Annotated in this window: 50 protein-coding genes, 4 tRNA genes and 1 other RNA gene (2 of these 55 only partly in view); 36 read left to right on the top strand and 19 right to left on the bottom strand. The window is 69.6% G+C overall.

The features are described 5' to 3' along the window. The 3 genes from feoB to ACSEEN_RS08540 all read right to left on the bottom strand — a co-directional run. Positions 1-1954: the 5' portion of a ferrous iron transporter B gene (gene feoB, locus ACSEEN_RS08550; RefSeq protein ID WP_440712929.1), read on the bottom strand. It extends 176 nt beyond the left edge of the window; only the first 1954 of its 2130 coding nucleotides appear in the window; it begins with the start codon at positions 1952-1954; the stop codon falls past the left edge of the window. Next, on the bottom strand, positions 1951-2190 hold the full coding sequence (locus tag ACSEEN_RS08545) for a FeoA family protein (protein ID WP_247865822.1): 240 nt from the start codon (positions 2188-2190) through the stop codon (positions 1951-1953). The genes feoB and ACSEEN_RS08545 overlap by 4 nt, the downstream gene beginning before the upstream one ends. Before the next feature lie 100 nt (positions 2191-2290). Then, a complete protein-coding gene (locus tag ACSEEN_RS08540; protein ID WP_247865824.1) occupies positions 2291-2731 on the bottom strand; it encodes an acyl-CoA thioesterase in 441 nt (146 codons plus the stop codon). 95 nt (positions 2732-2826) lie between these two features. On the opposite strand from ACSEEN_RS08540, the gene ACSEEN_RS08535 reads away from it, so the two are divergent. Further along, a complete protein-coding gene (locus ACSEEN_RS08535; protein WP_247865826.1) occupies positions 2827-3813 on the top strand; it encodes an alpha/beta hydrolase in 987 nt (328 codons plus the stop codon). 221 nt (positions 3814-4034) lie between these two features. On the opposite strand, the gene ACSEEN_RS08530 is transcribed toward ACSEEN_RS08535, so the two are convergent. Beyond that, positions 4035-4685: a TetR/AcrR family transcriptional regulator gene (locus ACSEEN_RS08530; protein WP_440712928.1), complete on the bottom strand. Its 651-nt coding sequence runs from the start codon at positions 4683-4685 to the stop codon at positions 4035-4037. Next, positions 4682-5740, bottom strand: a complete 1059-nt coding sequence (hisC, locus tag ACSEEN_RS08525; RefSeq protein ID WP_440712927.1) for a histidinol-phosphate transaminase — start codon at positions 5738-5740, stop codon at positions 4682-4684. Before hisC ends, ACSEEN_RS08530 begins: the two co-directional genes overlap by 4 nt. Before the next feature lie 117 nt (positions 5741-5857). Between hisC and ACSEEN_RS08520 the strand changes: the two genes are divergently transcribed. From ACSEEN_RS08520 to ACSEEN_RS08510, 3 genes are all read left to right on the top strand, one after another. Beyond that, a tRNA-Ser gene (locus ACSEEN_RS08520) sits at positions 5858-5946 on the top strand. Positions 5947-6017: 71 nt separating this feature from the next. Continuing rightward, positions 6018-6093 (top strand) — tRNA-Arg (locus tag ACSEEN_RS08515). A gap of 294 nt (positions 6094-6387) precedes the next feature. Further along, the gene (locus tag ACSEEN_RS08510) at positions 6388-11322 is read left to right on the top strand and encodes a DEAD/DEAH box helicase (protein ID WP_440712926.1); all 4935 of its coding nucleotides are present in this window, start codon (positions 6388-6390) and stop codon (positions 11320-11322) included. 66 nt (positions 11323-11388) lie between these two features. Here ACSEEN_RS08510 and ACSEEN_RS08505 read toward each other — a convergent pair whose 3' ends face one another. The 4 genes from ACSEEN_RS08505 to ACSEEN_RS08490 form a co-directional block, all read right to left on the bottom strand. Next, complete coding sequence (locus ACSEEN_RS08505) at positions 11389-12048, bottom strand: phosphoribosyltransferase (RefSeq protein ID WP_440712925.1); 660 nt, start codon at positions 12046-12048, stop codon at positions 11389-11391. A 148-nt stretch (positions 12049-12196) separates the two neighbouring features. Then, positions 12197-13105 (bottom strand): DNA-processing protein DprA, encoded by a 909-nt coding sequence (locus ACSEEN_RS08500; protein WP_440712924.1) that lies wholly within the window; start codon positions 13103-13105, stop codon positions 12197-12199. A gap of 79 nt (positions 13106-13184) precedes the next feature. Continuing rightward, entirely contained in the window at positions 13185-16223 is a 3039-nt protein-coding gene (locus ACSEEN_RS08495; protein ID WP_440712923.1) for an MMPL family transporter, read from the bottom strand. Positions 16224-16362: 139 nt separating this feature from the next. Next, on the bottom strand, positions 16363-16962 hold the full coding sequence (locus ACSEEN_RS08490; protein ID WP_247865836.1) for a TetR/AcrR family transcriptional regulator: 600 nt from the start codon (positions 16960-16962) through the stop codon (positions 16363-16365). A gap of 92 nt (positions 16963-17054) precedes the next feature. Here ACSEEN_RS08490 and ACSEEN_RS08485 point away from each other — a divergent pair, with 92 nt between their 5' ends. Further along, positions 17055-17759, top strand: a complete 705-nt coding sequence (locus ACSEEN_RS08485; protein WP_440712922.1) for an MmpS family transport accessory protein — start codon at positions 17055-17057, stop codon at positions 17757-17759. A gap of 19 nt (positions 17760-17778) precedes the next feature. Beyond that, positions 17779-18378, top strand: coding sequence for a putative glycolipid-binding domain-containing protein (locus ACSEEN_RS08480; protein WP_247865839.1), 600 nt, complete (start codon positions 17779-17781; stop codon positions 18376-18378). A gap of 17 nt (positions 18379-18395) precedes the next feature. On the opposite strand, the gene ACSEEN_RS08475 is transcribed toward ACSEEN_RS08480, so the two are convergent. Continuing rightward, positions 18396-19349, bottom strand: coding sequence for a prephenate dehydrogenase (locus ACSEEN_RS08475; RefSeq protein WP_247865840.1), 954 nt, complete (start codon positions 19347-19349; stop codon positions 18396-18398). Positions 19350-19372: 23 nt separating this feature from the next. Here ACSEEN_RS08475 and ACSEEN_RS08470 point away from each other — a divergent pair, with 23 nt between their 5' ends. The 4 genes from ACSEEN_RS08470 to ACSEEN_RS08455 all read left to right on the top strand — a co-directional run bounded on the left by ACSEEN_RS08470 (position 19373) and on the right by ACSEEN_RS08455 (position 20916). Further along, positions 19373-19888 carry a tRNA adenosine deaminase-associated protein gene (locus ACSEEN_RS08470; protein ID WP_247865841.1) on the top strand — a complete coding sequence of 172 codons (516 nt, stop codon included), beginning with the start codon at positions 19373-19375 and terminating at the stop codon, positions 19886-19888. A gap of 13 nt (positions 19889-19901) precedes the next feature. Continuing rightward, complete coding sequence (locus ACSEEN_RS08465; RefSeq protein WP_298440748.1) at positions 19902-20384, top strand: nucleoside deaminase; 483 nt, start codon at positions 19902-19904, stop codon at positions 20382-20384. Between the two features lie 52 nt (positions 20385-20436). Next, positions 20437-20706 carry a hypothetical protein gene (locus ACSEEN_RS08460; protein WP_247865843.1) on the top strand — a complete coding sequence of 90 codons (270 nt, stop codon included), beginning with the start codon at positions 20437-20439 and terminating at the stop codon, positions 20704-20706. A gap of 122 nt (positions 20707-20828) precedes the next feature. Next, positions 20829-20916, top strand: a tRNA-Ser gene (locus tag ACSEEN_RS08455). Between the two features lie 407 nt (positions 20917-21323). On the opposite strand, the gene ACSEEN_RS08450 is transcribed toward ACSEEN_RS08455, so the two are convergent. Continuing rightward, complete coding sequence (locus tag ACSEEN_RS08450; protein WP_440712921.1) at positions 21324-22400, bottom strand: D-alanine--D-alanine ligase family protein; 1077 nt, start codon at positions 22398-22400, stop codon at positions 21324-21326. A gap of 38 nt (positions 22401-22438) precedes the next feature. Between ACSEEN_RS08450 and ACSEEN_RS08445 the strand changes: the two genes are divergently transcribed. Together ACSEEN_RS08445 and ACSEEN_RS08440 are read left to right on the top strand one after the other, a co-directional pair. Further along, positions 22439-23755 (top strand): UDP-N-acetylmuramoyl-tripeptide--D-alanyl-D-alanine ligase, encoded by a 1317-nt coding sequence (locus tag ACSEEN_RS08445; RefSeq protein ID WP_440712920.1) that lies wholly within the window; start codon positions 22439-22441, stop codon positions 23753-23755. A 287-nt stretch (positions 23756-24042) separates the two neighbouring features. Further along, a complete protein-coding gene (locus ACSEEN_RS08440; protein ID WP_440712919.1) occupies positions 24043-24552 on the top strand; it encodes a hypothetical protein in 510 nt (169 codons plus the stop codon). Between the two features lie 44 nt (positions 24553-24596). Here ACSEEN_RS08440 and ACSEEN_RS08435 read toward each other — a convergent pair whose 3' ends face one another. Beyond that, positions 24597-25022, bottom strand: a complete 426-nt coding sequence (locus ACSEEN_RS08435; RefSeq protein ID WP_247865851.1) for a hypothetical protein — start codon at positions 25020-25022, stop codon at positions 24597-24599. Between the two features lie 50 nt (positions 25023-25072). Between ACSEEN_RS08435 and tgt the strand changes: the two genes are divergently transcribed. Further along, positions 25073-26320 (top strand): tRNA guanosine(34) transglycosylase Tgt, encoded by a 1248-nt coding sequence (gene tgt / locus ACSEEN_RS08430; RefSeq protein ID WP_440712918.1) that lies wholly within the window; start codon positions 25073-25075, stop codon positions 26318-26320. 195 nt (positions 26321-26515) lie between these two features. Continuing rightward, on the top strand, positions 26516-28303 hold the full coding sequence (locus tag ACSEEN_RS08425; RefSeq protein ID WP_440712917.1) for a protein kinase family protein: 1788 nt from the start codon (positions 26516-26518) through the stop codon (positions 28301-28303). A gap of 117 nt (positions 28304-28420) precedes the next feature. Here ACSEEN_RS08425 and gluQRS read toward each other — a convergent pair whose 3' ends face one another. After that, positions 28421-29332: a tRNA glutamyl-Q(34) synthetase GluQRS gene (gluQRS, locus tag ACSEEN_RS08420; RefSeq protein WP_440712916.1), complete on the bottom strand. Its 912-nt coding sequence runs from the start codon at positions 29330-29332 to the stop codon at positions 28421-28423. Between the two features lie 44 nt (positions 29333-29376). On the opposite strand from gluQRS, the gene ACSEEN_RS08415 reads away from it, so the two are divergent. From ACSEEN_RS08415 to ACSEEN_RS08400, 4 genes are all read left to right on the top strand, one after another. Further along, on the top strand, positions 29377-31158 hold the full coding sequence (locus ACSEEN_RS08415; RefSeq protein ID WP_440712915.1) for an ATP-binding cassette domain-containing protein: 1782 nt from the start codon (positions 29377-29379) through the stop codon (positions 31156-31158). A 123-nt stretch (positions 31159-31281) separates the two neighbouring features. Then, a complete protein-coding gene (locus ACSEEN_RS08410) occupies positions 31282-33186 on the top strand; it encodes a hypothetical protein (protein WP_440712914.1) in 1905 nt (634 codons plus the stop codon). Positions 33187-33307: 121 nt separating this feature from the next. Next, complete coding sequence (locus tag ACSEEN_RS08405) at positions 33308-34423, top strand: ATP-dependent DNA ligase (RefSeq protein WP_440712913.1); 1116 nt, start codon at positions 33308-33310, stop codon at positions 34421-34423. Further along, positions 34423-35556: a DNA polymerase domain-containing protein gene (locus tag ACSEEN_RS08400; protein ID WP_440712912.1), complete on the top strand. Its 1134-nt coding sequence runs from the start codon at positions 34423-34425 to the stop codon at positions 35554-35556. Before ACSEEN_RS08405 ends, ACSEEN_RS08400 begins: the two co-directional genes overlap by 1 nt. A 108-nt stretch (positions 35557-35664) precedes the next feature. Here ACSEEN_RS08400 and ACSEEN_RS08395 read toward each other — a convergent pair whose 3' ends face one another. Both ACSEEN_RS08395 and ACSEEN_RS08390 read right to left on the bottom strand, forming a co-directional pair. Continuing rightward, positions 35665-36423: a helix-turn-helix domain-containing protein gene (locus tag ACSEEN_RS08395; protein ID WP_440712911.1), complete on the bottom strand. Its 759-nt coding sequence runs from the start codon at positions 36421-36423 to the stop codon at positions 35665-35667. Beyond that, entirely contained in the window at positions 36420-36803 is a 384-nt protein-coding gene (locus ACSEEN_RS08390) for a VOC family protein (protein WP_440712910.1), read from the bottom strand. Before ACSEEN_RS08390 ends, ACSEEN_RS08395 begins: the two co-directional genes overlap by 4 nt. Positions 36804-36911: 108 nt before the next feature. On the opposite strand from ACSEEN_RS08390, the gene ACSEEN_RS08385 reads away from it, so the two are divergent. From ACSEEN_RS08385 to ACSEEN_RS08340, 10 genes are all read left to right on the top strand, one after another. Then, positions 36912-37997: an HtaA domain-containing protein gene (locus ACSEEN_RS08385; protein ID WP_440712909.1), complete on the top strand. Its 1086-nt coding sequence runs from the start codon at positions 36912-36914 to the stop codon at positions 37995-37997. Positions 37998-38083: 86 nt separating this feature from the next. After that, on the top strand, positions 38084-39271 hold the full coding sequence (locus ACSEEN_RS08380; protein WP_440712908.1) for an AI-2E family transporter: 1188 nt from the start codon (positions 38084-38086) through the stop codon (positions 39269-39271). A 160-nt stretch (positions 39272-39431) separates the two neighbouring features. Continuing rightward, a tRNA-Ser gene (locus tag ACSEEN_RS08375) sits at positions 39432-39520 on the top strand. 177 nt (positions 39521-39697) lie between these two features. After that, the gene (locus ACSEEN_RS08370; RefSeq protein ID WP_440712968.1) at positions 39698-40084 is read left to right on the top strand and encodes a DUF1304 domain-containing protein; all 387 of its coding nucleotides are present in this window, start codon (positions 39698-39700) and stop codon (positions 40082-40084) included. A 37-nt stretch (positions 40085-40121) separates the two neighbouring features. After that, positions 40122-40817 (top strand): M24 family metallopeptidase, encoded by a 696-nt coding sequence (locus ACSEEN_RS08365; RefSeq protein WP_440712907.1) that lies wholly within the window; start codon positions 40122-40124, stop codon positions 40815-40817. A 114-nt stretch (positions 40818-40931) separates the two neighbouring features. Beyond that, complete coding sequence (locus ACSEEN_RS08360; RefSeq protein ID WP_440712906.1) at positions 40932-42377, top strand: catalase; 1446 nt, start codon at positions 40932-40934, stop codon at positions 42375-42377. A gap of 102 nt (positions 42378-42479) precedes the next feature. Beyond that, positions 42480-42574, top strand: an RNA gene (ffs, locus tag ACSEEN_RS08355) — signal recognition particle sRNA small type. Positions 42575-42611: 37 nt separating this feature from the next. Next, complete coding sequence (locus tag ACSEEN_RS08350; RefSeq protein ID WP_440712905.1) at positions 42612-43895, top strand: aspartate aminotransferase type Ic; 1284 nt, start codon at positions 42612-42614, stop codon at positions 43893-43895. 62 nt (positions 43896-43957) lie between these two features. Then, positions 43958-45259 carry a glycosyltransferase 87 family protein gene (locus ACSEEN_RS08345; RefSeq protein ID WP_440712904.1) on the top strand — a complete coding sequence of 434 codons (1302 nt, stop codon included), beginning with the start codon at positions 43958-43960 and terminating at the stop codon, positions 45257-45259. 10 nt (positions 45260-45269) lie between these two features. Then, entirely contained in the window at positions 45270-48002 is a 2733-nt protein-coding gene (locus ACSEEN_RS08340) for a DNA polymerase III subunit gamma and tau (protein WP_440712903.1), read from the top strand. A 34-nt stretch (positions 48003-48036) separates the two neighbouring features. On the opposite strand, the gene ACSEEN_RS08335 is transcribed toward ACSEEN_RS08340, so the two are convergent. Beyond that, on the bottom strand, positions 48037-49305 hold the full coding sequence (locus ACSEEN_RS08335; protein WP_440712902.1) for a class I SAM-dependent methyltransferase: 1269 nt from the start codon (positions 49303-49305) through the stop codon (positions 48037-48039). Continuing rightward, positions 49302-50777, bottom strand: a complete 1476-nt coding sequence (locus tag ACSEEN_RS08330; protein WP_440712901.1) for an FAD-binding oxidoreductase — start codon at positions 50775-50777, stop codon at positions 49302-49304. Before ACSEEN_RS08330 ends, ACSEEN_RS08335 begins: the two co-directional genes overlap by 4 nt. A gap of 87 nt (positions 50778-50864) precedes the next feature. Here ACSEEN_RS08330 and ACSEEN_RS08325 point away from each other — a divergent pair, with 87 nt between their 5' ends. The 6 genes from ACSEEN_RS08325 (at position 50865) to ACSEEN_RS08300 (ending at position 54287) form a co-directional block, all read left to right on the top strand. Next, positions 50865-51302 (top strand): SRPBCC family protein, encoded by a 438-nt coding sequence (locus ACSEEN_RS08325; protein ID WP_247865890.1) that lies wholly within the window; start codon positions 50865-50867, stop codon positions 51300-51302. A 62-nt stretch (positions 51303-51364) separates the two neighbouring features. Continuing rightward, positions 51365-52270, top strand: coding sequence for a pseudouridine synthase (locus ACSEEN_RS08320; RefSeq protein WP_440712900.1), 906 nt, complete (start codon positions 51365-51367; stop codon positions 52268-52270). A gap of 91 nt (positions 52271-52361) precedes the next feature. Beyond that, complete coding sequence (locus tag ACSEEN_RS08315; RefSeq protein ID WP_247865892.1) at positions 52362-52691, top strand: hypothetical protein; 330 nt, start codon at positions 52362-52364, stop codon at positions 52689-52691. A 23-nt stretch (positions 52692-52714) separates the two neighbouring features. Further along, on the top strand, positions 52715-53062 hold the full coding sequence (locus ACSEEN_RS08310) for a YbaB/EbfC family nucleoid-associated protein (protein WP_247865893.1): 348 nt from the start codon (positions 52715-52717) through the stop codon (positions 53060-53062). Positions 53063-53083: 21 nt separating this feature from the next. Then, entirely contained in the window at positions 53084-53695 is a 612-nt protein-coding gene (recR, locus tag ACSEEN_RS08305; RefSeq protein WP_247865895.1) for a recombination mediator RecR, read from the top strand. A gap of 28 nt (positions 53696-53723) precedes the next feature. Then, positions 53724-54287, top strand: coding sequence for a uridine kinase family protein (locus tag ACSEEN_RS08300; RefSeq protein ID WP_371308252.1), 564 nt, complete (start codon positions 53724-53726; stop codon positions 54285-54287). A gap of 50 nt (positions 54288-54337) precedes the next feature. Here ACSEEN_RS08300 and ACSEEN_RS08295 read toward each other — a convergent pair whose 3' ends face one another. Beyond that, on the bottom strand, positions 54338-55078 hold the full coding sequence (locus ACSEEN_RS08295) for a type 1 glutamine amidotransferase (RefSeq protein ID WP_371308251.1): 741 nt from the start codon (positions 55076-55078) through the stop codon (positions 54338-54340). Then, positions 55075-56343, bottom strand: a complete 1269-nt coding sequence (locus ACSEEN_RS08290) for a Mur ligase family protein (RefSeq protein ID WP_298446093.1) — start codon at positions 56341-56343, stop codon at positions 55075-55077. The genes ACSEEN_RS08295 and ACSEEN_RS08290 overlap by 4 nt, the downstream gene beginning before the upstream one ends. Positions 56344-56407: 64 nt before the next feature. On the opposite strand from ACSEEN_RS08290, the gene ACSEEN_RS08285 reads away from it, so the two are divergent. Next, on the top strand, positions 56408-57469 hold the full coding sequence (locus ACSEEN_RS08285; RefSeq protein ID WP_440712899.1) for an alpha/beta hydrolase: 1062 nt from the start codon (positions 56408-56410) through the stop codon (positions 57467-57469). 150 nt (positions 57470-57619) lie between these two features. Beyond that, positions 57620-57671 carry the 5' end (the start) of a hypothetical protein gene (locus ACSEEN_RS08280; protein ID WP_440712898.1) on the top strand. It continues 995 nt past the right edge of the window, so only the first 52 of its 1047 coding nucleotides appear in the window; it begins with the start codon at positions 57620-57622; the stop codon falls past the right edge of the window.

The following is a 57671-nucleotide window of genomic DNA, read 5'->3' as shown; positions in this document are numbered from 1 at the left end:
CGGTCGGCGGGGAGAAGACGATCTCGCCCTTGTTCGGGCCGTGCGTGTACCGCATCGATTTGAGCGCGTCCGCCGGATTCTCCGGGTCCTCCGCGGCGGCGATCTGCCCGAGGGTGGAGACCACCACCTCGCGCGCGGCGAACGATCCCAGGATGCCGATGTCGATGCGCCAGTCGAAGCCCAGCGGACGGAAGACCGGTTCCACCGCCTTGCCGATCGACGCGGCGATGCTGTGGTCGAGGACGAACGAGCGGGCCGCCGCCTCGCCTTGCGCGGCCGCGGCGTCCGGGGTGGCGCCGTGCGCCAGCGCCGCGGCCGTCGCGGTGTCGCGGGCGGCATCGGCCTGCTCGGTGTGGGCGGGCAGCGACATCAGTATCCACAGCACGATCGACGTGGCCAGGATGATCTTGCCGACCTTCTGCAGGAACTGCTTGGACGAGTCCCACATGGTCAACAGCACGGTGCGGATGCCGGGCAGACGGTAGGGCGGCATCTCCATGTAGAAGGGCATCAGGTCGCTGCGCAGCGACTTGGTCCGCTTGAAGATCGCGGCCGCGATCATCGCCGAGAGTCCACCGAGCAGATACAGCCCGAACATCGCGGTGCCCTGGGCGTTGAACGGCCCGAACCGCGCGTCCTTGGAGATCACCATGCCGATCAGCAGGACGAACACCGGGATGCGCGCCGAGCAGGTCATCAGCGGGGCGGTGATGGTCGTCGCGATCCGGTCGCGCGACGAGGGAATGGTCCGGGTGGCCATGATGCCGGGCACCGCGCAGGCGAACGAACTCAGCATCGCCACGAAGGCGCGGCCCTCCAGCCCGGCGCGGCTCATCACGCGGTCGGTGAGGAACGCCGCCCGCGACATGTAGCCGACGTTCTCCAGCAGTGAGATCAGCAGGAACATCAGCATGATCTGCGGCACGAAGACCAGGACACCGCCGACACCGCCGATCAGCGCGGTGCCCAGGAAGTCGGCGAGCAACGGCTGGGAGACATGGTCGGTCACCAGGGTGCCGAGCCAGCCGAAGAACGTCTCGATGTAGTCCTGCAGCGGGGCGGCGAGGGTGAAGATCACCTGGAAGAAGGCGAACATCACGGCGAGGAACACCAGGGTGCCCCACGCCGGGTGCAGCAGCAGGCGGTCGACGGCGGTGGTGATCGAGTGCTCGCGCGGGGTCCGGTACCCGGATTCGGCGAGCGCCGAAGCGATCCAGTCGGCGCGTTCACGTCCGGGTTCGGCGGGCGGTGGCACCACCGGCCGCGGCCAGGCGGCGGGGTCGGCGAGCAGCCGGCGCACCGGCTCGAGCGTCGACGGCTTCGTCCCGATGACGGCGCGGACCGGGACACCGAGCGCCTCTTCCAGCGCGGCCGGGTCGACGTGCCCGTTGCGCCGCTCCATCTCGTCGCACATGGACAGCGCCACGGCCACCGGAATGCCCAGGTTGAGTGTCTCCGCGACGAGTGCGAGCGAACGCTCCAGGACGGTGGCGTCGACCACGACCAGCGCCGCGTCGGGCCGTCGTACGCCCTTCAGCCCGTCGGTCAGCAGATCCGCGACCACCTGCTCGTCGGGCGAGATCGGGGTGAGGCTGTAGGTGCCGGGCAGGTCTTCGAGGTAGGCGTGCTGGTGCTTCTTCTTGACCGGCGCGGCGGCTGGTCCGGCGGTGACGAGGGCGGAGGCCGGCTCGGCGGCGCGAATCCGGACCCGGCCGACCGAGCGGGTGACGGTGACGCCCGGGTAGTTGCCGGTCTTGAGGCGCAGGCCGGTGAGCGCGTTGAAGATCGAGGTCTTGCCGGCGTTGGGACTGCCGATCAGCGCTATCCGGGCACGGGTGTCGTCCGCGCCGGGTTCGGGGATACCGGTGCCGTGATGGGCGCACGACGGGTCGTGCACGTGTCCGGGGTCGGCGTCTCCGGACAGGCCGCCGCCCGGGCTGCAGCAGTCGCTCATTCGCCGGCCACCTCGCACTGGATGTACCGGGCTTCGCGATCGCGCAGGCAGACCTGGTACCCCATCACCCGGTAGATGCTCGGATCGCCGAGCGGTGCGCGGCGCACCTTGGCGATCGGCGTCTCACCCGCGAAGCCGAGACTGGCCAGCCGCCGGCGCACGGGTTCGGGGCAGTCGTCGCTGAAATCACGGACTGTGGCGGTCGCCCCGACGGCGACATCGGACAGGGGAGTCATACCCCCAGGTTAACCAAGCCTGCCCTGACTGTCACAGGGAACAAGGTCCCTGACCTGCTGAAATACCCGATCCGTCTCAACGTTCCTTAAGCTTCGCGGGTCAGCTCCCGTTGCGCCCCCAGGCGGCGAGGTAGCCCTTCTCGGTGTCGGTCAGCCGGCGCAGAGTGTGGGCCTCGATGTCGACGACGGCCATCTGGGTGCTGGCGACGCAGGCCGGCTTCTCGTCGAACGCGGCGGTCGCGCCACGGATCTCGTAGCCGATGGTGAAGTCGACGCTGCGGTGACCCTTGATCCACATGGCGATCGACAGCGGCGAGTCGTCGTGCCGCAGCTGCGCCCGGTAGCGGATCTCGACGTGCACGATCATCGCGCTCTTGATCAGCGGCGCGTACTCCTCGCCCGCGGACAGGAGCCACTGGATGCGCGCCTCCTCCATGAGGGTGACCATCCGGGCGTGGTTGATGTGGCCGAAGGCATCCATGTCCGACCAGCGCACCGGGATGTGCGCGACGAACGCGTAGGAGTTTTGCGCATCGGGCATGGCCGAAGTGTAACCCCAGGTCTTCACTGTTTCCTCAGTGGTCTCACAGGCGGAAGTTACCGAACCGCAACTTTTGGTCGGTACCGTTTGCAACCATGACCTCGCGCCGATTCGTCTCGACCCTGGCCGCCCTCAGTCTCCTGATCGTGTCCGCGTCCGCGTTGGTCGAAGCACCGGCAGGTGCGGCGCCCGGTGCCACCGTCGTCAAGAAGGTTCAGCGCAGCATTCATCGGACCGACCTGAACATCAAGAGCAAGGCGATGGGCACCAGCGTGCCGGTCACCGTCCTGTCGCCCGGTGGCTCCGCGCCGCGCGGCACCCTCTACATGCTCGACGGCGCCGACGCCGGCACCAAGGTCAGCGACTGGATCACCAAGGGCGGCGCGGCGCAGTTCTTCGCCGGCCGGAACGTCAACGTGGTGCTGCCTGCCGGTGGCGGCGGGTCGTTCTACACCAACTGGATCCGCAAGGACAGCAAGCTCGGCAAGCCGCAGTGGGAGACCTTTCTGACCGAGGAACTGCCGCCGGTGATCGCCGCGCAGTTCGGGTCCAACGGCCGCAACGCCGTCATGGGTCTGTCGATGGGCGGCCAGTCGGCGTTCGCGCTCGCCGCCCGCCACCCCGAGCTGTACAACGGCGCCGCCTCGCTCAGCGGCTGCCCGCCGGTGTCCGGCCCGGCCAACGAGGCCTACGTCCGCACGACCGTCGCCAAGTCCGGCGGTGACGCCTCCAACATGTGGGGCGCCCCCGGCTCCCCGCGGTGGCGTGCGCACGACCCGTCGCTGCACCTGGATGCGTTGCGCGGCAAGGCCATCTACCTCAGCGCCGGCTCGGGAGCCATCGGCCCGGCCGACCTCACCCAGAAGCGCGATCCCAAGGACGGCCCGGAGGACGCGCAGATCGCCGCCGGTTCGGCGCTGGAGGCCGCGGCCTACCGCTGCTCGCTGGAGTTCGCCGCGCAGCTGAGTTCGGCGGGGATTCAGTTCACCCCGGGCTTCCGGCTGATCGGCACCCACAACTGGGTGTACTGGAAGCAGGACCTGCCGAACGCCTGGGCCGTGCTGGCCCCGTCGATCGCCTGACCGCCGCTCGTCGACGCGATCTCTCCTCTTCGACGCGATCTCTCCCTGGGCCGGTCGATCCCTGAGCCGGTCGACCGCTGAGCCGGTCGACGTCTGAACGGGTCGCTCGCGGTGCTGGTCGACTTCCGATCGGGCCGGTTCCGCCCCCGATCGGTCCCTGAGTCGCGGGCGACGAAGGAGCCCTCGAGCCGAAGGTGGCCGTCGGCCCCTGCCTCCGCGAACTACTCGCCGCGGGCCGCTTCGTCGTCCGGCACCGTGTAGGCCCGCACGACCTGCTCGAAGAGCAACTGCCGTCGGGCGAGCGCGACCGGATTCTCGGGCTCGATCAGCACCTGGATCGCGGTGCCGTCGTACACCGCGATCAGCGCCTGGATGAAGGCCGGCGCGTCCGGGATGGTCCGGCCGATGCTGGCGAGCAGATCGACGGCGATCGGGAGCAGCATGTCGCCGATCGCGGCTTCGCGCAGTGCGATGGTCTGCCGCAGTTCCGGGGTGCGCAGGGCGTGCGCGTTGACCTCGGCGGTGATGCCCCACCAGCGCGCGTCGAGGGGCAGGGCGTCGATGATCCCGTGCACGATCGCGCTGAGGTCCACCACGCCGTCGTTCTGCAACCGGTCGAGGGCGGCCCGGATGTCGGCGATCATCGCCGTCGAACGCTCCGACCACATCGCCAGGAACAGTTCTTCCAGCGAGTCGAAGTTGGAGTAGAAGGCGCCGCGGGTGAACCCGGCGCGTTCGACGACCTTCTCGACCGTCGTATGGCCGAAGCCGATCTCGGCGTACACCTCGTAGGCGGCGTCGAGCAGGCGCCGGCGGGTGTTGCCGCGGCGGCGCTTGTTCGTGGCGTCGGGGACCTCCAGGCCGGGGTTCATGCGCGGTACCCGCGTGCGAAGTCGAGGAAGACGTCGTTCTCGGCCGGGACGGTGACGGTGACGCGGACGCCCTCGCCGGCGAACGGCCGCACGATCACGCCGGCCCGGGTCGCTGCCTCCGCGAACGGCGCCGCCTCGTCGCCGAGGTCGAGCCAGACGAAATTGGTCTGCGAGTCGGGCACCCGGTAGCCGGCGTCGCGCAGGGCCGCGGTGACGCGGGTGCGTTCGGCGGCCACCTGGTCGGTGCGGGCCAGCAGCTGATCCTGTGCGCGCAGGGCCGCCCGCGCGGCGGCCTGGGCGATGCTGTTCACCGAGAACGGCAGATGCACCTTGCCGAGCGCGGTGATCACCTCCGGCGCGGCGACGGCGTAGCCGACCCGCAGCCCGGCCAGCCCGTAGGCCTTGGAGAAGGTGCGCAGCACCACCAGATTGGGGAACTCCCTGCGCAGTTCGAGGGCGTCGACGGCGTGCGCGTCGTCGTTCCGGGTGTATTCGATGTAGGCCTCGTCGAGGGCGACGATGAGGTCGGCGGGCACCGCTTCTAGGAAGGTGCGCAGGTCGTCGGCGCGCACGACGGTCCCGGTCGGGTTGTTCGGGTTGCAGACGAAGATCAGCCGGGTGCGCTCGGTGATCGCCGCGGCCATCGCCGCCAGGTCGTAGACGGCGTCGCCGGTCAGCGGCGCCTGGACGGGCGTGGCGCCCGCGACGCGCGTGGCCAGCGGGTACGTCTCGAAGCTGCGCCAGCCGAACAGCACCTCGTCGCCCGGCCCGCTGGTGATGGTGATCAGGTTCTGGCACAGCGTGACCGAGCCGCAGCCGGTGATGACCTCGGCCGGCGTCACCCCGAGCGTCTTCGCCAGGTCGTCGGTGAGGGCCACCGCGCCGTTGTCCGGATAGCGGTTGACGCCCGCCGCCGCCTCGGCGATCGCGGCCGCCACCGCGGGGAGCGGCGGCTCGGTCACTTCGTTGCTCGCGAGCTTCAGCGCGCCCGGGAAAGTCTTGCCCGGCACGTAGGCGGGCAGGGAGTCGAGATCGGGGCGGATACGGAGTGTCACGACATTCCAATGTAGGCGCTTCGCCCGTGCCGATCACGGCGGGCCGTCGTGATTTGCCTCCGCGCGCGGGCCCTGTGTAGTCTCTGTTTCCGGCGAGTTCGCAAGGACTTGAGACCGGGAGACGTGCCAGAGCGGCCGAATGGGACTCACTGCTAATGAGTTGTCTCTTGAAAAAGGGACCGGAGGTTCAAATCCTCTCGTCTCCGCTGACCGGGCCCGCCCGGACAACCGAATAGCGTCGGAACATGTACTTCCTGTACAGTCGTTCTGCGTACCAGCGCCCGTAGCTCAACGGATAGAGCATCTGACTACGGATCAGAAGGTTTGGGGTTCGAATCCCTACGGGCGCACCAAGTGAGGCGAGAGGCCCTTTCCGGGATACCGGGAAGGGCCTCTCGCGTTGCGCGGTGCCCAGTTGCCGTTGGCTCGTGCTGTCTCGGGCGTGAACGTGCCTCCGTCGTGAACGGGGCCCGTGGATCGGGGCGGTGCGGGCCTCGCGAACCTGCCGCAGTACCGCCGAGTCGTGACAGGAACCTGGGCTGGCGACTGACACGTCCCCTGTGTCGATGGCGGGCTCTGCTGACATGATGGCCCGTGGTGGTCTTGCTCGGGAGTTCTTCCGGGGCCGAGTAGCGAAGGGGCGCGGCGTGGCGTCAGTGCATGAGGTGATTGAGGCGTTTCGGCGGGCTCCGTCGAACTCTGAGCGTGGCACTAAGTTCGAGGAGTTGATGGTCCGCTACTTCCAGCTCGACCCCACCCTGTCGCAGGAGTACGACCAGGTGTGGCGCTGGATCGACTGGCCGGGTCGCGACGGCAAGCCGGACACCGGGATCGACCTGGTTGCTCGCAAGCGCGACACGGGCGACTACACCGCGATCCAGTGCAAGTTCTATGAGCCGACCACAACCCTCTCGAAGGGTGACATCGACTCATTCTTCACCGCGTCGGGGAAGAAGCCGTTCAGCAATCGGCTGATCATCTCCACCACCGACCGCTGGGGGTCGAACGCTGAGGAGGCGCTGGCCGACCAGCTGATCCCGGTCCAGCGGATCGGCTTGGCGGAGATCGCCGAGTCGCCGATCAACTGGGACATCGTCTACCCGGGCGACGACTTCGAGGTCAGCCTCACTAAGGCCGTCAAGCACGAGCCGCGCCTGCACCAGCAAGAGGCCATCGACGCCGTCTTCGCCGGGTTCGACACCGGAGTAGATCGCGGCAAGCTGATCATGGCCTGCGGTACAGGTAAGACGTTCACCGCATTGAAGATCGCCGAACGCACCGCCGTGGAGAACGGTGGCAGTGCCCGGATTCTGTTCGCGGTCCCGTCGATCTCGCTGCTTTCCCAGACGCTGCGGGAGTGGACAGCCCAGTGCACGCTCGACATGCGGGCGTTCGCCGTCTGTTCGGACCGCAAGGTGTCCAAGACCGCCGAAGACATCAGCAGCTACGACGTGGCGATCCCGGTGACCACCGACGCGAACAAGCTGTACGCCGAGACGGAGTACCGCAAGCGCGCCAAGGGACTGACGGTGGTCTTCACCACCTACCAGTCACTCCCGGTGGTAGCCGAAGCTCAGAAGCGAGGCTTGGAACCGTTCGATCTGGTGATTTGCGACGAGGCTCACCGCACCACCGGGGTCACGCTGTTCGGCGACGACGAGTCGAACTTCGTGAAGGTCCACGACCCGGACTACCTTAAAGCCACCCGCCGCCTCTACATGACGGCGACCCCGCGAATCTTCGACGACAACGTCAAGGCGAAGGCCGACGAGCACTCCGCCGAGATCACGTCGATGGACGACGAGCACACCTACGGTCCCGAGTTCCACCGCCTCTCGTTCGGTGAGGCCGTGGACCGGGGTCTGCTCACCGACTACAAGGTGATCGTCCTGACCGTTGACGAATCCGTCATGGCTTCAACCCTGCAAGGACAGCTCGCAGGGGAGGTCGGCGAGCTGCGCCTGGACGACGCCTCCAAGATCGTCGGCTGCTGGAACGCCCTCGCCAAGCGGGCAGGCGAGTCGCCGGACGGTACCGGCTTCGAGCCTGGTGAGCCGCCCATGCGGCGCGCGGTGGCGTTCGCCAAGGACATCGCCGCGTCCAAACAGGTCGCCGAGGTGTTCCCCGCCGTCGTCGACTCGTACCGCGAACTGCTCTCCGAGGACGAGAACGACGGACAACGAGTCGACGCAACCAACCTCGACCTGACGTGCGCCGTGCGCCATGTGGACGGGACCTTCAACGCGCTGGAACGGAACCGGGAACTCGCCTGGCTCAAGGCGCCCGTCCCGGAGTCCGAGTGCCGGATTCTGACCAATGCCCGCTGCCTGTCCGAGGGTGTGGACGTGCCCGCGCTGGACGCGGTGATGTTCCTGAACCCGCGCAACTCGGTGGTCGACGTGGTGCAGTCCGTCGGACGCGTGATGCGCAAGGCCGACGGCAAGAACTACGGCTACATCATCCTGCCGGTCGCGGTGCCCGCTGGCACCAGCCCCGCTGCGGCGCTGAACGACAACGTCCGCTTCAAGGTGGTGTGGCAGGTCCTCAACGCCCTGCGCGCTCACGACGACCGCTTCAACGCGATGGTCAACTCTATCGCCCTCAACGCCAAGACCGACCAGAAGGCCGGGAAGGGCAGCGACCGGCTGCTGGGCGGTCACGTCGGCCCCACCGATACCGACGAGACCTTGACCCCCGACGGGGAGACGGCCAGCGGCGAGGCCGAGGCCACCGGCGACGGGGCGATGGCGACGCAGATGGCGCTGTTCTCGTTGTCGGAGTGGCAGGAGGCGATCTACGCCAAGATCGTCGACAAGGTCGGTACCCGCGCGTACTGGGAGGACTGGGCGGCCGATGTCGCCGACATCGCCGCCGCGCTGACCACCCGGATCAACGCCACCCTCGCCGCTGCGGACCCTTCTGTGACCACCGCGTTCGACGAGTTCCTGACCGGCCTGCGAGACAATCTCAACGACTCGATCAGCCGCGACGACGCCGTGTCCATGCTCGCCCAGCACCTGATCACCAAACCGGTCTTCGACGCCCTGTTCGCCGACCACGACTTCGCCTCCCACAACCCCGTCGCCATCGTCATGCAGGCGATGGTCGACCGGCTCGGCGGCGCGGGGCTCGAAGCCGAGACCGCGCACCTGGAAGGCTTCTACGACTCCGTCCGGGTGCGAGCAGCCGAGGTGACGACGGCGGAGGGCAAGCAGCAGGTGATCGCCGACCTGTACGAGAAGTTCTTCCGCATCGGGTTCCGCAAGCAATCCGAAGCCCTCGGGATCGTCTACACCCCGGTCGAGATCGTCGACTTCATCCTCCGCGCCGCCGACCAAGCCTCCCGCGACGCCTTCGGCAGGGGCCTCACCGACGAGGGCGTCCACATCCTCGACCCGTTCGCCGGCACCGGCACCTTTATGACGCGGCTTCTGCAATCCGGACTCATCGCACCGTCGGACCTGGCCCGCAAGTACGCGAGCGAGCTGCACGCGAACGAGATCATGCTGCTCGCCTACTACATCGCCGCGGTGAACATCGAAACCACCTACCACGCGGTCACCGACGCGACCGAGTACACGCCGTTCGAGGGCATCGTCCTGGCTGACACGTTCCAGATCACCGAAGACGGTGACACGATGGACGCGGCCATGTTCCCCCAGAACAACGACCGGATCATCAAACAGCTCGCCGTCCCGATCAACGTGATCGTCGGCAACCCGCCGTACTCAAAAGGGCAGACCTCGGCGAACGACCTCAACGCGAACCTCGCCTACCCCACGCTGGACGGACGGATCGCACAGACGTACGTCAAGCACTCCACCGGCAAGAACAAGAACAGCCTCTACGCTTCCGAGTACCGCGCCCTCCGCTGGGCGTCCGACCGGATCGGGGACTCCGGTGTGGTCGGGTACGTATCGAACGGAGGGTGGATCGACGGCAACTCCGCCGCCGGGATTCGACTGTCCCTCGCCGACGAGTTCGCCAGAATCTACGTGTTCAATCTGCGCGGGAACATGCGAAAGTCCAACTGGAAAGAAGAGGGAGGACAGATATTCGGAGCCGGGTCACAGGCGACTATCGCAATCATGATCGGTGTCAAGGACCCGACCCACGCTGGACCCTCTGAAATCCTCTATCACGATGTCGGGGACTTCCTGTCCCGTGAGGACAAGCTCGGGATCATCGCCAGGAGCATGCTGCCTTCGATGGAGTGGCAGACAATCACCCCCAACAGTCACGGAGACTGGACTGAGCAGCGTAGCGACGACTTCGTCACTTGGCCCGTCATCGGGGACAAGGAAGCAAACAACGCACCGACCGTGTTCTCCGTCTTCTCCGCTGGGTTACAGACGAACCGCGACGCCTGGGTCTACGACTACTCCCGAACCAAGCTCATCGAAAATGTGCAGCGTCTGATTGCGAACTACCAGGCCCAGCACGAACCGTTCGCCGACTACTGCCAAGCCAACGGCATCGCCCGCCGCAACGAAGCCGCTGTCACCGCCTACCTCACTGCGAACCCACCCGTCGCAGACCCGAGCTACATCAAGTGGTCACGAAGTCTCCGCACTCACCTGGCGCGCGGAACCGAAATCCGATTTCACGAATCTGGTGTTGCGTCTGGTTCCTACCGTCCGTTCAGCGAGCAGCACGTCTACTACGACCGGCACCTGAACCACGAGCGCAGTCGATTGCCGTCGATGTTCCCGACCTCGTACCACATGAATCTCGGCTTCTACGTAGTCGGCACTGGATCGGACAAGCCGTTCTCGACGTTGATGACTGACGCCGCTCCTGACCTCGCATTTTGGGGCTCGACCAGTGGGCAACTCTTCTCCCGCTGGACGTACGAGAAAGCCGAAGCCGCCGACGGTGAATTGAACTTCACCTCGCCCAACTCCGCCGACGTTGACGAGTACGGGTACCGGCGAATCGACAACATCACCGACGCGATCCTCGCCCAGTACCGCGAAGCCATCGGCGAGCAGGTGACCAAAGATGACATCTTCTACTACGTCTACGGCCTGCTCCACGACCCGAACTACCGGACCACTTATGCCGCAGACTTGAAGAAGATGCTCCCGCACATCCCGACCCCGGAGACGCGAGAGCGGTTCGACCAACTCACCGATGCAGGCCGACGCCTCGCCGATCTCCACGTGAACTACGAGACCGTCGAGCCGTATCCGCTCGATGTCCAGTTGAAGCCCGGAGTTGACACATCCGATCGGGAGACGTGGCGCGTGCAGAAGATGAAATGGGCCAAGAAGAAGGACTCGGAGACCGGCAAGAACGTCGATGACCGAACCAAGATCGTCTACAGCCCGAAGGTCACCATTGCCGGAATACCCGAGGAGGCCGACCGCTACATGCTCGGCTCCCGATCCGCCCTCGCGTGGCTCATCGACCGCTACCAGGTCAAGACGGACAAGGCTTCGGGGATCGTCAACGACCCGAATGACTGGTGCGACGAACACGACGACCCGACGTACATCGTGGACCTGATCAAGCGCGTGACGACAGTCGCGGTCGAGACGATGCGGATTGTCGACGGTCTGTCGGAGCGCTCCGGCCTGTAGTCAATCGTGAGCCGGAGGCGCCGTCGTCAACGTGCGCGTACGTGTGAACCATCGTCGCCGGACACCTCATGATGGATGGCCCAGCAGGCAGCGGTTCTCGCGGACCATGCACCGCAGCGCGTCGTAGTCCGACGTGCACGTCCTCAGCAGAGCGGCGTGGTCGGGCCAACTCCACTTCAACCACCGAGCAGCGCACAGGCCGGTAACGCTCTGTGCGCCTGCGAGTTTCAGCGCAGCAGCTGCCGATTGAATGCTCGCTCCGGTTGTCCATGTGTCGTCGACGACGAGGACGTGTTTGCCGCCGACCGCATTATGCCACTCGTCGGAGACTGCGAACCGGTCTGCTCGTCGGACACGCGTGCACCCAGGCACGTATCCGGGACCGAGGTCGAGGAGGAATCGCTGAACGGCCGCCGGGTCGACGACCTGACTGACCGCGGTGGCAAGTTGCCGAACCGGATGATCGCCCTGGCGTCCGCGCGAGGATGGCACGTAGGTGACCGAGTCCCACAGATGCCCCAGTTCCTGCCGGATGCAGTCACCGTGCAGAAGCGTGCCGATGTTTATGATCAGGCTTAGGTCCGCGACAGAGCGCTGCACCTGCGGCGTCGCCTTGTAGGTCTGCATAAGGTGCGCAGATTGGTGAAGGTACGGCCGGTTATCGCCCTGCGCGTATGTGAGCATCAACGTGTGGTCGCACGTGAGGCCATTGAGTTCGGCGCGCACATTGCTGCACTGTCCGCAGACAGCAGATCCAGCCGACGGACCCCGGCAGACGTCGCACGTTCCCGCATGGCCGACCTCGTATACGTTTCGCAGGAATCCGCCGACTCTGCCCGTGACGACCGCGGCCAGCGTGGCGGCAGTGGTCGCATCAACCAACGGACGCCAACAGTTCCGTGACCCGGTCGTCGAGTTCGACGATCTGCTCCACATGCCGCAGTGCCTCGTCGGGTGTCCGAGCGACATGGACGCCTGGCTGACCCACGAGCTCGGCTCCCCACGACGTCGCCAGCGCAACGGCCTCGCTCAGCACCACCGCACGACCATGCGCGACAGCCTCGCGAGCCTGAATCCGCGTGCCGCTGTGCTCGCCGGCCTCGGCGATCACGGTCGCGATGCCGTACGCGCTCATCACCGCGTTGCGAGCAGGAAACGACCACTTGGTCGGCGCGAAGCCGGGAGTGAACTGCGACAGCAGCATTCCGCGCCGCCCGATCTCGGCCTGCAGGTCGCGGTTCGATCGCGGATAGAAGTAGTCGAGGCCGTTTCCGAGAACAGCGACCGTCCGCCCCCCCGCACGCAGCGCGGCGGTGTGGGCCACGGTGTCGATGCCCTCGGCGAGTCCGGCGACGACGGTCAGTTGGTAGTCGGTGAGCAACTGTGCGACACGCTCGGCGAACTGCAGTCCGCGAGCACTCGCTCGACGCGAACCTACAACCGAAACCGCGCGATCAGCGGCGACGACCTCACCCTGCGTGAACAGTAGCGGAGGCATCTGTCGAACCGATCGGACCTGCTCGGGGTAGCTCGCATCGAACAGCGTGTGCAGCGTGAACGGCTCGGCCTCCCACTCGCGCAGGGTGTCGCGCGCCTCGGCGAGTAGCTTCTCGGCGTCGGCGTTGTCGAACAGGCCGGTCGGGTAGTGCTGCTCCCACACGGTCAGGGCGTCGCCGGCCTCGATGATTTCGGCAGTTAGCTCGGGGTAGGAGAGGCCATCGGGCCGCGACTGAACGAGAGCCACGAGGGCGACCCGCTGTTCGTCGGCGTGAGCGGTACTCATCGGGTTACCTCCTGTCGGTTCCTCACCGTTTCCGGCATGGTCTCATCCGCCACTGACAGACAGGTTACGACAGCGGTGATCAGTGGCGCGGCTTCGCCGGCCACCACATCCGATCACCGAGGACCGCCATCATGGCGGGCACCAGGACGGTCCGCACGATCACGATGTCGAGCAGCAGGCCGACACCGATCGTGAAACCGATCTGCACCAGGTTCAGCACCGTACCGCTCATCAGCGCGAACATCGTCAGCGCGAAGACGATGCCCGCGGTGGTGATGACCCCGCCGGTGCTGCCGAAGGCCCGCAGGATGCCGCGCACCATGCCGTTGTGCTCCGCCTCTTCCCGGATGCGCGAGGCGAACAGCATCGAGTAGTCGGCGCCGACGGCGATCACCGCCATGAACGACACCGGGATCACCGACCAGTCCAGGTCGATCCCGATGATGTGCTGCCACACGAGCACGCTGACGCCGACCGCCGAGGCGAACGAGAGCAGCACCGTCGCGACCAGCAGGATCGGCGCGAGGAGGCTGCGCAACAGCACCATGAGGATCAACAGGACGGCGAGCGCGGCCACGGTGCCGAACAGCAGCAGGTCGCGGCGCACTTGATCCTGCATGTCGGCGGACAGCGAGGCCAGGCCGGTGTTCGACGCCGTCGCATCGGCCAGGGTGGTCGGTGCCAGCGCGCGTTCGACCACGCCGGGCAGCGCCCGGCTGGCCCGCATCGCCTCCTGGCTGTACGGGTTCACGCCCCACATCACCATCATCCGGGCGGTCTTGCCGTCCGGCGTGATGAGCAGGCGGCCGCCCTCCACGAAACGGGGATCGTTCAGGGCCTCCGGCGGCAGGTAGAAACCGGCGCCCGGACCCGACCTGGTCGACGCGCTCATCGTCTGGAGGTAATCGGCGGCCCGGTGCAGACCGGCGGTGAGCTGGGCGGTCATCGCCACCGTTTGGTCGGTGCCGGCCTGGGCCTGATGCAGGCCGTCGGACAGATCGTTCAGCCCGCCGGAGAGCTCGTCGACACCGCTCTTCAACCGGGTCAGACCGTCACGCAGGCGGTCGGTGGAACCGTCCGCGAGCAGATCGAGCAGCGGTAGTGCCTGGCGCACGGCGGGAATCCCGGCGGCCAGCGCGCGCCGCCCGTTCTCCAGGTTCGCGGTGAGGGCGCCGATGTCGTCGAAGACCGCGCCGGCCCGGCCGCCGGTCGCCCGGTTCAGCGCCGACCAGGCCTCGCGGGCGGCCAGGCACGACGCGTCCGCGCGGCACGCGGCGCTGGGCGTGGCACTGCGCCACGGAGCGAAGAGCCGATCGGCCTGCTGCACGGCCGTCAGTGCCCGGGTCTGCTGGGACAGGGTCTCCGCGGAATCCAGGAGTTCGCCGAGCGTCCGGCGCAGCGCGGGGATGCCGTCGGCGAGTCCTCGGCCGCCGGTCGCGGTACGCGCGGCCGCATCGAGCCGGTCGAGCCGATCGAGGACGCCGCCGGCCATCGCGGCCAGCTGCTCGGTGCCGGACACCATCTCGGGCATCCGGCGGACCGCCTCGTCGGCACCCGCGCTCAACTGCGCGACGCCCGAAGCGAGTCGCTGCAGTTCTGGCGTCGCCTCGACCATCCGTCGATGCGCGCCGGCGAGTTCGTCGCCCACGATGCCGGTCTGGTAGCCGGTGGCGGCTTCGGCCAGCGGGCTGCCGTCGGGCCGGGTGAGTCCGTACACCGCGGCCGCCTCGGGCATGTTGGCGACGGCGATCGAGGCGACCTCGAGTGCGGCCAGGTCGGCGGTGTTGCGCAGATCGTGGTCGGAACGCACCACGACGAACTCGGGCGCGATCTCGTTGCGGCCGAAGTGAGCGGTGACGACGTCGTAGCCGCGGGTGGCGTCGGTGGCGCCGCGCGGCATGGCCGACTCGTCCCAATTCATCCGGAACGTCGTGGTGATGGCCGCGGTGCCGAGCAGGAACACCAGGGCGGCGGCGGTGTAGATCCCGGCGTGCCGGATGACCTGCGCGCCGCGGCGGCGCCAGCGCCGCTCGGTGGAGGCCCGGGGCTCGGCCCAGCCGCGCGCGCCGGCGAGGGAGAGCAGCGCGAGCGGCAGGGTGAGGCTGATGAAGAGGGTGATCAGTACGGCGATCGCGGTCGGCGGGCCCGCGGTGGTGAACATGCCGATCTTGGTGAAGACCATGGAACCGCAGGCGGCGGCGATGGTCAGTGCCGAGGCGACCAGGATGGGCCCGGTACGGCCCGAACTCCGGGCGACGGAATCGGCGACGGACCGTCCGGCCCTGCGCCCCTCGTGGTAGCCGGCGATGGTGAATATGGCGTAGTCGGTGCCGGCGCCGAGCACCAGCGCGGTCATGATCGCGATGGTGAAGTTGGAGATCGACAGGGTGCCGGACTGGCCGAGGAGCGCGATCACCGGCCGCACCACGGCCAGCGTGACGCCGATGGTGATCAGCGGGATCATCGCGGTGGCGAGGACCCGGTAGGCCGCGAAGAGCAGCACGGTGATCAACAGGATCGAGACCGCGGTGATGATGAGCAGGGAGACGTCGATCTGCTCGAAGAGGTCCGACAGCATCGCGGTGGGGCCGCTGTAGTGGACCACGAGCCCGTCGGGCCGGGGGATCGCGTCGATCTGCGCCCGGATCGCCTGGGTCGCGTGATGGGCTCTGGTGGAGCCGACCGAACCCGCCGAGGCGATGAGCAGGGTCACCGCCTTGCCGTCTTCGCTGATCGCGATGTCGCGGGTCACCGGGTTCCCGTACATGTCGATCAGGTAGGAGACGTTTTCGGGGTCGTCGAGCAGCCGGCCGGTCAGCGTCGCGAGGTACTTCTCGTCGGCCGCGCTGAAACCGTTCTCATTCGCGAGTACCACGCTGCTCACGGCGTTGGACCGGGGCACCCCGAACTCGTCCGCCATTCGTTCCAGGTTCTGGTTGGCCGGTAGATCGCGGGGCAGGAAATCGGCGGAATGGCCGGAGACCACCTGTTCGAGCTGCGGCACCGCCACGTTGAGCAGGCCCGCAGCGGCGACCCAGAAGATCACCACCCACCGGGCGTGCCGCTGGACCCACCCGCCGAACCGGGTCAGGGACGTGCTCTGTGCCGTTCCGGCCACGCCTGCCTCCTCTTGCCGTGATACGCGGTAGACGCCCGCCATCGAATCGAATTGACCCTAAAGTCATATTCGCGAGGTGGTCAATGTGAGTTCGTGGTCGAGTGGGGTGCTCGTCAGCCGGAGGGTGGAGTGATGAAGCTCACATGGAAAGAGCGTCGAGAAGTCGTTCGCCGCGAGCGACCATGTCCGCGGCCGACTCGCCGGGATTGTGCAGCCACCAGTCCACCAGTGCCGACACCACCGCTGACCAGACGCGCGTCAGCGCGTCGAGGTCGCCCGGCTCGGTCAGGCGGTCGGCGAACGAGGCCGCGATACCTTCGGCGGCCTGCAGAAGCAGCTGGAGACGGTACTTCTTGGCCACCTCGAGCGCCTCGCTCCCGGCGGGCAGCGTCCGGTCGAAGAGCACGTTCCAGTCGTGCGGCCGTGGCTCCAGCGCGGTGAACACCGCGTTCAGCACCGCCGCGCCGCGGCCCATCGCCGAATGATCCTGGGCCAGGGCGTCGGCGATCCGCTCGGTCAGCTCCCGCCCGGCCCGGTCGCAGCATGCGCAGTAGAGGCCCTGCTTCGAGGTGAAGTAGGAGTGGATGAGCGGCTTGGAGATGCCCGCGTGAACGGCGATCTCGGCCAGCGTGGTCGCGGCGTAGCCGCGCCGGGCGAACTCGGCGGCGGCCGCGTCGAGGATCTGCGCCTCGCGTTCCGCGCGCGGCACGCCCTTGGACCCGGAACGAGCTCTCGCCATGTCCGCCGTCTCCTCACTCACCCGCCTCGCGCGTCCGCGGCACCGCCGTCGTCAGCCGATGGCGCGCGGGGTGGTTCCGGCACAATGGTGCCATGACCCGGTCTCCGCACGCCCCGCGCTCAGCGCCGCCGTACCGGGAGCCGATCGCCCGCGGGCAGACCTATCCGCCGCTCGGGTTCGCCGACGACGGCACCCCGCGCTACGGGTACACCCCGCCGACGGTGGCGGCACAGGTGCCGGTGGAACCGGCGCCGGTGCGGCCGGGGCCGCCGCCTCCGCCCAAACGGGATCCCGCGTGGCGGACCGTCGCCGGGGTGGCGAGCGTGCTGGTGCTGGTCCTCATCGTCGCGGGGGCGCTGAAACTGGCGTCGTCCGGCGGCCGCGACGACCTCTCCGTCCGCTCCGACCCGCCGCAGTCGCAGACGCTCGACGACCCGTACCTCGACGGCAACCAGAACCCCGACCAGAGCGGCGTCCCGTCGTTCCCGATGCCGCCGGTGCCCGGCGGGACCACGCCGGCGCAGCCCTCCGGACCGCCGCTGCCGACCCTCTACGAGGTCACCACGCAGGCGCAGTCGACGGTCCTCTACCGCGACGGCGACATCACCAAGGTGACCACCAAACCGGGCGGTCCGTGGTCGGTGCAGGCCGTCACGACCGGTCTCGCACGGGTCACCGTGCTCGTCGGTGACGGCGAGGCCGCGTCGTGCCGGATCACGGTCGACGGGAAGCTGGTGTCCAGCCAGCAGGTCAGCGGCGGGGGCAGTGGTATGCGGTTGCTCGTCTGTCAGGGCTGACAGGGGCTAACGTAGAGGCGTGACTTCTCGCGAACCGTCGAACGATGTGAAGACCATGCTCACCTGGCGCGGCGCCGACGCCGAGCGCATCGAGCAGGTCCGGATGAACATCAGCGACGCGCGGATCCGCGCGTACGGCCGGATCATCAGCGCGGCCACGGACGAGCACGAAGCGTATTCGGTGTCGTACGAGTTGGTGACGAACGACAGCGGCGTCACCCGGCGACTCTCGGTGCGGATGCTCCGCGCGAGCGGCGAGACCCAGCTCGACATCAGCCGGGACATGGACGGCCGCTGGATGGTGCAGACGCCGGACAGCGTGGTGCACAGCGACTTCGGCGGCGCCGACACCGTCGACCTGTGGCATTCGCCGTTCCTCAAGTCGCTGGTGATCCGCCGCTTCGGCCTGCTCGGTGGGCAGAGCGTGGTCGACATTCCGGTGGTGGAGCTCAGCCTGCCCGGGTGCAGCGTCGATGTGATCGAGAAGTCGTACACGTTCGACGGACTCGGCACCGCCGCCGGCGCGGCGACGCTGACCTCGGCGCGCGGCACCTGGGATCTGCGGGTCGACGAGGCCGGGCTGGTGACCACGTTCACCGGGATCGCCGAGCGGATCTGACGCCCGGCGCGCGCGGCTCAGTCCATCCAGACGCGCGCCAGATGGGCCTGGCGCCGTAGTTCGTGTGCCCAGCCCTCGTCGCCGATCACGACGCCCTCGATGGGGTGCGGCGGCGCCAGCGCGATCTGCTCGTAGCGGGCGCGGGCGCGGTGGCCGTCGTCGACGATCACCTCCACGCTGCCGTGATCGCGCAGCGCGTCGCGGGCGGCGATCAGGCGGTCGATGGTCTCGCTCAGCGTGTTCAGCAGCGCCGTGGCGTTGCCCTCCAGCATGGCGCGCTGCAACTCCGGCGCGGTGCCCGCGACGCGGGTGCCGTCGCGAAAACTGCCCGCGGCCAGCCGCAGCGCCAGTGCGCTCTCGCCGGCGCCGACCGTCGCGGTCACCGCAGCCGTCAGGTGCGGATTGTGCGAGATGGCGGCGACGGCGCGGTCGTGCGCGTCGTTCGCGGCGGGCACCACCAGGGCCCCCGCGGCGCGGGCGATCCCGGCGACGGCGAGCCAGTCGTGCGGGTCGGTGTCGTCGTGCGTGGTGACCATCCACATCGCCCCGGTGAACAGCGTGGGATCGGTGGCGGCCCAACCGGATTCGGCGGTGCCGGCCATCGGGTGGCCGCCGACGTACCGGGCGCCGGGATGCCCGGCGGCGACGATTCGTGCCACCTCTTCCTTGACGCTGACGACGTCGGTGAGCAGGCAGCCGGGTGCGTGCTCGGCGACCGCGGCGACCATCGCGCCGAGCGCCGGAACCGGGGTCGCGAGCACCACCACGGCGTCGTCCGCGGCGGCGCGGCGCAGGACGGCGGCGAGGTCGGCGGAGGCGTCGTATCCGGCCGCGGTGGCCTGTTCGACGGTCGCGGCGGAGCGGTTGTATCCGTAGGCCGCTCGCCCGGCGTCGGCGAGGACCCGAAGCAGGGAGCCGCCGATCAGGCCGAGCCCCAGAATGCAGACCGGTCGTGCGTTGTCGGGATCCACGGATTCAGGCTACCGTGGCGAGCATGGGCACCGCGCAGGCGCAGGACAGCGAATACGACGGTTATGCGGTCGCGGTGGTGCGTGAGGACACCGGCTGGAAGGTCAGTGTCCTGGCGCCCAGCGCCCTCGACAGTCTGGAAGACGCCGAGCTGCAGTTGCGCGAGCTGCGGGCGTCCGGCGCGGTCTTCGGGCTCCTCGACGTCGACGACGAATTCTTCGTGGTCGTGCGCCCGACGCCGACCGGCCCCCGGCTCCTGCTGTCGGATGCGACCGCTGCCGTCGACTACGACATCGCCGCCGACGTGCTCGACCGGCTCCACGTGGAGGTCCCCGACCTGGACCCCGACGACGTCGACGAGGTCGACCCGTGGGAGGAGGGCGACCTCGGTCTGCTCGCGGACCTGGGCCTGCCCGACGGCGTGATGAGCATCATCGTCGGCGACACCGACCTGTACGCGGACGAACAACTCGGCATGATCGCGGCGCGTCTCGGGTTCGCCGACGAACTGACCGAGGTGCTCGACGATCTCGGCGACTGATCCCGCCGCTCCGTTGAACGCGCCGCTGCACGACGCGCAAGCACAGATCCGCGTCGCGATCGAGGCCGCCCGCGCGACACCCGAGGGCGACGTGCCGATCGGCGCGGTGGTCTTCGGCCCGGACGGCACCGAACTGGCCCGCGCCGCGAACCGCCGGGAGGCCGACGGCGACCCCACGGCCCACGCCGAGATCCTGGCGCTGCGCGCGGCGGCCCGACGCCACGGCGACGGCTGGCGTCTCACCGGGTGCACCCTCGCGGTCACCGTCGAGCCGTGCGCGATGTGCGCCGGCGCGATCGGGCTGGCGCGCGTCTCCGCCGTCGTCTTCGGGGCATGGGAACCCAAGACCGGTGCCGTCGGCTCCCGATGGGACCTGCTGCGCGATCAGCGGCAGCTGCACCGGCCGCAGGTGCGCGGGGGAGTGCTGGCCGACGAGTGTGCGATGTTGGTCTCGGATTTCTTCGCAGGTCGGCGGGTTGTCGGGGACTCCGGATAGATTGGAGTCCGCAGCGCGATCGCGCAGTGGCCACCAAGACAAGGGGAAGCAGATGTCCGACAATCTGGACAAGATCAACGAGATCGTCGACTCGGTGCGCGAGAAGGTCGCCGGCCTGGCCGACTCCGAGCAGATCAACGCCGTCGTCGAGACCGCCAAGAGCAAGCTCGGCGAGCTGGCTGCCAATGAGCAGGTGCAGGGCGCCATCAGCACCGCGCAGGACAAGCTGAGCGAGCTGCTCGCGAACGAGCAGGTCCAGGGCGCCATCAACACCGCCACCGAGAAGGCCGCGGAGCTGAAGGACAAGATCTCCGGAAACTAAGCCCTCTGCCCCTCGGCCGCGTGTCGTCGCACGCTCCGCCACGCACGCTCAGGATCCGTCCCGTCGAAGGGTTCGACCAGGGGATTTCACCCTGGGGCCGGTGCTCGGGTACAGTTTCTCGCGGTGGCGTGTCCGAGCGGCCGAAGGTGCAGCACTCGAAATGCTGTGTGCGGTAACCCCGCACCGGGGGTTCAAATCCCTCCGCCACCGCGCAAGGCCCCTGATCTGCGGTGCAGGTCAGGGGCCTTTTCCAATCAGACGGGGAGACCGAGCGTGCGGCCGGCCTCGATCAGCCAGCCCATCCAGACGTGTTCCGGGGCGCCCATCATGTACTGGGCGAGAGCGTTCGAGAGTGCGTTGAAGGTCGCCATGGCGGGACTCCTCGTGTCGAGCGGCCGCGAGGTAGCGGCCTAACTCGAAAATCGCGACAAAACGCCCGGCTGTTACCGGGCGGCGGCGTCGGCCATCCCCGAATATCAGGTCACGGGGGGAATCTTCCCTCGTGGGTCAGCATTCGGGGGTGACCGACGTGCTCGCGTCGGCGTCCTTCGTGACCGGCTATGCGCCGGCGGCGGACGAGACCGCGGCGCCGGAGTCGAGCGCGGGTGCCGCCCGGCTCAGGCGTGCTCGATCGAGAAGCTGCTGCGTCGGCGGTACACGTCCAGGGCCAGCGCGACCAGGCGGTCGATGAGGTCCGGGTAGGCGAGGCCGGTGGCCTCCCACATCTTCGGATACATCGACGCCGGGGTGAATCCGGGAATGGTGTTCACCTCGTTGAGCAGCCAGCCCCGGCCGTCCTCCTCGTAGAAGAAGTCGACCCGCGCCATACCCGCACAGCGCAGCGCGACGAAGACCTGCCCGGCCAGCTCGCGGGCCTGCGCGATCGCCGCATCGGGCAGGTCAGCGGGGATCATCAGCTGGGCGGCGCCGGTCACGTACTTGTCCGTGTAGTCGTAGAAGTCGCTGCCGGGCCGGATCTCGCCGGGGAGCGTGGTCTCCGGGACGCCGTTGCCGAGCACCCCCACCTCGATCTCCCGGGCGGTCACCGCCTCCTCGATCACCACGACGTCGTCGTATCGCAGCGCCTCGGTGATCGCGCGGTCCAGTTCCTCGGCCGTGCCGGCCCGCGAGACGCCGACCGATGAACCCATGTTGGCCGGCTTCACGAACACCGGGAGGCCGAGTTCGTCGATCGCCCGGGCGGCCCCGGCCCGCGGGTCGTCGACGCCGTGGCGCAGCGTCACCCACCGGCACTGCGGGATTCCGGCGCGGGCGGCGACCTCCTTGGCCATGCCCTTGTCCATGCACAGCGACGACGACAGCACGCCGCAGCCGACATAGGGCACCTTGTGCAGTTCGAGCATGCCCTGGACCGTGCCGTCCTCGCCGTGCGGTCCGTGCAACAGCGGGAAGACGACGGTGGTCACGTCGCTCGCACCGGTGATGACCTCGACCGGATCGACCACCGGTCCCTCGATGTCGAGGCTGTTGCCGATGTCGTCGCCCGCAGCGAGCGCGGCGGCCGCGAAGTCGTTGCGATGCCAGCTGCCGTCCTTCGCGATGCCGACCGGCACCAGCGTGTAGCGGCCACGATCGGCGGCGGCCAGGACGTGCGCCGCGGTCACCCGCGACACGTCGTGCTCGGCGGAGACGCCGCCGTAGAGGACCACCAGCCGCAGGAGGGGAGAACTCATGGGTGTGAGGATACGTGGCTGCGGGTACCGTGTGCCGCGTGCACCTTCTCGCCAGTCAGATCGCCGCCGCGACCGGCGGCACCCTCCACGGTCCCGACGTCCAGGTCGACTCGGCGGGCATCGACTCGCGGGCGCTGCGTGCCGGTCAGCTGTTCGTGCCGATCGTCGCCGAGCGCGACGGACACGACTTCATCCCCGCCGCCGTCGCGGCCGGGGCGAGCGCCTATCTGACCGATCGGGCACCCGATCTCGCGCTGCCGGCCACCGCGATCCAGGTCGACGACACCTTCACGGCGCTCGCCGCGCTCGGCCGCGAGGCACGACGACGCCTGCCCGACCGCGTGGTGGGCGTCACCGGATCGGTCGGCAAGACCTCCACCAAAGACCTCCTGGCCGGCGTCCTGGAGACCACCTACCGCACCGCGGCCAGCGAGAAGAGCTTCAACAACGAGCTCGGCCTGCCGCTGACCCTGCTCGGCGCGCCCGACGATACCGAGGCCGTCGTCCTCGAGATGGGGGCCCGCGGCGTGGGGCACATCGCGCTGCTGTGCGAGATCGCGTCGCCCACCGTCGGCGTCCTCACCCGCGTCGAGGGCGTCCACCTGGAGATGTTCGGTTCGCTCGACGACGTCGCCCGGGCGAAGGGCGAGCTGGTCGAGTCGCTGCCCGCCGACGGCCTGGCGATCCTCAACGCCGACCACGAGATCGTCGCCGCCATGGACGCACGCACCCAGGCGCGCGTGCTGACCTACGGCCTGGCCCCGGGCGCCGACGTCCGCGCGGAGAACATCGTGCTCGACGACCAGCTGCGCCCCCGCTTCGACCTGATCACCCCGTGGGGCGCCGCGGCGGTCGCCCTCGGTGCCCGCGGCGAACACCAGGTCCCCAACGCGCTCGCCGCGGCGGCGGCCGGCGGCGGACTCGGCGTTCCGGTCGACGCGATCGCCGCCGGGCTGGCCGGCGCACGACTCTCCGGCCTGCGCATGGAACTGGCCACCACCGGCGCGGGCGTCGTCGTCATCAACGACGCCTACAACGCCAACCCCACGTCGATGGCCGCCGCGCTCGGATCGCTGGCGCGCCTCGACGCACGACGGCGTTTCGCCGTTCTGGGCACCATGGCCGAACTCGGCGACGACGGCCCCGCCGCCCATCGCGAGGTGGCCGCACTGGCGCACGACCTGGGCGTCGCGGTGATCGCCGTCGACGAGCCCGCCTACGGCGACGGCGTGACGCATGTCGCGGACGTCGACGCGGCGGTCGCCGCGCTGGGCGACCTCACCGAGGGCGACGCCGTCCTGGTCAAGGGCAGCCGGGTGGCCGCGCTCGAACGGGTCGCGCAAGCCCTCGGCTGACGGCGGCCGCCCCGTGCGGGTGGGTCGGCGGCGTTCGGCATATCCGCAGGTCGCCGGGTGAGAGGATTCTGGACCGGAATTCTCGTGCAACGAATCTACGTGCGGAAACGCCGGATCCCGTCGGGTTGGGCGCCCGGCACGCACGTTCTTCTTCCTACTGTTCCAGGGACCTGGCCGGCAGTGCGGTCAGGTGGATCACCTGAACAGCGGGGCAAGGAAGGACGGGGAGTGCATTGCCAGAGCATCCCGCGCGACGCGGCCTAGCGGTGACGATCGCATTCGTTTCGATGGCGACTCTCGTCGCCTGTGGCGGCGACGACGGCCGGCAGGCGTCGTCGACCAAGCCGCGGCCTGCACCGGATGTGCCGGACGGGAGTGTCTACCTGACGTCGCTCGATGATCTGCCGCCGCGGGAGCTCGTCGGTCTCGCCGCGAACATGGCGAACAAGCGGATGTTCACCGAGAAGTACCGAGGGACTCGAGTGGGCGACGGCAGGGTCCGGAATTTCGGCGACGTCGCGTTCTCCACCGAACAGCTCAATCTGACGAAGCCGCTGGTGCCGGATCGGGGAACGGAGTTCACCGACTACACCGGCGACTATCGCATCGTCGCGGCGTGCACCACGCGGAACGCCGCGGACGGAAGTTACGCGCTGTACGTCGGGATCCTGCCGAAGGAGATCGCGACGGATGAGCTCATCGCGAAGGGCAAGGCGGGGGAGTGGACTCCGGTGATGGACCGGAACACCCCCTGCTCGGGCTGGGGGCCGACGCTCCCGCTGTCCGGAATGAAGTGACGACGATCCTCCCGCTGCCGCGGGGCCGGGGACCGTTCTCGTCGTCAGTTGACCGTGAACGCGATCGCCTGCCCGTCCTTGGTGCAGCGGGCCAGTTCGTTCTCCTCGCTCGACGGACCGCAGTTCCAGCCGGACACCGTTTGCGGCTTACCGGTGGCGATCAGCGGGCTGTAGTCCTTCGCGATCGACATCGCGGTCTTGCAGGTCACGTCGCCGGCGGCGAGCCGGACATGGAGGGCGCCGTCGGGGCCGCCGGTCATGCCGCAGTTCTTCTCGTCCGCGGCGGCGGAGGTGTCCTCCGAGGCGGGGGCCTGGCTCTGCGGGCTCACACCGCCGACCACCGGGATACTGCTGTCGGCCGGAGCGGTCACCGTGCCGGAGGTGGCGGTGGCCTCCTTCTGGTCGCCGCAGCCGGTCACCGCCAGGCCCAGTGCGCACGCGAACATCGCGGCGGCGGTCAGCTTCGTCATCGGTCGCAGGGTCGAAGTCATGGATTCCACGCTATGGGAGAATCGCCCGGGTGACCACCAGTGAATTCGTCCGGCGCGCCACTCTCGACGGGACCGCGGGGCGGACCGGCACCATCGTCACCCCGCACGGGGAGATCCACACGCCGGCGTTCATCCCGGTCGGCACCAAGGCCAGCGTCAAGACCGTGACGCCCGAATCGGTGGCCGCACTGGGCGCGCAGGCTGTGCTCGCGAACGCCTACCACCTGTACCTGCAGCCGGGGCCGGAGATCATCGATCAGGCCGGTGGCCTGGGCCGATTCATGAACTGGCCGGGCCCCACCTACACCGACAGCGGCGGCTTCCAGGTGATGAGCCTCGGCGTCGGCTTCAAGAAGGTCATCTCGATGGACGTCGAGGGGAGCCAGGACGACGCCGCCATCGCGCCCGGCAAGGAACGACTCGCCAACGTCGACGACGACGGAGTGACGTTCAAGTCACACCTGGACGGGTCGCGGCATCGGTTCACCCCCGAGGTGTCCATGCGGATCCAGCACCAGCTCGGCGCGGACATCATCTTCGCGTTCGACGAACTGACCACCCTGATGAACACCCGCGGGTATCAGGAGGAGTCGCTGGAACGTACCCGGCAGTGGGCGATCCGCTGCCTGGCCGAGCACAACCGGCTGTCCGTCGAGCGTTCGCATCGGCCGCAGCAGGCGCTCTGGGGAGTCGTGCAGGGGGCGCAGTACGAGGATCTGCGCCGTAAGGCGACGCGCGACCTCGTCGAACTGTCCCGGATCGACCGCGACAACGGCGGCAAGGGCTTCGGCGGCTACGGCATCGGCGGTGCGCTGGAGAAGGCGAACCTCGGCACCATCGTCGGCTGGGTCACCGACGAGTTGCCCGACGACGCCCCGCGCCACCTCCTCGGCATCAGCGAGCCCGACGACATCTTCACCGCGATCGAGAACGGCGCCGACACCTTCGACTGCGTCTCGCCGACCCGCGTGGCCCGCAACGGTGCCATCTATTCCTTCGACGGCCGCTACAACATCACCAACGCCAAGTACCGCAACGACTTCTCGCCGCTCGACGCCGAACTCGACAACTACTCGACGCAGTACACCCGCGCCTACCTGCACCATCTGTTCCGGGCGAAGGAGGGGCTGGCGTCCACGCTGGCGACGCTGCACAACCTGAGCTTCACGGTGACCCTGGTCGACCGTGCCCGGCAGGCCATCGAGGACGGCACCTACTTCGAGTACCGCGACGAGTTCTTGCGCCGGTACTACGCGGGAACGCGCCGGAACGGCTGAGTCCGCTTTCGCCAGGCCGAGCCCGTCCGCCGGCTGAGCCCCGTCGAAGCCCCGCAACTGCCGAATCGGACCTCGCAGTGAAGCCTGATTCGGCACTCTGCGCGTGGACGGCGGCGCGCTGTGCCGAACAAGCCGTGCCGAACAACCCGTCGTTTGCAGGCAGTAGCGTCCGCCCCTGGGCGTACGATTCCCCGCGTGAGCAGCCCTCAGTCCGGCGACGGGTCCGCCGGAGACGTCCCACGCACCCTCGCCGATCTCGCCCGATCGCAGCCATTGCCGCCGCCCGAGATCGCGCGAATGCTCGGGGAGGTCGCCCAGGCGCTCGACGGCGCCGGGTCGCGCGGGGACGTCTACCGGGCGGTGCGGCCGGAGAACATCACGGTCGACGCGGCCGGTCGTGCCACGCTGGTCTCGCCGCCGCCCGATACGGCGGAGGGCTCGCTGGACGCCGTCGTCTTCGCGTCCCCGGAACAACTGCGCGGCCAGCCGCTCGATCCGCGCTCGGATCAGTATTCGCTGGCCGCCACCGCGTTCGCACTGCTCACCGGCACGCCACCGTATGCGGGGTCGTCGTCGACGGCGATCGTGCTGGCCCACGGGCAAGACCCGATCCCCTCGGCCGCCGTCCGGAATCCGCAGCTGCCGCCGGCCGCGGACCCGGTCTTCTACCGCGCGCTGGCGAAGAATCCGGCGGAGCGTTTTCCGGACAGCAGGTCGTTCACGGCGGCGCTGCGGGCCGCGATCGCGGGCGTGCCTGCCGCGGTGCCCGGCACTCCGGCGCAGCACCCGGGTGCGCCCGCGGCACCGGAGGCGCGGCGGCGGTCCAAGGTACCGCTGCTCGTCGGAGCACTGATCGCCGTCGTGCTGGTGGTCGTCGGTATCACCGCCTTCGTGCTGACTCGATCCGGCGGCGGCACCGCTGGCACCGCGGCGGCCCCGTCGCGCGCGGTGATCTCCGGTGATCTGACGACGATCTGCGCTGCGCACAAGGACGGCCCGCTGGCCTGCACCGACGACAACGACCGTCCGGTCGTGAAGGAATCGCTGAAGTCGGTGAGTTCGCTGGATACCTCCGCGACACCCTGCGCGGTGGCCGCCGGGCAGGTCTACTGCTGGGGTGGCAACTCGGCAGGCCAGCTCGGGACGGGTAGCACCAGTGAGGCCATGACCGACACGCCGCAGGCCGTGCCGGGCATGAACGAGGCGACGGTGGTGGCAGGCAACGGCGGATCGCCGTGTGCGATCAATGCCGGGGAGGTGTACTGCTGGGGCGATCTCGGTGACTGGTCCCCCGCGCTGAGCGGCCTGGAGGGGGCGAAGCCGACCAAGATTCCGGGGCTGTCCGGAGTCTCAGACCTCTCGGCGAGCTGGGACACCGGCTGCGCGCTGGCCGATCACGCCGTCTGGTGCTGGGGCCGCAACGAGCAGGGACAGGCGGGCGACGCCCGCGGCGACTCGCGCATCCAGCCCACCAAGGTCGACGGCCTCGGGAACGTGACCAGAATCCAGACCCGAAACGGAGTGACCTGTGCTGTCAGCGACTCCGAGCCGTACTGCTGGGGGAACATAGCCGGTCTCGTCGGCGACAAGCTGAGCCTGACCAGGTCATACCCGCGGCCGACCAAGATCCCCGGGTTCGGCCGGATCACCGACCTCGCGGTCACCACGAAATCGGTACAGGGTGACCAGGTTCCCGGCACGACGACCTTCGAGACCGTCGGTTCGCCGTTGCTGTGCGCGATCACGGCCGAGGGCACCGTGAAGTGCGCGGGCGACAACAGCGAAGGACAACTGGGCACCGGTGATACGTCGCGGTCAGGGCTGCCGGTCGACGTCAAAGGGGTCACCGGGGCGACGGCCATCGCCGTCGACAGCTATGGGAGCTACGCCTGCGCCATGGCGGAGGATCTGATGTGCTGGGGCCGACTGCCCGGCCACTACGGGGATCCGTGGCTGCCGCGCGCCCTCGACTGGCCCCGCTGACCTCAGGTCTCTCGCCGCCGGGGCGGCGGATCGACGTGCTCCGGTCACGTCGGCGGCCGGCCGGGCAGTTTCGAGGCGCCGGCCGAGGAGCATGTCGAAGCCAAGCCTTCGGCCGGGTCAGACCCCGGTGAAGATCCAGGGCTCTCGGGGGAGCGACGCCGGATCGAAGCGCTTCAGCAGCAGCTCGGCGGTCACCGGCTCGCCCGGCCCGGCCAGATTCAGCGACTCCGCCATCAGACCGAGCACCCGGGGGGCGTCGTAACCGTGTTCGGCGAGCTGGGCCAAGGTGATCGCGCCATCCCGTTTCGAGAGGCGAGCCGGTTCGCCCCCTGAGCCTGTCGAAGGGCTGAGCACCATCGGGACGTGGGCGTACTCCGGAACCGGATAGCCCAGCCGTTGCGCGAGATACGCCTGGCGCGGCGCCGACGAGAGCAGATCGTCACCGCGCACCACCTGGTCGATGCCGAAGGCGTCGTCGTCCACGACCACCGCCAGGTTGTACGCGGGGGTGCCGTCGCCGCGGAGCAGCACGAAGTCGTCGACGTCGCCGGTGAACTCGCCGTGGAGCGTGTCGTGCACGGTGAACCGCGGCAGGTGCGTGCGGAGGCGGATCGCGGCGGGACGTTCGCGCCGTCGCTGCGCCCGCTGCACCTGCGTCAGATCCCGGCACGTGCCCGGGTAGGCGCCGGGCGGGGCGTGCGGTGCGGTCGGCGCGTCCTGGATCTCGCGGCGTGTGCAGAAGCACTCGAAGGTCTCCCCGGCGGCCACCAGCCCGTCCACCATCGACCGGTAGACGCCGAGCCGATCGGACTGCGCCACCACCGGCTCGGACCAGTCCAGCCCGAGCGCGGCGAGGTCGGCCAGTTGCCGCTGCGCGGCGCCGGGCCGGGTCCGGCCGTCCAGGTCTTCCATCCGGATCAGGAAGTCCCGGCCGGTCGACCGGGCGAAGAGCCAGGCCAGCAGCGCGGTGCGCAGATTGCCGACGTGCAGGTCGCCGGACGGTGAGGGGGCGAAGCGGCCGGCGGGCATGACAACACCGTAGGACACCGGCGGTGTTGATACCGTCAGCGACCATGTTCACCTTCGGGCCGATCGGCGCCGCGCAACTGATCCCGGTGATCGGCACCGCGCTGCTGATCCTGGCGTGGGTGGCCGCCGCGATCGTCGTGCTAGTGGTGCGCCGACGGCGTTCGGCGGGCGTGCGGGTCGTGGGCGGGCCGGCGGTGTCCGCGCTGCGGCTGACCAAGAGGTACGGGGACCGCGTCGTGCTCGACGACCTGAGCTTCGAGCTTCCGCCGGGGCGGGTGCTGGCGTTACTCGGTCCCAACGGGGCGGGGAAGACCACCTTGCTGCGCATACTCGCCGGGCTCGCCGACGCCGACGCCGGGCAGGCGTCGATCTTCGGTGTCCCGGTCACCCCGGGCGCACCGGTCCTCGCGCGGGCCGGCATCACGATCGACGAGCCCGGCGTGGTGCCCCACCTGACCGGACGCCAGAACCTGGTGTCGCTGTGGCGGATCAGCGGCCGGGATCCGGCTGACGCGCACGTGGAGACGGTGATCGAACTGACCGGACTCGGCGCGGTCGCCGACCACCGGGCGGGCACGTACAGCATGGGGCTGCGACAGCGACTCGCCCTGGCCCAGGCCATGCTCGGTCTCCCCGAACTGCTGATCCTCGACGAACCGACGAACGGTCTCGACCCCGATCAGATCGCGGACCTGACCGCGGCTCTCGGCCGGTACTCGGCCACCGGCCGCACCATCGTCGTCTCCACGCATCAGCTGCCCGAGCTCGCCGTCCTGTGCACCGACGCGCTGGTGATCCGCGAGGGCAGGGTCGCCTGGTCCGGGCCGCTCGACGCCGTGCCCGCACCCGCCGGTGGCGACTCCGGCTCGCCCGACCGGTTGACCACGGTCTATCGCGCGAGCGGCCGGGCGCCGTCGACGCCGGCGTCCGGGAGACCCGCGCTCGATGCATCGGCGACCAGCCTGCCCGCGATCGACCATGCGGTGGCGCCGGGTGGCGCCCGCTCGCCGCGACCGGTCCTGAGTACGCGGACCGAGATCGCCCGGCAACTGCAACGCCGCGGCACCTGGGTGCTGCTGGCGGCGGCCTGCCTGATTCCGCTGGTCCTGGCCGTCGTTCTGCGGATGGGCACCACGGACTTCCTGATCGAGGGCGACGTGCTGGGCCGGCTGGCGACGGCCGGCGCCGCGAATTTCACCGTGGTCACCCTGTTCCTGGGTTCCCAGCTGTTCCTCGTCGTCGCGGTGGCGTACCTGTTCGGGGATTCGATCGCCCGCGAATCGGCCTGGCGGTATCTGCGGGTGCTGGCGACCGTGCCGGTCCCGCGCAGCAGGCTGGTGCTGGTCAAGGCCGCCGCGCTCGCGGCGCTGGTGGCGGTCGGGGTCCTGGTCTACGCTGCGGTGAGCTATCTGGTCGGGTGGGCGTTCTTCGGTTCCGGGACGCTGCTGCCGGTCGCCGGACCCGGCGTGACGGGCGCGCAGATCTACGTCCGGCTCGCCATGATGGTCGGCTACATCCTGGTGTATCTCAGCTGGGTCGCGGCGCTCGCACTCCTGCTGTCGGTGCTCGCCGGGGACAACGCGTCGGTCGCCGCGACGGCGACGATCGCCCTCACCATCGGCAGCCACCTGCTGGGCGCGTTCAGTTCGTTCGGGACCAGCCGGGGGTGGCTGCCGACCCGGAACTACGACGCCTGGGTTGCGGCGAGCCGGCTCGTGTTCGACCCCACCTCGGTGCTGTGGGGAATCTTCCTGTCGCTGCTCTACACGTCGGTGTTCCTGGTGGCTGCTCTCGCGGTGATGAACATCCGCGAGATCCGGCGCTAGTGTCGCGACACAAGGACATGGGCTAGAGCAGCGGCTTTCCGTCGCGGGAGCGTACAGGCGATGTGCTAGGTTCGTCGCATCTTGCGCCCGGCACCCCGGGCGCCGCGTACTGGGAGGGTCGCGATGGCCGACGAGACGAATCAGAACCAGCCGGGCCCCGGCCAGTTCCCGCCGCCCGGCGCCGCCCAGTTCCCGGGCCAGTATCCGCCGCCGGGCACCGGTCAGTTCCCGCCGCCGGGCACCGGTCAGTTCCCGCCGCCGGGCACCGGTCAGTTCCCGCCGCCTGGGACCGGTCAGTACGCGCCGCCTCCGCCGGCCGGTCCTCCCGGCACCCATCCGGTATCCCAGCCGGGCATGCCGTTCCCGCCGCCGGGACAGTCGTTCCCACCGCCGGGGCAGCAGTTTCCCCCGAACTACCCGCCGCCCGGCCAGCAGTTTCCGCCGCAGGACCCGTTCCACCAGGGGCCGCCGCCCGCCGCGCCGGGCAGCACCCGCAAACGCAACTGGATCATCGCCAGCAGCCTGGTGGTCGTGGTCGCGGTGGTCGCCGCGCTGGTGACCACCCTCGTGATGATGGGCGGTTCCAACGAGCGGAAGGGCGCGAGTTCGGCCGATACCGCCGCGCTCGACATGCTCGCCGCGGCCACCCGGCGCGACACCTCCGCCGTCGCCAAACTCATCGCGCCTGCCGAAGCCGGATCGCTGGGCGAGATCGTGGACGCCCTGCAACAGCGGGCCCAGGACGTCGGTGTGCAGAAGGGCGGTGGACACGACGGCCTGCTCGCGGGCGTCACGATCACCACCGCGAATGTGCGGACCAAGGTCGACGACCTCCGCGGCGATCTGGCCCGGGTCACCTTCACCGACGGCACCATCGATGTCCGGTTCGACCCGGGCACCGCCAACCCGGGCCTCAAGGATCTCTTCGGGGACGACCTCGAATCGGGTCACGGCACGATCGACGTGCACGACCTGCAGACCTACGGCCGCGACGGCGCGCGGATCGACCCGTTCGTGATGACGGTGAAGCAGGGGGATCGCTGGTATGTCAGCCCCGCCTACACCGCCATCGAGCACGCGATGCTCGACGACGGCGGGTACAAGGCCGACTACCACGCCAAACCGGTGACCCCGGAGCGATTCGGCAGCCCGGAGGACGCGGCCGCGGGCTTCGTGGCGGCACTGTCGAAGACGGTGGACCAGAACTCGCTCGACCCGCTGATCGCCACGTTGCCGACGTACTACGGCCAGATGGCTGCGACGTACCGATCATTCCTGCAGTCGGATACCGGACTCGAGGAGATCCAGCGCCTGACGTTCTCCGACGGGAGGTACTCGTCGGAGGTGCACGACGGCGTGACCTTCGTCAACGTCGACCACCTGAAGTTCGAGGCCGTCGCGAACGGTGAGCGCGCCTCGGGTGTGATCAACGAAGGCTGCGTCACCGTCGACGGGGAATCCGAGAAGTTCTGCGGAGGCGACGCGCCCGGCGCCGTCGTCGCCGTGGGCACGGGTGTCCTCGCCGGGCAGAACGGTGTGGTCGCGACCCGCGACAGCGTGGGATGGCACATCGATCCGGTACAGACCATGGTGGGGAGCACCCTCTACACGGTCAAGAACTCGACCGACGACCAGCTGTACCGGCTTCTGGGCTTCGAGTTCCGGATCCCGGAGATGGCCATGAAGGCCAAGGCCGACGCCAGCCTGGTCGGCAAGAACTCGGTGTCGGTCACCTTCCCGGCCCGCGACGCTGGATCCCTGGACACCGCCGTCCAGGTGATCGAGCTGGATGTGCAGTCGGGCCGGCCGGTGACCATCGAGTTGCGGGGCGTGCCGTCGCGGACCTACCTGAACTTCGAGGTGTTCACGTCGAAGGGCCGCGTCAGCCCGGACGAGGGCTCGTCGTATGGGTCCGGCACCCGATCGTTCACCTTCACCCCGACGACCACCGAGACCGCGAAGATCGCCCTCAGCCGGTACGCCTTCGGGGACGACGGCGCGGCGACCATCGAGGTGACCCGCCGCTGAGCGGCCGACGGGCGCCATGAGCGTCGTATCTGTTGGTCGCCGACCAACAGATACGACACTTTCGCGCCGGGCACCGCCGAGGCGCGTTGTGCAATCGCGGGCCCTCCATGAGGATGGAGGGGTGGATCTCCCGGTGAACCCGCCCGTCGCGCCGATGCTCGCCAAGGCGGTCACGGCCGTGCCGCCGCAGCCGGACGGAGAGCCGGAGTGGTCGTACGAGCCGAAGTGGGACGGCTTCCGCGCGTTGATCTTCCGCGACGGCGACGAGGTCGAGATCTCCTCGCGCGGCGGTAAGGACCTGGCCAGGTACTTTCCGGAGCTGGTCGAGGCCGCGAAGACGGAACTGCCCGAGCGGGTGGTGGTCGACGGTGAGGTCTGCGTGCCGCGGGTGGTTTCGACAGGCTCAACCGGCGCGACGAGCTCGACCGGTGCGACGAACTCGACCGGCGCGACGAACTCGGCCGGCGGTGAGGTGTGGCGCCTCGACTGGGACTCGCTCTCTCAGCGGATCCACCCCGCGGCATCCCGGATCGCCAAACTCGCGGATGAGACACCGGCGATGTTCATCGGCTTCGACGCGCTCGCCCTCGGCGCGCGCGATCTGATGGGGGAGCCCTTCGCCGCACGCCGCGACGCCCTGCGTCAGGCGATCGGCGCCGCCGGCCGCCTGCGCGTCAGCCGCGTCACGCACGACGCGCGCCAGGCCCAGGACTGGTTCACCGCGTTCGAGGGGGCAGGCCTCGACGGGGTGGTCGCCAAGCGGCTCGACGGCCGCTATGTCCCGGGCAAACGCGAGATGCTCAAGATCAAGCACAAGCGGACGGCCGACTGCGTGGTTCTCGGCTACCGCGTGCACAAGAGCGGGACCGGCCTCGGTTCCATGCTGCTGGGCCTCTATGACGAGGCGGGCAACATCCGGATGGTGGGCGGTTCCAGTGCCTTCTCCGACACGAAACGGGTCGAGCTGCAAGAACGATTCGAGAAGCTCCGGCTCGATCCCGACACGGTGGCGCCGGGTGAGGTCAATCGCTGGCGCTCGTCGGCGACGGGGGAGTGGATCCCGATCCGGCGAGAACTGGTGGTCGAGGTGGCGTACGACCAGATGGAGAACGACAGGTTCCGGCACACCGTCAAGTTCCTGCGCTGGCGCCCCGATCGCGAGCCGTCGTCGTGCACCTACGACCAGCTCGAGGTTCCGCTGACCTACGACGTGTACGACGTGCTGGAGGGATCCTGATGCCGAAGCCGAAACCGGAGATGCTGGACGTCGACGGCGTCGAGGTGAAGCTGAGCAATCCCGACAAGATCTATTTCCCGGAACTGGGCGAGGCGGGCGGTCGCAAGCGCGACCTGGTCGAGTACTACCGGACCGTGGCCCTGCAGGGTGCGCTGATGACCGCGATCGCCGGTCGCCCGACGTACCTGGAGCGCTACCCGGACGGTGTCGACGGCGACCAGATCTATCAGAAGCACCTGACCAAGTACCACCCCGCGCACGTCGAATCGACCGAGGTGGTGTTCCCGTCCAAGCGCACCGGGCAGGCGTTCTGCCCGCGGATTCCGGCCGACGCGGTGTGGGCGGCGAACCTCGGAACGCTGACTTTCCACACGTGGCCGACGCTCGCGCCGGGAGCGAAGCGAGCGGGTGACATGTCGTCGCTCGCGCCGGGAGCGAAGCGAGCGGGCGATCTGTCACCGTCCCCCGACAACGACCATCCCGACCAGCTCCGGCTCGACCTCGATCCGTCCGGCGACACCACCTACGCCGACGCCCGGCGGGTGGCGCTCGAGCTGCTCCGGCCGCTGCTCGACGAACTCGGCCTCCCCGGCTTCCCGAAGACCTCCGGCAGGCGCGGCGTGCACGTGTACATCCCGATCGAGCCGGGCTGGGACTTCATCGCGACCCGGCGCGCGGTGATCGCGCTGGCCCGGGAGCTGGAGCGGCGGGATCCGGCCGCGGTCACCACCTCGTGGTGGAAGGAGGAGCGCGGCGACCGGGTGTTCATCGACTTCAATCAGAACGCGCGCGACCGCAGCATGGCTTCGCCCTATTCGGTCCGCAAGACCCCGCGCGCACAGGTCTCCACCCCGCTGACCTGGGATGAGCTCGCCGATACCGAGCCGGCGGACTTCACCGTGTCGACGGTCCCGGAACTTCTCGCGCGGCGCGGCGATCCGTGGGCGGACATCGACGCCTGCCGTGTCGGCATCGAGGTGCTGCTGGAGATGGTGCAGCGCGATGACGCCGCCGGCCTGGGCGACATGCCGTACCCGCCGAGCTATCCGAAGATGCCCGGCGAACCGCCGCGCGTGCAGCCGAGTAAGAAGGTCGCCGAGCATTGGGACGCCGAGGGCAATCGGATCGAGTGAGTCGCCGGGGTGGCCGCAAGCGCTAGCGCAGGCGTGCCCGACCGGCGGATGCTTGACGTGTTTCTCCTCGTCGGTGCCACTACGCCATGCCTGTGCGCCATAGTACGGTCAGGATCGGGTCGCACCCGCGAACTCGGCGGCCCGCGCGGCGAGGAACGCCGCGGGTGGCAGGCCGGTGAAGTCGTGGACCTCGCGGGTGAGGTGCGCCTGGTCGGCGTAGCCGCAGTCGGCGGCCACCTCGGCGATCGGCGTACCGGTCTCGAGCCGTCGCCGTGCGTGATCGAAGCGGAAGAGCCGGGCCGCCTGCTTGAGACCCATGCCGTATTCGGCGGCGAACAGGGCGGAGAGTTTGCGGGCGGACCAGCCCGAGCGGTCGACCAGTTCGGCGACGGTCACCCGCCCACGACGGCGGGCAAGGAACTGCCAGATCCGCGCGGCGTCGTCGTCGGCGGGAGCCCGGTACCGGGGTGCCGCCGTCAGCAGAGCGGCGCAGCGTGCCGCACGGGTGTCCGGTTCGGCGGCACCGAGGTCGTCGTACAGGCGGCCGGCCAGGCCGGGAGCGAGGTCGGCGAGTGCCAGGTTGCGGCCGAAGAGTTCGCCGGGCGGGAGGCCGAACAGGGTGCGCACGGCGGCCGGGGCCAAATCCAGCTGCACGCCGACCTGGGTGCCGTCGTGATGGATGGTGACCGGTCGCAGGTGCATGCCGCCGAGCGCCGCGCGGAAGGTACGCGGCGCATCGTCGTCGGTCGAGAGGGTGAGGCCGGTGCCGAGATCGATCACCAGGGTGACGGTGGGCGACGGCAGCCCGGCGTGGGTGCCGGGCCGCCCGCCCACGATCCGGTACGGGGTGATCGTGAGACCGCTCAACCCGCGTACGTCCCGAAACTCCATGCGTTCCCCTCGGCGTCGGCCACGGTGAACCCCCGGGATCCATAGTCCTCGTCCTTGAGGTCGCGCACCAGCGTCGCACCGAGTTCGACGGCCCGCGCGTAGACCGCGTCGGGGTCGTCGACGACGACGTAGACGTTGCCCGACCCGCGGGTGGCGGGCAGGTCGGGGGCGGCCGAGTGGATCATGACGCGTCCGCCCTCGGGCCAGAGCATCTCCGAATGGTGGACCGGCCGGTCGCCGTCGCCCTCGACCAGGATGCCGGGGACGAAGCCGAGGCGGGTGAGCCAGTCGCGCACGGCGAGCGGGTCGTCGCAGGGGATACCGGGCCAGATGCTGTGATCGATTCGTGTGGTCATGCCTCCAGTGTTCCGGGCCCGGCCGCCCGGATCTTGAAGAAATCGGCAGCGGATTTACCGGACCAAGGCCCCTGTTCGCTCCTTCATAACATCGGTTAGGCTGCCCTCATGAAGCTCGCTCGGTTCGTCCTCGTCAGCCTGCTCGCGCTGTGCACCGCCGTCGCGGGAGTCGTGCTGGGCGCCCCCGCGCACGCCGCCCCGAAAGCGTCCGCCATCACGGTGTATCTCGCCGACGGTGTGACCCCGGTGGGGAACACACTCCTGCAGCCGGGCGACACGGTCGTGGTCAAGGGCACCGGGTTCGACCCGAACGCCAACACCTCCGGGCTGCCCGTCCCGGTGCCGCCGGGCGTTCCGCACGGCACCTTCGTCGCCTTCGGAAAGTTCAGCCCGCACTGGCGGCCGTCGCAGGGGGCGCCGGAGTCGTCTCGCGCCCTGGACCGCTCGCAGACCAAGTGGGCCATCTCCGACGACGCGCTCGGCCGCATCCCCAACACTCCGTTCGACCTGCGCCGCACGGTGCGCCAGCAGGCCGTCCCGCTGCATCGGGACGGCACCTTCACCGCGAAGATCACGCTGACCACCCCGAAGGACGCGCCCGCGAACGGCCGCTGGGGCATCTACACCTACGGTGCGGCCGACGCGGTCAACGCCACGCAGGAGCGCTTCGTCCCGATCAACTACTCCACCGCGCCGGGCCCCAACACCCCGAAGCCGGCCGTGCGCAATCTCGTCTGGGCGTACTCGCCGAACTTCTACTCGACGTTCGCGCAGCGCACGCAGGGCGCCGTCGTCGGCAAGAAGGGGGCGGCCGTCGACAAGCGCGGTGTGCTGTCGTACGAGCTGACGTCGAACACCGTCCGGAACGGCCGCGGCGAACTGCGCTACACCGGCACGGTGGTCGCGTACACCCGCTTCCACCTGTACGAGATCGCGCTGGCCGACCCGATCATCCGGGTCACCGGGGGCCGGGCGGTGCTCAGCATGCGGACGTCGACCACCGACCAGAACGGCACCGATGCGCTGCGCCGGATCGACGTCGCCGATCTGCGTCTCGATGCGGCCCAGCTCGCCCGGCTGAGCCGCGGCGAGAACGTCACCGGCATCGCCGCGACCTTCCGGCCCGGGGTCACCCCGGCGCTGCTCGGACTGCTCTCGCACGGTGCGGCGTCGCCGGTGAATCTGCTGTTCTGAGCCGCCGAGCCGTCAGGTTGTGCCGTCTTCGGTGCGGGCGGGCGGCGATTCGCCGGGTCCGTCGCGACGCGGTTTAGGCTCGACTCGTGAGCGATGAGAGCAAGTGGCGGGATCGCATCCTGACGATCCGCGAGGAGGACGACGCCAAGGTCTCCCCGGGCGTGCGCGCCACGGCGGCCTGGACGTGGCGGCTGCTGGTGATCGGCGTCGGTGTCGTCGTCCTCGGCTGGCTGTTCAAGCGGTTCGAGGACGTCCTCTTCCCGGTCGCCCTCGCGCTGCTGTTCACCGCGTTCTTGCGCCAGCCGGTGGACTGGGCGCACCGCAAGGGCGTGCCCCGCGTGGTGGCGGTGCTGACCGCGGTCGTGCTCACCATCGTCGTGGTGCTCGGCCTGCTGGCCTTCGCCGTGCAGCAGGGGGTGTCCGGCGGGCCGCAACTGCTGTCGGAGTTCACCAAGACCGTCGACCAGACGCGGCAATGGCTGGTCGACAGCCCCCTGCACCTCGACGACGCCCACATCCGCGCGCTCGCCGAGGAGATCACCGGCTGGGCCAAGTCGCACGAGGCCACGCTCGCCAACCACGCGCTGGGCACGGCGGCCTTCGGCAGCCGGGTGCTCACCGGGGCGGCGCTCACAATCTTCCTGCTGATCTTCTTCCTGTACGACGGCCGCGCCATGTGGAACTACGTCACCCGGATGGTGCCGGCCGGAAGTCGTGAACAGGTCCGCGGCAGCGGAATCGCCGGCTTCGGCAGCCTGGAAGCCTACACCCGCGCCACGGTCTTCGTCGCCGCCGTCGACGCGGGCGTGATCGGCATCGGCCTGGCGATTCTCGGGGTGCCGATGGTGTTGCCGTTGGTCGTGATCATCTTTCTGGGGTCATTCATCCCAATCGTGGGTTCATTCGCGGCGGGCACGCTGGCCGTGCTGGTCGCCCTCACCACCCAGGGCTGGGTCAACGCGCTCATCGTCATCGGCCTGCTGATCTTCGTGATGGCCTTCGAGGGGCACGTGTTGCAGCCGTTCATTCTCGGCCACTCGGTCAAACTGCACCCCGTCGCGGTGATCCTGGTGATCGCGATCGGCATCATGCTCGCCGGGATCGTGGGTGGCCTGATCGCGGTGCCGACCGTCGCGTTCGCGGTGACGGCCTGCTCGTGGCGGCCCGGTCAGGAACCGCCGCCCGAGAACGACAGCAAGCTGTCCGCGTGGATCAGGGCCAGATTGCACCGCGGCCCCGGCCCGTCGAACGACGACGCCCCCGCCCCGTCGTAGTTCCCGCCCACTGATTCAGCAGGCGTCGCCCAGCTGGTTCGCTGTGGCCAACTCTGCCGAGTGGGCCACAGCGAAGTCGCCGGCCCGACGCTCCCCGCGCATCGTCGCTCGGGTGGCCGGTTTGGGTCGTGCGCGACCAGCGGCTACCATCGTTACGCCTGGAGGATTCGCCTAGTGGCCTATGGCGCTCGCCTGGAACGCGGGTTGGGTTAACAGCCCTCAGGGGTTCGAATCCCCTATCCTCCGCCACGTCGCTGGGCCCCCACCTGAGGAACGAAGGTGGGGCCCCAGCGACGTATCTGCGAGCACAGCGATTCGAGGAGGAGCGGAGCGACGGAGTCCCCTATCCTCCGCCTCTCGAGTCCAGTCCTCCGCCTCTCGAGCCCAGCGCCCTCGTTATACGCGATGATGTCGCCCATGACCTTTCTGATCGTCATCGGCTATGTCCTGGCCGCGCTCGCCGCCGGACTGCACGTCTTCATCTTCTATCTGGAATCGATCGTGTGGGAGGGGCCGCAGGCGCGGAAGGTCTTCGGCACCACGGCGGAGGAAGCGGCGTCGACCAAGTCGCTGGCCTTTAACCAGGGTTTCTACAACCTGTTCCTGGCACTCGCGGTGTCCACTGGCATCATCGTCGCCGGGTGCGGTGAGCAGGCGATCGGCGCGACGCTGGTGTTCACCGGCGTCGGATCGATGGCGGCCGCGGCGGCGGTACTGTTTCTGTCGTCCGCCGAACACAGAGGTGCGGCGATCCGGCAGGGCGGGCTTCCGTTGCTGGCGCTGCTCGTGCTCGCCGTCGGGCTCGCGCTGTAGGGCTCGCGCTCGACAGTCCGGCGACTAGCCTGAAGACATGTCCTCGCCCACCGACGAAGCGGCACGCGTCGCCGGTCTGCGCGATGCGCAGGCCAAGGCCGAACGGCTCTTCGACGAGATCGCCGCGCGCGGACTGATCCGCGCGGGAATCGGGGAGCGGGCGGTGTCCGACGAGATCCGGGATCTCGCGAACGACATGTTCGGGCTCACCAAGCACTGGCACAAGCGGATCGTCCGCGCCGGCCCCAACACGCTGAACACCGCGCGGGAGAATCCGCCGGACCGTGTCATCGCCGCCGACGACATCGCGTTCGCGGACTTCGGGCCGATCTTCGAGGACTGGGAAGCCGATTTCGGCCGCACCTACGTCCTCGGCGACGACCCGGTGAAGCTCGCGATCCGCCGCGACCTCCCCGTCCTGTGGCGGCGTGCCTGCGACCACTTCCACGCGACCCCGGACATCACCGGCGAGGAACTGTTCGACTACGTCGTCGCGATCAGCGAGGACGCCGGATGGCACTTCGGCGGTGCGATCGCGGGCCACTTCGTCGGCGAGTTCCCGCACGAGAAGATCGACGGCCGCGAGATCGACAGTTACGTGGCGCCCGGCTCACACCTCCCGATGCGGCGGCTCGACACGCAGGGTCGCGTCTGCCACTGGATCCTCGAGGTGCACCTCGTCGACCCGACTCGCTCGTTCGGCGGCTTCCACGAAGAGCTCCTCGACATCTGATTTCGCCCTTCTGCCGGACTCCGCCGCCGCGCGTAGGGTGCGATGCAGGGGGCCTGCCGGCTCCGGGTCCTCTCCACAGCCCCGTCAGAGCCGACCATCGGGAGGTGGCTAGCCATGTCGGAACGTCCGTTCACGACCAACGACGCCGGAGCGCCCGCGGGCAGCGACGAGTATTCGCTCACCGTCGGGCCGAGCGGTCCGATCGTCTTGCACGACCACTATCTGATCGAGCAGATGGCGCAGTTCAACCGGGAACGCATCCCGGAACGCCAGCCGCACGCGAAGGGCAGCGGTGCCTTCGGCACCTTCGAGACCACGCACGACGTCTCCGCGTTCACCTGTGCGGACTTCCTCCAGCCCGGCCGGAAGACCGAGATGGTGGCGCGGTTCTCGTCGGTCGCGGGCGAGCGGGGGAGTCCCGACACCTGGCGCGACCCGCGTGGCTTCGCCCTGAAGTTCTACACCGACCAGGGCAACTACGACATGGTAGGCAACAACACGCCGGTCTTCTTCATCCGGGATCCGCTGAAGTTCCAGCACTTCATCCGGTCGCAGAAGCGCCGCGCCGACAACAACCTCCGCGATCACGACATGCAGTGGGATTTCTGGACGCTCTCGCCGGAGAGTGCGCACCAGGTGACCTGGCTGATGGGTGATCGTGGCACCCCGTCCACGTGGCGGCACATGAACGGGTACAGCTCGCACACCTACCTGTGGGTCAACGCGGACGGCGTCAAGCATTGGGTCAAGTACCACTTCAAGACCGACCAGGGCGTCGAATGTCTCACCGACGACGAGGCCGCGAAGTTCACGATGACCGATCCCGACCACTACACGCGGGATCTGTTCGAGTCGATCGCGGCCGGGGATCATCCGAGCTGGATGCTGCACGTGCAGCTGATGCCGTTCGACGACGCGAAGACGTACCGGTTCAACCCGTTCGACCTGACCAAGGTGTGGCCGCACGGCGACTATCCGCTGGTCGAGGTCGGCCGGATGACGCTGCACACCAACCCGGTGGACCATCACACGCAGATCGAGCAGGCTGCATTCGCGCCGAGCAACGTGGTGCCCGGGATCGGTTTCAGCCCGGACAAGATGCTCCTGGGCCGCGTCTTCTCCTATCCGGACGCCCACCGCGCCCGGATCGGCGCCAACTACCAGCAGATCCCGGTCAACCGGCCGCGCAGCGAGGTGCACTCCTACTCCAAGGACGGTGCGATGCGGATCGACCCGGTGCACGACCCGGTGTACGCCCCCAACTCGAAGGGCGGCCCGGTCGCCGACTATCCGGGCCGGCCGGAACCGCAGTGGGCCGCCGACGGCGAGATCCTGCGCAGCGCCTACGAACCTCACCGCGACGACGATGACTGGGGTCAGGCCGGAACGCTGGTCCGGGACGTGCTCGACGACGCCGCCCGCGAACGACTGGTGTCGAACACGGCGGGCCATCTCCTCGCCGGGGTGACCGAGCCGGTCCTGGCCCGCGCCTTCGAGTACTGGAAGAACATCGACGCGGACCTCGGTGCGCGCATCGAGGCCGCCGTGCGGGCCGGCTGAGCCCGCCGTGGTCCGAATGGCCGGCCGTACACGTCGGCCGGCCGTTCGACCATTGCAGCGATGGTCGATTCAGCGCGTATGCCATCACCCGCTACACTGGTCGACGGATCCCGCGCGGCGTGCATCCTGTGAACTCCCCCAGGGCCGGAAGGCAGCAAGGGTCAACGGGCTCTCTCGGGTGCGCGGGGTCCTCTAATCTTTCATGACCGCCAGGTATGCCGAAGAGGTTCCGCGTTGAACTTTCACTCGATGAGTGCTGACCAGCTGCGCGACACCCAGGCGGACCTGCGGAAGCGGTACGAGGCGCTCTGCGCGGCCGGGCTCAAGCTCGATCTCACGCGCGGCAAGCCGGCCCCGGATCAGCTCGACCTCTCCGAACCGCTGCTGTCGCTCCCGGGCGAGGGCAACCACGTGAGCCCGGACGGCACCGACTGCCGCAACTACGGCGGCAACGTCGGCCTGCCGGGCATCCGCGAGATCTTCGGTGAGCTGCTGGGCACCGGCACCGACCGGATCGTCGCCCAGAACAACGCGAGCCTGCAGATCATGCACGACCTCACGGTCTTCGCGCTGCTCACCGGCACTCCGGATTCGGAGCGGCCGTGGTCCGCCGAGTCCGGCCCGGTCAAGTTCCTGTGCCCGGTCCCCGGGTACGACAGGCACTTCTCGATCACCCAGACCTATGGCATCGAGATGATCAACATCCCGATGAACCCGGACGGGCCCGACGTCGACGCGTGCGCGGCGCTGGTGGCCGAGGACCCGTCGATCAAGGGCATGTGGGTGGTCCCGACCTACTCCAACCCGACCGGCTACACCGTCAGCGAGGACGTCGCCCGTCGTCTGGTCGCGATGCCGACGGCCGCGCCGGACTTCCGCATCTACTGGGACAACGCCTACGCGGTGCACACCCTGCTCGACGAGGCGCCGCGGCCGCTGCCGATCCTCGACCTCGCCGCCGAGGCGGGTCACCCGAACCGCGTCTACGTCTTCGGCTCCACCAGCAAGATCACCTTCGCCGGGGCCGGCGTGTCGTTCTTCGGGTCGTCGAAGGCCAATCTGGACTGGTACCTGGGCCACGCGACCATCGCCACGATCGGCCCGGATAAGCTGAATCAGCTCCGCCACCTGCAATTCCTGCGCGACGCCGACGGTGTCCGCGCCCACATGGCCCGTCACCGGGAACTGCTCGCGCCCAAGTTCAAGCTCGTGCTCGACATCCTCGAGGACCGGCTCGCCGAGGCCAAGATCGCCGGCTGGACCGAGCCCGAGGGCGGCTACTTCATCAGCCTCGACGTGATCGACGGCACCGCGACCCGGACCGTGCAGCTGGCGAAGGACGCCGGTATCGCACTGACCGGCGCCGGCGCCACGTTCCCGTACAAGAACGACCCGGACGACAAGAACATCCGCCTCGCGCCGACGTTCCCGCCGATCGACGAGCTGGCGACGGCGATGGACGGCGTCGCGACCTGCGCGCTGCTGGCCGCCACGGAGAAGCTGCTCGACGAGGCCTGATCGCGGCCCGCGCCGCGCGGGGCAGGCCGGAGTGATGTGGGGGTGAGTGGTCGGGAGGACCGGTGAAGCTCGAGAGGTCGACGCCGCTGCTGGTGCTCTTCGGGATCCTCGCCGCGCTGGCGATCTGGGCGCAGAACGCGATCATCCCGTTCACCACCCCGCGCTGGGGCCTGTTCGACTACCAGCTCGACCTCGACGTCTACCGCGCCGGGGCGCGGGCCGTGCTCGACGGTGAGCCCCTCTACCGGGTCAAACTCCTCGGCCAGATGGATTACACCTACGCGCCGATCTCGATCCCGTTCCTGATCCCGTTCGCGTGGATGTCGGCGCAGGCCGCGCACACCGTCTGGGTGATCGGCATCTTCGCCGCGCTCTACGGGGTCATCATGCTCGGCTTCCGCAGCCTCGGACACCGGTCGACGTGGCGGCTGCGCGGTATCGCGGCGAGCCTGGTGATCATCTCGACGCTGCTGGAACCGGTGCGCAGCACCATCTGGTTCGGGCAGATCAACGTCTTCCTGATGCTCCTCATCCTCTGGGATCTGCTGCGCGACGAGAAGTCGGTGCTCCGCGGCGCCGGAACCGGCCTGGCGGCCGGGATCAAGCTGACCCCGCTCCTCTTCGCCGTCTACCTGGTGGCGATCCGGCAGTGGAAGGCCGCGGCGACGCTGGCCGGCGGCTTCGCGGCGACCATCGCCGTCGGCTTCGCGGTCCTGCCGCGCGACTCGTGGGACTACTGGACGGGCACACTGTTCGACGCCGACCGCGTCGCCGCCCCGCAGACCACCGGGAACCAGTCGATCCGCGGTGCGCTGGCCAATCTGGGCCACACCGACACCCCGAGCACTCTCGCCTGGCTGATCCTGGCCGGGCTGGTCGCGCTCCTCGGCCTCGGGGCGGCCGTCCTCGCGCACCGGCACGGGCAGGAACTCCTCGCGCTCAGCCTGGTCGGCATGACCTCCTGCGCCGTGTCGCCGGTCGCCTGGGGCCACCACTGGGTCTGGCTGCTGCCGTTGCTGATCGTCGCACTCCACCTGCTGCTCACCCTGCCCGGCGTGCTGGCCCGGGGACTGGTCGGCGCCGGGATCGTCGGCGGCTTCCTGCTGGCCTTTCCGTGGCGCCGGTACATCTCGCACGCGATCTGGTACGTCAACGAAAGCGTGCCGGACGCGCAGCTGACGGGCCTGTTCATGCGGCCCCGCGGGCACTGGTACTGGTGCTTCACGGTGCAGCCGTACAACCTGATCCTGGTGGCGGTCGCGGTCGCGGTGATCGTCGTCTACGGTCTGCGCGGCCGGTCGTGGCGGGTGCCCGGCCGGGGCCGAGCACAGCCGTCCGACGACGCTGTCGGACCCCGCCGGTAGGGTTGCGGACGTGGCACTCTATCGCACTTACCGGCCCGGAACCTTCGCCGAAGTCGTCGGGCAGGAGCATGTCACCGATCCGTTGAGCCGCGCGCTCGACAGCGGTCGTATCAACCACGCCTACCTCTTCTCCGGGCCGCGCGGCTGCGGTAAGACGTCGTCGGCCCGTATCCTGGCCCGCTCGCTGAACTGCGAGCAGGGCCCCACGTCGACGCCGTGCGGGGTGTGCGCGTCGTGCGTGGCGCTGGCCCCGGGCGGTCCGGGCAACCTCGACGTCGTGGAACTCGACGCGGCCAGCCACGGTGGCGTCGACGACACCCGCGAGCTGCGCGATCGCGCCTTCTACGCGCCCGCCGAATCCCGCTACCGGGTGTTCATCGTGGACGAGGCGCACATGGTGACTCCGGCGGGCTTCAACGCGCTGCTGAAGATCGTGGAGGAGCCGCCGGAGCACCTCATCTTCATCTTCGCGACCACCGAGCCGGAGAAGGTGCTCACCACCATCCGCTCGCGTACGCACCACTACCCGTTCCGGCTGCTGGCCCCGCCCGTGATGCGCGGCCTGCTCGAGGGGATCTGCCAGCGCGAGGGTGCCGTCGTCGCCCCCGAGGTGTTTCCCCTGGTCATCCGGGCCGGTGGCGGCTCACCGCGTGATTCGCTCTCGATCCTCGACCAGCTGCTGGCCGGCGCCGGACCGGAGGGTGTCACTTACGATCGCGCGCTGGCGCTGCTCGGTGTCACCGACGTCGCGCTGATCGACGGCGCCGTCGACGCCCTCGCCGCCGGCGACGGTTCCGCGCTGTTCGGGGTCGTCGAGCAGGTCGTGGACGCGGGGCACGACCCGCGCCGCTTCGCCATCGACCTGCTCGACCGGTTCCGCGACCTGCTGCTGCTCCAGGCGGTGCCCGACGCCGCCGAGCGCGGCCTGGTCGAGGCCCCCGCCGATCAGGTGACCCGGATGCGGTCGGTGATCGACTACCTGGGCCTGGCCACGCTGACCCGGTACGCGGAGGTCGCGCACGCGGCGCTCGGCGAGATGCGCGGCACCACCTCGCCGCGGTTGCTGCTGGAGGTGATGTGCGCGCGCCTGCTGCTGCCCGCCGCCTCTGCCGACGACGCCGCGCTCCTGCAGCGCGTCGAGACCCTGGAACGACGCCCCGGCGCGGCCCCCTCGGCCGCCGCCCCCGTCCCGGAGACCCCCGCGGCCCCGGCGCCCCCCGCCGACGGGCCCCCGTCGCGCTTCGTGCGCCCCTCCCAGCGCCGCCCCGCCGCCGCCCCGGCGCCGTGCGAGCCGACGCCCACCCCCGCCGACCCGACTCCCACTCCGCCGGTTGCGCCGCCGCCCACCCCGCGAGCTGAGTCGACTCCCGCCTCGTCGGCTGAGCCGCCGCCCACTCCGCGAGCTGAGCCGACTCCCGCCCCGCCGGCTGAGCCGACTCCCGCCCCGCGAGCTGAGTCGACTCCCACCTCGCCAGTTGAGCCGACTCCTGCCCCGCCGGTCGAGCCGACTTCTGCCCCGCCGGCTGAGCCCTTCGACTCCGCTCAGGAACCACCGGTCAAGCCGCTAGGCGCAGACCGTGTCGAAGCCCGCCCTTCTGACGAGCGTGTTTCTTCGGATGGGGGCGACGTTTCGACTCGTTCCTCGGCTAGCGCCTCGGACCGGCTCAACGGGCGGGAGGAACTCGCCGAGCCGGCCTCGTCGTCACCGGCTGAGCCGACTCCCGCCCCGCCGGTCGAGTCGACTCCTGCTCCGCCGGCTGAGCCCTTCGACTCCGCTCAGGAACCACCGGTCAAGCCGCTAAGCGCAGACCGTGTCGAAGCCACCCCCCGGTCGGCCGCGCCGGATTCCGGACCGCGAACTCCGGCACCGTCCGACCCCTACGACGACATTCCGCCGCCCGAGGAGCCCTTCTACGACGCGCCGCCGGAAGGCGTCGTGGTGCCCCGGCGCCCCGCGTCGGCTCCGCGCCCCGCGCCTGCGACGAGTCCCGCACCGACGGCGCAATCCACGCCGGCACCGCGGTCCGCGCCGACCTCGGCACCGCCGGCGCAGTCCGCACCGGCCCCGGCCCCCCAGGCCGCACCGGTGCCGCAGCCCGCGCCCCAGCCCGAGCCCCGGCCCGAGCCGGAACCCGCACCGACGAGCCCCGCCCTCACCGTCGAGACCGTCAGTGCGCGCTGGGCCGACATCCGGTCCGCCATCCGGGAACGACCGGCGGGCAAGGTCCTCGAATCGATGCTGTCCGCCGCCACCGTGCAGTCGGTGGGCGACGGCGTCGCGGTGCTCGGCCATCCCAACCCGCCGCTGGTCGGGCGGCTCTCCGAGCCGGCCCGGCTGCAGATGTTCGGCGAGGTGTTCTCGGCGGTCTTCGGCGGTCAGTGGCAGGTTCAGGTGATTCACGCGCAGGGCGGCCCGGCCCAGGCCGCCGCGCCCGCACAGCGCGGTCCGCAGCAGGCGCAACGGCAGCCTCCCCGGCAGACCTTCAGCCGGCCGAGCCGCTCCGAGTCGGGTGGGCAGCGCCGCGGCGACGACGTGCCGCCGCCTCCGGAACCGCCGTCCGAGCCCGAGGAGCCCTGGCCGGCCGAGCCGGTCCCGGACGAGGAACTGAGTGATTCCGAGCGCGCCGAGATGGTCGCCTCGGCCCATTCCGGCACCCCGGATCCTCGCCTGGACCCGGATCAGGTGGCCCTGGAACTGCTCAAGAACGAACTCGGCGCCCGCCCGGTCATCGACGGAAGCTGACCGGAGAAGACGCCGAGTTCGACGGGCGTGGGCGCTACGGCGTCCACCAGGGGCGCAGCGGCGTGTTCGGCAACGACTCGTCGCCCTTCTTCACGGCCAGCACGTGGTGCAGTTCGACCACGTCGCGCTCGAATCCGATCCGGCAACCGGCCATGTAGAGGCCCCACTGGCGCGCGGTGGCCTCGCCGACCTCGGCGACCGCCGCTTCCCAGTTCGACACCAGGTAGCGGTTCCAGTCACGCAGCGTCATGGCGTAGTGCTCGCGGAAGTTCTCCTCGTGCAGCACCTCCATCCCGCCGGCGTCCTGGAGCTTGGAGATGATGGTGCCCGCGCCGGTCAGCTCGCCGTCCGGGAACACGTACCGGTCGATGAACGGTCCGGCCTTGGCTCGCGTCTTGTTCTCCGGGCGCGTGATGCAGTGATTGAGCAGCAGCCCGCCGGGGCGGAGCCGATCGCGCAGGAAGCCGAAATACGCCGGGTAGTTGGCGACGCCGATGTGCTCGGTGAGGCCGATCGAGCTGACCGCGTCGAAGCCGGTCTCGGTGATGTCGCGGTAGTCGCTGTGCCGCACCTCGCCGAACTCGCCCAGACCCTCGTCCACGATCGCCTGCTGCGCCCACGACGCCTGCTCCTTCGACAGGGTGACGCCGAGCGCGTGCACCCCGCGGCGGGCGGCGTAGCGGACCATGCCGCCCCAGCCGCAGCCGACGTCGAGCAGCCGGTCGCCCGGCTTCAGTGCCAGCTTGTCGAAGATCAGCCGGTACTTGTTCTCCTGCGCGGCCTCGAGGCTCGCGTCCCGGTCCGGGTACACCGCGCAGGTGTAGGTCATCGCCGGACCGAGCACCAGCTCGTAGAAGGCGTTGGAGACGTCGTAGTGGTACTGGATCGCCTCGGCGTCGCGGCCGCGGCTGTGGCGCAGTCCTTCGGCGAAGCGGCGCCAGCGCGGCAGCGTCTCCTGCGGCGGCGGCGCGATCGGCTTGAAGTGCTCGGTGCCGAGCGACTTCGCGATGGCGGCGAGCTGCAGCGGGCTCGGCTTGGTGAACTTGAGGTCCCCGGCCAGCGCCTGGAGTGCGCCGTACGGATCGCCGGGATGCCCGCCGACCAGTTCCAGATCGCCGGACACGTACGCGCGGGCCAGGCCCAGCTCGCCCGGCGCGGTCACCAGATAGGTGGTGCCGCGCGGCGTCTTCAGGTCGAGGCCGAACGCGGCGTCCTCCGGGCCGGCGCTCGACCCGTCGTACGCCGTGAACCGGATTCCCAGCTCCTTGCCCAGGAGCGTTTCGAAGATCTCGGCCAGATTCATGCGCGCTTCACCGCCTTCTCATAGAGGCTCGCCAGCCGGCCGCGCGGGTCGTAGGTGGACCGGAGTGCGCGGTAGGTCGCCGAGCCGTACAGTTCGTCGAACTCTTCCTCCGGGTAGAACGACTCGGAGTAGAGAGATTTGTGGCCGTCGAGCTCGCTGACCTTGCGCTCGATGCGGCGGTTGGCGTGTCCGGGCTCGCCCGGGGTGGCCGGCACCGCCGACCAGAAGCCCACATTGGTGTAGGCATGCCCGCGCTTGAGCGGATACAGCGACCACGGCTGCTCCGGGTCGATACCGGGGCTGTCATTACTCAGCCCGCTCGCGGAGTTCATGCTGAGCGGAGTCGAAGTGCTCCCGGCGCTGGGTTCGGCGAGCTTCAGCGGGCACAGCCAGATCGGCTCGATCGGGATCTCGTCCAGGAACCAGTTCACGAAGTCGGCGGTCCGCTCGATCGGCACCTCGATGTCCTGCACCACGCGCTCGCCGGGCGGCAGTCCCTTGCGGGCGTTGAGCTTGTCGCCGATGTCCCAGCGCTGGTCGTAGCCGATCAGCTTCCAGTAGAAACTCGACCGCAGATACTTCTTGGGCCAGAACCGGCGGATCTTCGGGTTCTGCGCGCCGAAGGCCCGCGAGCACCAGAACCAGTCGGTGTCCCAGCGCCACAGGTAGTCGCGGATGGTCAGCCGGTCCGTCTTCGGATGCTCGACGTCGTCGTGCTGGATGGACCGGTAGAAGACGTCCATCTCGGTGTAGTCGCTCACCGGCCCGGGCTCGGCGGTCTGCCGCCCGAGGACCAGGTAGCACTCGTCACGGGTGAAGACGACACCGTCGAGGTAGTCCACGCGTTCGCCGTCGTACTCGCGGGAGTCGACGATGCGGATCATTGCGGCCTGCAGGTCCCCGATCGAACGGAACCGCACGTGCCGCAGCGCGACGAACGGCGGGACCTTCTCCAGTTCGATCTCCAGCCGGACCGAGTAGCCGAGGGTGCCGTACGAGTTGGGGAAGCCGTAGAAGAGGTCGGCGTGCTCGTTGTCGGGCCGCGCGATCACCAGTTCCCCGGTCGCGGTGAGGATCTCCATCTCGCGGACCGATTCGTGCGGCAGGCCGTTGCGGAACGACGTGCTCTCGATCCCGAGCCCGGTCACCGCGCCGCCGAGGGTGATCGTCTTGAGTTGCGGCACCACCAGCGGCACCAGTCCATAGGGGAGGGTGGCGTCGACCAGGTCCTCGTAGGTGGTCATTCCCGCCACCTGCGCGGTGCGGGCCGCCGGATCCACCGAGATCACCCGGTTCAGGCCGGACACGTCGAGCCCGGGGGCCGTGGTGGCGGCGCGCTTGCGGAACAGATTCGAGGTCTTCTTCGCCAGCCGGATGCCCGCTCCGTCGGGAATGGCGCGGTAGCTCGCCAACAGGCGATCCACTCCCTGCTGGAACGCTTCGGTACCGGATTCGAGCCGCGAGGAAGCCACGCATCCACCGTAGCGTGATCGGTCGGTACGGTGGATCGCAGGTCCCGCGGCAGGCGGGACGACATCTCGAACAAGGAGTAATCCACCGTGGGTCAGGTCACCGCCGCGTCATCCCTCGACATCGCCGCCGCTCCGGAGGTCGTGCTGGCCGCATTGTCCGACTACCGCGAGGTGCGCCCGGCGATCCTGCCCGCCAACTATCGCGACTACGCGGTCGTCGAGGGAGGCACCGGTGCGGGGACCGTCGTGCACTGGATTCTGCAGGCCACCGAGAAGCGCTCGCGCGACGTGCTCGCCGATGTGACGGCCTCCGCCGACTCGGTCACCGAGTCCGACCGCAACTCCTCGATGGTCACCGTCTACCGGGTGACCGCCGCGGGCACCGGCAGCCGCGTCGAGGTGATCACCACCTGGCAGGGCGCCGGCGGCATCGGCGGCTTCTTCGAGAAGACCTTCGCGCCCAAGGGCCTCGGCCGCATCCAGTCCGAGCTGCTCGGGAACCTCAAGACCCGCCTGGAGCCCTGAGCCGCCGCGGGCGCCGCCGCACCAAGCCTCTCCCGCTGCGCGACGGCGTCGACGCCACGCGAGTGGTACTCCGGCCGGAGCTGTTTCCGGCGCCGCCCACGGTGGCCGAGGCGCTGCTGGCGGCGCCGAGCCTGGCGGGGCTGACCGCGGCCGCACTGGCCGCCCAGCACGCGGCCGGCGCCGTCGTCGATGCCGACGGCCGCCCGGTCGAGCTCGGCGCGCCGGTCCCGCGGCCCGTCCCGGTCTACCTCTACCGGGACCTGCCCGCCGAGTACGACGTGCCCTTCGGACTGGAGATCCTGCACGCCGACGACGACCTGGTCGTGGTCGACAAACCGCACTTCCTCGCCACCATGCCGCGCGGGCGGCACGTCACGCAGACGGCGCTCGTCCGTCTCCGCCGAGAGTTCGGGAACGACCATCTCGCGCCCGCGCATCGGCTCGACCGGCTCACCGCGGGCGTCCTCGTCTTCACGGCCCGCCCGGAGGTTCGTGCCGCGTACCAGGAGTTGTTCGCGAATCGTCTGGCGCGCAAGGTGTACCGGGCCGTCGCCCCGCTGCGGCCGGACGTCGAGGCCACGGTCCGGGTGGCGAACCGGATCGTCAAGACGTCGGGTGATCTGCGCGCGCGGGTGGTCGACGGCCCGGTCAACGCGGTCAGCGACATCACCCTCGAACGGGTCCGCGACGACGGCCTGGGGGAATACCTCCTGGTTCCGCAGACCGGCCGCACCCACCAGCTCCGCCTGCACATGTCCGGCCTCGGCCTCCCGATCCTCGGCGACCCGCTGTATCCGGACGTCGACGCGGACCTCGCCGCGGCCCCCGACCGGGGCGACTTCTCCCGCCCGCTGTGCCTGATCGCGTCGAGCCTGGCCTTCGCCGATCCGATCACCGGCGAAGAGCGGCGTTTCGAGAGCCGCCGGGCATGGTTCCCGCCCGGGTCCGCGCAGAACACCGGCCGCTGACGGCTCACCGAGGGAAGATCGCCGCCGGCGGCGCTGAGACGGCCGGTGTTCTGCGGTGATCGGCGGGTGGGTGAACTCCTATCCTGGAGTCATGGCGATCATCGCGTCCCACGAGCACCATCCCGACCTGGGATGCGAGGCCGTGGTCTTCCTCGACACCGAATCCGACGCCTGCTTCCAGCTGCAACGGGATCTGCCCGGCGGCCCGCACGAGGAGCAGCACGCCATCACCACCGGGGCCAGTGCACCCGTCTACGGCGGGGTGCTGCAGTGGCGGCGCGTGGGCGACCGCTTCGAGTTCGCCCTCAACCGGCGGGCGACGGCCCTGTTCGCCGACGACGTGCTCTCGTTCGTGGTGACCCCGGCCGACGGGCAGAGCGTCGACCAACTCGCCGAGCATGTCGAGCGACTGCTCGGGTGAGCGCACCGACTACCCTGGGCACCATGACTGACGCATTCGACCCCTCGGCCCTGTTCGGCGGCGGCGACAACCAGATGGCCGACCTCCTCGCGCAGGCGCAGGCCATGCAGAACCAGCTGTACCAGGCCCAGCAGGAGATCGCGGCGGCGAAGCTCATCGGCAGCGCGGGGAACGGACTGGTCACCATCGAGGGCAACGGCACCGGTGACATCACCGCGGTGACCATCGCCAAGGATGTGGTCGATCCCGAGGACGTCGACACCCTGCAGGACCTGATCCTGGGTGCGCTGGCCGATCTGGCGCTGTGCCGCGCCGCCCTGACCGAAGAGAAGCTGGGCCCGCTGTCGGCCGGCATGCCCGGCCTCGGCTGAGCCAGACACCGAAAGGGCCTGATGTACGAGGGGCCGATCCAGGTACTCATCGACCAGCTCGCGAAGCTTCCCGGGCTGGGGCCGAAGGGTGCCCAGCGCATCGCTTTCTCCCTGCTCGCGGGTGACAAACAGGAGATCGATCGCCTCGTCGAGGCGCTCGGCGAGGTTCGCGACAATGTGAACTTCTGCGCCGAATGCGGGAACGTCGCCGCCGACCGGCTCTGCCGGATCTGCAGCGACGCCCGGCGCGATGCGACCAAGATATGTGTGGTCGAGGAGCCGAAGGACATCTACGCGATCGAGCGGACCAAGGAGTTCGACGGCCGCTACCACGTGCTCGGCGGTGCGCTCGACCCGCTGTCCGGGATCGGTCCGGACCAGCTGCGGATCCGCGAGCTGCTGCAACGACTCGCCAACCAGCCCGGCGGCGTCGACGTCACCGAGATCATCATCGCGACCGATCCGAACACCGAGGGCGAGGCGACCGCCACCTACCTGCTGCGCATGCTGAAGGACTTCCCCGGCCTGTCGATGACGCGCCTGGCCTCGGGTCTGCCGATGGGCAGCGACCTGGAGTTCGCCGACGAGCTCACTCTCGGCCGGGCGCTGTCCGGGCGGCGCGTTCTGGCCTGACCGCCGGGCGGAGACTAGCGTGAGCGGTGTGTCGAAGGGTTCCTCCGTCGAAGACCTCGCCGCCGCCGCGCACGCGATCGCGAGCCGCGACCTGCGGAGCGGGATCATCGCGGTCGACGGCCCCTCCGGCGCGGGGAAGAGCACCTTCGCCGACGCGCTCGCCGCACGACTCTCCGCGCTCGGCCGACGGGCCCTGCTGATCCGCACCGACTACTACGCCACCTGGGACGATCCGGCCGGCTGGTGGCCGGAACTCGAGCGCGATGTTCTCGCGCCGTTCCGCCGCAGCCACGACATCAGCCACCACCCCCGCATCTGGATCGACGGGGTACCGCACGCCGGCCCGGCCGAACTGATGCACTGGGCGCCGCTGCTGATCATCGAGGGCGTCACCGCCGCCCGGCAGGCGATCGCGGACCGGCTCACCCACGCGTTCTGGCTCGACGGCCCGCCCGCCGAGGAACGACTGGCCCGGACCGTCGCCCGCGACGGCGAGGACCAGCGGCCGAACCTGGCGGCGTGGCAGCACTTCGAGGACGGCTGGTTCGCCGTCGACGGGACGCGCCGCCGCTGCGAGGTCGTGCCCGCTTAGGCCGGCCGTGATCCGTGCGGACCCGGTGGCCGAGGCCGCCTGAGTGTCGCTCAGCGTGCCGCGGCGATCCGTTCCCGACGGAGCAGGTCGATCTCGGGAAGATCGAGCGGTTCCAGGATCCGGCCGGTGGCCGCGGCCAGCAGATGGTCGGCCAGCTCCGGGTTCCGGGCCAGCAGCGGGCCGTGCATGTAGGTGCCGAGCACGCTGCCCTGGATCACGCCCTCGACGGCCTCGCCCGCGGATTCCTGCGTGGAGCCGAAGGGCGCGCCGTTGCCGGTGCCGTGCCGCACGCGGCCGAGGGGCCGGGCATCCGGGCCGAGAGTCGTGGCGCCGCGATGGTTCTCGAATCCGGTCAGCGGCTGCGTCAGACCGTCGAGCAGCGGATCGGTGACGAGTTCCCCGATGGCCCGGGCCTCCATCGGCGACGTGGTGGCGTCGAACAGCCCGACGCCCTCCACCTTCTCGCCGGCCGCGGTCAGGTACCAGTGGCCGAGTACCTGAATGGCGGCGCAGATCGCGAGGACCGGCCGCCCGGCGGCGGCGGCGCGCTGCATGCCGGGGTGCTCGAGCAGGTGCCGGGTGGCCAGCCGCTGCGCGAAGTCCTCCGCGCCGCCGAGGGTGTACACATCCAGGGAGTCGGGGACGTCGTCTTCGAGCGTGATCGGGACGATCTCGGCGTCGATGCCGCGCATCCGGGCGCGCTGCCGCAGGACGAGGGCGTTGCCGCCGTCACCGTAGGTGCCCATCACGTCGGGGAGCACCAGGCCGATCCGCAGGGTCGATTCACTCATGACTGGCTCCTCGATGTCGGCACCGGGGCGGCTCCGGCCCGCTCCAGCGCGATGCCGAGGTCCCGGAAAGCGGTGTAGTTGGCGAGCACCTCGACCCGGCCCGGCGGGCACGACTCGATCGCCGCCATGGTGTCTTCGATCGTGGTGTGCTCGGCGCCGGCGTACAGCAGCCGCACGCCGAGGTCCGCGGCGCGCTCACCGGCGGCGATCACCTGCATGGTCTCGAAGGCCTCGAACCGCACATCCCACAGCCACGACAGGTCCTCGCCGTCGGGCACCTGGCCGTTGACGGCGATCACCAGTGAGTCGGCGTCGGTGTCGATCATCGCCAGCGCCTCCTGCCAGCCCGCCGGATTCTTGGCGAGCAGGGTGCGGACTCGGTGGCGGCCCAACTGGAACGACCCGTAGCGACCGGCCACCTCGCCGACGGTGCCGACGGCGGCCACCGCGGCGGCCGGGTCGGCACCCATCGCGACGGCCGCCGCGACCGCCTGCGTCGCGTTGCCGCGGTTGGCCCGGCCGGGCACGGACAGCGTCAGCGGCGCCTCGAAACCGTGGGGGCCGTAGATGTTCTCGTCGTCGAACCACCACTGCGGGGTGGGCCTGCGGAAGTGCTCGTCGCCGGTGGAGTACCAGTCGTCGTCGCGGCGCACGATCGGCTCGCCGGTGCGCGGGCAGCTGACCGAGTCACCGACCCAGCTCGCTCCGGCGGCCACCCAGATCACCCGCGGCGCGTCGTAGGCGGCGGAGGTCACCAGGACGTCGTCGCAGTTGGCGACGACGACGGTCTCCGGGTGACGCTCGATGCCTTCGCGGAGGCGCCGTTCGATGTGGTTGATCTCTCCGACGCGATCCAGCTGGTCGCGCGAGAGATTCAGCAGGACGACCACTTCCGGATTCGTGTTGTCGCTGACGTGCGGGACATGCAGTTCGTCCACTTCGAGCGCCGCGATCGGGGCGACCCGGTCCAGAGAGAGGGTCGCGATGATGCCCGCGTCCATGTTGGCGCCGTCGGGCTGGGTGGCCACCTCGCCGAGGCCGGCGAGTGCGGCGGCGGTCATCCGAGTGGTGGTCGACTTGCCGTTGGTGCCGGTCACCAGCACGGTACGACGGCCGGCGGCCAGCCGCGACATGATGTTCGGGTCGATCTTCTCGGCGACGAGGCCGCCGATCATCGAGCCCTTGCCGCGGCCCGCGGCCCGCGACGCCCAGCGCGCGGAGGCGGCCGCCGCGAGTGCGGTCCGGGTGCGAAGTGGCAGGCGCATAGAGAAAATTCTGTCACAGGGAGTCGGTGCACCGAGCGCGTCGGCGGTGATAGCGTCGGCGACTGTGAGCCGCGCGACATCGAAGAATCTGTCTCTGCCCGAACGCGTCCAGCGCCGGTTGTTCCGGGCGGCGGGACTGATTCCCGCGTCCGTGCTGGGTACCGCCGCCCGGATCACCAAGGTCAACTCCGACGGCGGTCACCTCGCCCCGGAGATGGCGCTGGTGGGAGCGGCGACCGCGAAGGTGCCGGGGATGGGGCTGACGTCGCGGCCACCGGCCGGGGCCCGCGCGCAGCTCGACGCCACCGGCGTGGCGATGGCGCAGACCTTCCCGCCGTTCGCGATCGAGGAGGATCTGGAGTTCGAGGGCCCGGGCGGAACCATCGGCGCGACCCGCTACCGGGTGGAGGCGGGGAGCCCGCGCGGACTGATCCTGTTCCTGCACGGCGGCGGCTACGTGCTCGGCAGCCGGGCCAGCCATGACTCGGCGGTCCGTGCGCTCGCGGTGGCCTCCGGCACAGACGTGCTCTCGATCGACTACCGGCTCGCCCCGGAGCACAAGTTCCCGGCCGCGGTCGACGACGCGCTCGCGGCCTGGCACTACGCGGTGGCGAAGGCACCCGAGTGGGGGATCGACCCGGCGAAGATCGTCGTCGCGGGCGACTCGGCGGGCGGCTGCCTGTCCGCCGTGGTGGCGCTGCAGACGCGGGGCGAGGACGTCGTCCCGGCGTTGCAGTTGCTCATCTATCCGGTCACCGACATGGCGCGGGAGACCGATTCCCGGCGTGAGTTCGCCGACGGGCACTTCCTCACCGCAGCGGACATCGCCTACTTCACCGAGCACTACCTGTCCGATCCCGCCGAGGCCACCGATCCGCGGGTCTCGCCGTTGCTGGCCGACGACCTGAGCGGTCTGCCGCCCGCGTACGTGGTGGTCGCCGGGTTCGATCCGCTGCGCGACGAAGGTCTGGCCTACGCCGAGGCGATGCGCGCCGCGGGCGTGCCGGTGACGCTGGAGCGGGCCGGCTCGATGATCCACGGCTTCATCAACATGGGCCTGATCTCGCCGGCGGCGCGCGAGTACGTCTCCCGGATGGGCGCGGCCGTCGTCGACGCCCTCTCCTGACGGTTCAGGTGGGGCGCAGTGGCCGGTGTGATCGGTCGCGCCGCGTCCGACGACTCCTCGGCTGATCGCCGAGTGACGCCGTCCGACCGGTTTGTGCCACGGTCGGACGGCGCCACGCGGGGCCGGGCGCCGCTGTTTACGATGAGCGTCATGCAGAACGACGACGCTCCCGCCGCCGCGACGCCGCCGGTCACCGCGGGCT

Origin of the sequence: Gordonia marina, from assembly GCF_052036135.1 — a bacterium.
In the GTDB taxonomy this organism is placed as follows: Bacteria; Actinomycetota; Actinomycetes; order Mycobacteriales; family Mycobacteriaceae; genus Gordonia.
The sequence above is the reverse complement of the archived record's forward strand: the minus strand, read 5'-3'. Positions and strand labels throughout refer to the sequence as shown.

Bases quoted from the DNA above. Each gene is read 5' to 3' on its own strand.
- ACSEEN_RS08450 (WP_440712921.1), bottom strand. From the start codon at position 22,400: ATGAGTTCTCCCCTCCTGCGGCTGGTGGTCCTCTACGGCGGCGTCTCC.
- ACSEEN_RS08530 (WP_440712928.1), bottom strand. From the start codon at position 4,685: ATGAACCCCGGCCTGGAGGTCCCCGACGCCACGAACAAGCGCCGCCGC.
- recR (WP_247865895.1), top strand. From the start codon at position 53,084: ATGTACGAGGGGCCGATCCAGGTACTCATCGACCAGCTCGCGAAGCTT.
- ACSEEN_RS08490 (WP_247865836.1), bottom strand. From the start codon at position 16,962: ATGGCGAGAGCTCGTTCCGGGTCCAAGGGCGTGCCGCGCGCGGAACGC.
- ACSEEN_RS08535 (WP_247865826.1), top strand. From the start codon at position 2,827: ATGACCTCGCGCCGATTCGTCTCGACCCTGGCCGCCCTCAGTCTCCTG.
- ACSEEN_RS08385 (WP_440712909.1), top strand. From the start codon at position 36,912: ATGAAGCTCGCTCGGTTCGTCCTCGTCAGCCTGCTCGCGCTGTGCACC.
- gluQRS (WP_440712916.1), bottom strand. From the start codon at position 29,332: ATGCCCGCCGGCCGCTTCGCCCCCTCACCGTCCGGCGACCTGCACGTC.
- ACSEEN_RS08310 (WP_247865893.1), top strand. From the start codon at position 52,715: ATGACTGACGCATTCGACCCCTCGGCCCTGTTCGGCGGCGGCGACAAC.
- ACSEEN_RS08290 (WP_298446093.1), bottom strand. From the start codon at position 56,343: ATGCGCCTGCCACTTCGCACCCGGACCGCACTCGCGGCGGCCGCCTCC.
- ACSEEN_RS08460 (WP_247865843.1), top strand. From the start codon at position 20,437: ATGTCCGACAATCTGGACAAGATCAACGAGATCGTCGACTCGGTGCGC.
- ACSEEN_RS08470 (WP_247865841.1), top strand. From the start codon at position 19,373: ATGGGCACCGCGCAGGCGCAGGACAGCGAATACGACGGTTATGCGGTC.
- ACSEEN_RS08315 (WP_247865892.1), top strand. From the start codon at position 52,362: ATGGCGATCATCGCGTCCCACGAGCACCATCCCGACCTGGGATGCGAG.
- ACSEEN_RS08440 (WP_440712919.1), top strand. From the start codon at position 24,043: ATGGCGACTCTCGTCGCCTGTGGCGGCGACGACGGCCGGCAGGCGTCG.
- ACSEEN_RS08360 (WP_440712906.1), top strand. From the start codon at position 40,932: ATGTCGGAACGTCCGTTCACGACCAACGACGCCGGAGCGCCCGCGGGC.
- ACSEEN_RS08335 (WP_440712902.1), bottom strand. From the start codon at position 49,305: ATGAATCTGGCCGAGATCTTCGAAACGCTCCTGGGCAAGGAGCTGGGA.
- ACSEEN_RS08295 (WP_371308251.1), bottom strand. From the start codon at position 55,078: ATGAGTGAATCGACCCTGCGGATCGGCCTGGTGCTCCCCGACGTGATG.
- ACSEEN_RS08540 (WP_247865824.1), bottom strand. From the start codon at position 2,731: ATGCCCGATGCGCAAAACTCCTACGCGTTCGTCGCGCACATCCCGGTG.
- ACSEEN_RS08390 (WP_440712910.1), bottom strand. From the start codon at position 36,803: ATGACCACACGAATCGATCACAGCATCTGGCCCGGTATCCCCTGCGAC.
- ACSEEN_RS08485 (WP_440712922.1), top strand. From the start codon at position 17,055: ATGACCCGGTCTCCGCACGCCCCGCGCTCAGCGCCGCCGTACCGGGAG.
- ACSEEN_RS08415 (WP_440712915.1), top strand. From the start codon at position 29,377: ATGTTCACCTTCGGGCCGATCGGCGCCGCGCAACTGATCCCGGTGATC.
- ACSEEN_RS08400 (WP_440712912.1), top strand. From the start codon at position 34,423: ATGCCGAAGCCGAAACCGGAGATGCTGGACGTCGACGGCGTCGAGGTG.
- ACSEEN_RS08410 (WP_440712914.1), top strand. From the start codon at position 31,282: ATGGCCGACGAGACGAATCAGAACCAGCCGGGCCCCGGCCAGTTCCCG.
- ACSEEN_RS08365 (WP_440712907.1), top strand. From the start codon at position 40,122: ATGTCCTCGCCCACCGACGAAGCGGCACGCGTCGCCGGTCTGCGCGAT.
- ACSEEN_RS08435 (WP_247865851.1), bottom strand. From the start codon at position 25,022: ATGACGAAGCTGACCGCCGCCGCGATGTTCGCGTGCGCACTGGGCCTG.
- ACSEEN_RS08500 (WP_440712924.1), bottom strand. From the start codon at position 13,105: ATGAGTACCGCTCACGCCGACGAACAGCGGGTCGCCCTCGTGGCTCTC.
- ACSEEN_RS08545 (WP_247865822.1), bottom strand. From the start codon at position 2,190: ATGACTCCCCTGTCCGATGTCGCCGTCGGGGCGACCGCCACAGTCCGT.